Annotated in this window: 39 protein-coding genes and 2 pseudogenes; 21 read left to right on the plus strand and 20 right to left on the minus strand. The window is 68.1% G+C overall.

The features are described from left to right. Positions 1-493 precede the first annotated feature (493 nt). Together F0L68_RS05350 and F0L68_RS05355 are read right to left on the minus strand one after the other, a co-directional pair. Positions 494-919 (minus strand): DUF2871 domain-containing protein, encoded by a 426-nt coding sequence (locus tag F0L68_RS05350; RefSeq protein ID WP_149848330.1) that lies wholly within the window; start codon positions 917-919, stop codon positions 494-496. Between the two features lie 43 nt (positions 920-962). Beyond that, entirely contained in the window at positions 963-1,838 is an 876-nt protein-coding gene (locus F0L68_RS05355) for an NAD-dependent epimerase/dehydratase family protein (protein WP_149848332.1), read from the minus strand. Between F0L68_RS05355 and F0L68_RS44510 the strand changes: the two genes are divergently transcribed. After that, positions 1,837-2,496 (plus strand): serine hydrolase, encoded by a 660-nt coding sequence (locus tag F0L68_RS44510; protein ID WP_149848373.1) that lies wholly within the window; start codon positions 1,837-1,839, stop codon positions 2,494-2,496. The genes F0L68_RS05355 and F0L68_RS44510 overlap by 2 nt on opposite strands. Before the next feature lie 50 nt (positions 2,497-2,546). On the opposite strand, the gene F0L68_RS42165 is transcribed toward F0L68_RS44510, so the two are convergent. Then, on the minus strand, positions 2,547-2,738 hold the full coding sequence (locus tag F0L68_RS42165) for a LuxR C-terminal-related transcriptional regulator (RefSeq protein WP_188316404.1): 192 nt from the start codon (positions 2,736-2,738) through the stop codon (positions 2,547-2,549). Between the two features lie 278 nt (positions 2,739-3,016). On the opposite strand from F0L68_RS42165, the gene F0L68_RS05370 reads away from it, so the two are divergent. Then, a complete protein-coding gene (locus F0L68_RS05370) occupies positions 3,017-3,610 on the plus strand; it encodes an IS1634 family transposase (RefSeq protein ID WP_438672249.1) in 594 nt (197 codons plus the stop codon). A 162-nt stretch (positions 3,611-3,772) separates the two neighbouring features. Here F0L68_RS05370 and F0L68_RS05375 read toward each other — a convergent pair whose 3' ends face one another. Continuing rightward, entirely contained in the window at positions 3,773-5,995 is a 2,223-nt protein-coding gene (locus F0L68_RS05375) for a tetratricopeptide repeat protein (RefSeq protein ID WP_149848333.1), read from the minus strand. Between the two features lie 438 nt (positions 5,996-6,433). Here F0L68_RS05375 and F0L68_RS05380 point away from each other — a divergent pair, with 438 nt between their 5' ends. The 5 genes from F0L68_RS05380 (at position 6,434) to F0L68_RS05400 (ending at position 12,854) form a co-directional block, all read left to right on the plus strand. After that, positions 6,434-6,808, plus strand: coding sequence for a hypothetical protein (locus F0L68_RS05380; RefSeq protein WP_149848335.1), 375 nt, complete (start codon positions 6,434-6,436; stop codon positions 6,806-6,808). 98 nt (positions 6,809-6,906) lie between these two features. Beyond that, positions 6,907-7,512 (plus strand): YbaB/EbfC family nucleoid-associated protein, encoded by a 606-nt coding sequence (locus F0L68_RS05385; protein WP_223198516.1) that lies wholly within the window; start codon positions 6,907-6,909, stop codon positions 7,510-7,512. Positions 7,513-7,522: 10 nt separating this feature from the next. Beyond that, the gene (locus tag F0L68_RS05390) at positions 7,523-7,846 is read left to right on the plus strand and encodes a type VII secretion target (RefSeq protein ID WP_149848336.1); all 324 of its coding nucleotides are present in this window, start codon (positions 7,523-7,525) and stop codon (positions 7,844-7,846) included. Further along, complete coding sequence (locus F0L68_RS05395) at positions 7,843-12,381, plus strand: DUF6531 domain-containing protein (RefSeq protein WP_149848338.1); 4,539 nt, start codon at positions 7,843-7,845, stop codon at positions 12,379-12,381. The genes F0L68_RS05390 and F0L68_RS05395 overlap by 4 nt, the downstream gene beginning before the upstream one ends. Positions 12,382-12,395: 14 nt before the next feature. Continuing rightward, a complete protein-coding gene (locus tag F0L68_RS05400) occupies positions 12,396-12,854 on the plus strand; it encodes an SUKH-3 domain-containing protein (protein ID WP_149848339.1) in 459 nt (152 codons plus the stop codon). A gap of 66 nt (positions 12,855-12,920) precedes the next feature. On the opposite strand, the gene F0L68_RS05405 is transcribed toward F0L68_RS05400, so the two are convergent. Both F0L68_RS05405 and F0L68_RS05410 read right to left on the minus strand, forming a co-directional pair. Next, positions 12,921-13,760, minus strand: a complete 840-nt coding sequence (locus F0L68_RS05405) for an IS5 family transposase (RefSeq protein WP_149848340.1) — start codon at positions 13,758-13,760, stop codon at positions 12,921-12,923. A gap of 259 nt (positions 13,761-14,019) precedes the next feature. Next, entirely contained in the window at positions 14,020-14,433 is a 414-nt protein-coding gene (locus tag F0L68_RS05410) for an SRPBCC family protein (RefSeq protein WP_149848341.1), read from the minus strand. On the opposite strand from F0L68_RS05410, the gene F0L68_RS05415 reads away from it, so the two are divergent. From F0L68_RS05415 to F0L68_RS05450, 7 genes and pseudogenes are all read left to right on the plus strand, one after another. After that, positions 14,417-15,127: a type IV secretory system conjugative DNA transfer family protein gene (locus F0L68_RS05415; RefSeq protein ID WP_223198517.1), complete on the plus strand. Its 711-nt coding sequence runs from the start codon at positions 14,417-14,419 to the stop codon at positions 15,125-15,127. The two genes, F0L68_RS05410 and F0L68_RS05415, sit on opposite strands and share 17 nt — an antisense overlap. A 2-nt stretch (positions 15,128-15,129) precedes the next feature. Beyond that, positions 15,130-15,429 (plus strand): hypothetical protein, encoded by a 300-nt coding sequence (locus F0L68_RS05420; RefSeq protein ID WP_149848343.1) that lies wholly within the window; start codon positions 15,130-15,132, stop codon positions 15,427-15,429. Further along, positions 15,419-15,628: a hypothetical protein gene (locus F0L68_RS05425; RefSeq protein ID WP_149848345.1), complete on the plus strand. Its 210-nt coding sequence runs from the start codon at positions 15,419-15,421 to the stop codon at positions 15,626-15,628. The genes F0L68_RS05420 and F0L68_RS05425 overlap by 11 nt, the downstream gene beginning before the upstream one ends. Then, a complete protein-coding gene (locus F0L68_RS05430; protein WP_223198518.1) occupies positions 15,625-15,852 on the plus strand; it encodes a DNA-binding protein in 228 nt (75 codons plus the stop codon). Before F0L68_RS05425 ends, F0L68_RS05430 begins: the two co-directional genes overlap by 4 nt. Positions 15,853-17,443: 1,591 nt before the next feature. After that, positions 17,444-17,917: pseudogene (locus F0L68_RS43355) on the plus strand (alkaline phosphatase family protein); the annotation flags it as partial. Between the two features lie 70 nt (positions 17,918-17,987). Continuing rightward, positions 17,988-18,422, plus strand: coding sequence for an SRPBCC family protein (locus F0L68_RS43360; protein ID WP_149848349.1), 435 nt, complete (start codon positions 17,988-17,990; stop codon positions 18,420-18,422). Then, positions 18,419-18,871: a MarR family winged helix-turn-helix transcriptional regulator gene (locus tag F0L68_RS05450; RefSeq protein WP_188316405.1), complete on the plus strand. Its 453-nt coding sequence runs from the start codon at positions 18,419-18,421 to the stop codon at positions 18,869-18,871. Before F0L68_RS43360 ends, F0L68_RS05450 begins: the two co-directional genes overlap by 4 nt. Positions 18,872-19,342: 471 nt before the next feature. Here the strand turns inward: F0L68_RS05450 and F0L68_RS05455 are convergent, their stop codons facing one another. Together F0L68_RS05455 and F0L68_RS05460 are read right to left on the minus strand one after the other, a co-directional pair. Continuing rightward, the gene (locus F0L68_RS05455) at positions 19,343-21,040 is read right to left on the minus strand and encodes a P-loop ATPase, Sll1717 family (protein ID WP_149848352.1); all 1,698 of its coding nucleotides are present in this window, start codon (positions 21,038-21,040) and stop codon (positions 19,343-19,345) included. A 456-nt stretch (positions 21,041-21,496) separates the two neighbouring features. After that, positions 21,497-22,516: a hypothetical protein gene (locus F0L68_RS05460; RefSeq protein ID WP_149848354.1), complete on the minus strand. Its 1,020-nt coding sequence runs from the start codon at positions 22,514-22,516 to the stop codon at positions 21,497-21,499. A gap of 229 nt (positions 22,517-22,745) precedes the next feature. Here F0L68_RS05460 and F0L68_RS05465 point away from each other — a divergent pair, with 229 nt between their 5' ends. Beyond that, a complete protein-coding gene (locus tag F0L68_RS05465; protein WP_149848355.1) occupies positions 22,746-23,318 on the plus strand; it encodes a peptidase inhibitor family I36 protein in 573 nt (190 codons plus the stop codon). 210 nt (positions 23,319-23,528) lie between these two features. Here the strand turns inward: F0L68_RS05465 and F0L68_RS05470 are convergent, their stop codons facing one another. Beyond that, positions 23,529-24,128: a thiopeptide-type bacteriocin biosynthesis protein gene (locus F0L68_RS05470; RefSeq protein WP_149848356.1), complete on the minus strand. Its 600-nt coding sequence runs from the start codon at positions 24,126-24,128 to the stop codon at positions 23,529-23,531. Positions 24,129-24,315: 187 nt separating this feature from the next. Next, a complete protein-coding gene (locus F0L68_RS05475; RefSeq protein WP_149848357.1) occupies positions 24,316-25,368 on the minus strand; it encodes an aldo/keto reductase family protein in 1,053 nt (350 codons plus the stop codon). A 78-nt stretch (positions 25,369-25,446) separates the two neighbouring features. Between F0L68_RS05475 and F0L68_RS05480 the strand changes: the two genes are divergently transcribed. Further along, complete coding sequence (locus tag F0L68_RS05480) at positions 25,447-26,094, plus strand: FadR/GntR family transcriptional regulator (protein ID WP_223198519.1); 648 nt, start codon at positions 25,447-25,449, stop codon at positions 26,092-26,094. 44 nt (positions 26,095-26,138) lie between these two features. Here F0L68_RS05480 and F0L68_RS05485 read toward each other — a convergent pair whose 3' ends face one another. The 7 genes from F0L68_RS05485 to F0L68_RS05505 all read right to left on the minus strand — a co-directional run bounded on the left by F0L68_RS05485 (position 26,139) and on the right by F0L68_RS05505 (position 31,280). Further along, the gene (locus F0L68_RS05485) at positions 26,139-26,627 is read right to left on the minus strand and encodes a nuclear transport factor 2 family protein (protein WP_149848360.1); all 489 of its coding nucleotides are present in this window, start codon (positions 26,625-26,627) and stop codon (positions 26,139-26,141) included. A 101-nt stretch (positions 26,628-26,728) separates the two neighbouring features. After that, a complete protein-coding gene (locus F0L68_RS05490) occupies positions 26,729-27,697 on the minus strand; it encodes a DUF5937 family protein (protein WP_149848361.1) in 969 nt (322 codons plus the stop codon). Between the two features lie 27 nt (positions 27,698-27,724). Beyond that, positions 27,725-27,874, minus strand: coding sequence for a hypothetical protein (locus F0L68_RS42175; protein WP_188316406.1), 150 nt, complete (start codon positions 27,872-27,874; stop codon positions 27,725-27,727). A 230-nt stretch (positions 27,875-28,104) separates the two neighbouring features. Beyond that, positions 28,105-28,371 (minus strand): RNA polymerase-binding protein RbpA, encoded by a 267-nt coding sequence (locus F0L68_RS05495; RefSeq protein ID WP_188316407.1) that lies wholly within the window; start codon positions 28,369-28,371, stop codon positions 28,105-28,107. 892 nt (positions 28,372-29,263) lie between these two features. Continuing rightward, positions 29,264-30,049 carry a tetratricopeptide repeat protein gene (locus F0L68_RS05500; RefSeq protein WP_223198520.1) on the minus strand — a complete coding sequence of 262 codons (786 nt, stop codon included), beginning with the start codon at positions 30,047-30,049 and terminating at the stop codon, positions 29,264-29,266. Between the two features lie 17 nt (positions 30,050-30,066). Next, entirely contained in the window at positions 30,067-30,297 is a 231-nt protein-coding gene (locus tag F0L68_RS43365; protein WP_223198521.1) for a helix-turn-helix domain-containing protein, read from the minus strand. A gap of 599 nt (positions 30,298-30,896) precedes the next feature. Then, on the minus strand, positions 30,897-31,280 hold the full coding sequence (locus F0L68_RS05505; RefSeq protein ID WP_188316408.1) for a peptidase inhibitor family I36 protein: 384 nt from the start codon (positions 31,278-31,280) through the stop codon (positions 30,897-30,899). A 369-nt stretch (positions 31,281-31,649) separates the two neighbouring features. Between F0L68_RS05505 and F0L68_RS05510 the strand changes: the two genes are divergently transcribed. The 4 genes from F0L68_RS05510 (at position 31,650) to fxsT (ending at position 43,480) form a co-directional block, all read left to right on the plus strand. Further along, a complete protein-coding gene (locus F0L68_RS05510; protein WP_223198522.1) occupies positions 31,650-35,483 on the plus strand; it encodes an nSTAND1 domain-containing NTPase in 3,834 nt (1,277 codons plus the stop codon). A 1,031-nt stretch (positions 35,484-36,514) separates the two neighbouring features. After that, entirely contained in the window at positions 36,515-38,026 is a 1,512-nt protein-coding gene (locus F0L68_RS05515) for a VMAP-C domain-containing protein (RefSeq protein ID WP_149848367.1), read from the plus strand. A 191-nt stretch (positions 38,027-38,217) separates the two neighbouring features. Continuing rightward, a complete protein-coding gene (locus F0L68_RS05520) occupies positions 38,218-39,084 on the plus strand; it encodes an AAA family ATPase (protein WP_223198523.1) in 867 nt (288 codons plus the stop codon). Positions 39,085-39,217: 133 nt separating this feature from the next. Continuing rightward, positions 39,218-43,480 (plus strand): FxSxx-COOH system tetratricopeptide repeat protein, encoded by a 4,263-nt coding sequence (gene fxsT / locus F0L68_RS05525; RefSeq protein ID WP_149848368.1) that lies wholly within the window; start codon positions 39,218-39,220, stop codon positions 43,478-43,480. Between the two features lie 3 nt (positions 43,481-43,483). Here fxsT and F0L68_RS05530 read toward each other — a convergent pair whose 3' ends face one another. The 3 genes from F0L68_RS05530 to F0L68_RS05535 form a co-directional block, all read right to left on the minus strand. Then, positions 43,484-45,340 carry an HEXXH motif domain-containing protein gene (locus F0L68_RS05530; protein ID WP_188316409.1) on the minus strand — a complete coding sequence of 619 codons (1,857 nt, stop codon included), beginning with the start codon at positions 45,338-45,340 and terminating at the stop codon, positions 43,484-43,486. Positions 45,341-45,375: 35 nt separating this feature from the next. Further along, positions 45,376-45,540: an FxSxx-COOH-like cyclophane-containing RiPP peptide gene (locus F0L68_RS45600; protein WP_497856218.1), complete on the minus strand. Its 165-nt coding sequence runs from the start codon at positions 45,538-45,540 to the stop codon at positions 45,376-45,378. Between the two features lie 151 nt (positions 45,541-45,691). Continuing rightward, positions 45,692-46,657, minus strand: coding sequence for an effector-associated domain 2-containing protein (locus F0L68_RS05535; protein WP_149848372.1), 966 nt, complete (start codon positions 46,655-46,657; stop codon positions 45,692-45,694). Positions 46,658-47,020: 363 nt separating this feature from the next. On the opposite strand from F0L68_RS05535, the pseudogene F0L68_RS05540 reads away from it, so the two are divergent. Then, positions 47,021-47,237 (plus strand): annotated as a pseudogene (locus F0L68_RS05540) (hypothetical protein); the annotation flags it as partial.

Raw genomic sequence — 47,237 nt, forward strand, 5'->3', positions numbered from 1 at the left:
CGAACACTTGACAGACCCGCGCTGGTCAGCTTGTGGTGGTGGATCGTGCTGGTCGTCGGCGAATCTGTGTCAGGTGCCATGAGTCGGTACGTGGTGCTTGGCGAGAAAGTCTTGTATCGCGGCAATACTGCCTTTGGTGTGGCGAGGATGAGGAGTCTGCGAACGGCATACTGACAAGACGTGCCGCAGAGCTTCGGGATAGACGGCCTTCGAAGGTGGAGTTCATGCGCGCCCGATCTCCTTGGCAATCGCGGAGCAGGCCGGCGGCGTGCTGACGGCGGGCCAGGATGGCGCCTGCGGTGCGGTCGGTGGTCTCGGTGAGTGGCTAGGTCGGTGGCGCGAAAGGCAATGCTCCGGACCCGGTTGAAGTAGGTGGTGGTCGACGTGCCGACGCGGGAGTTGGTGGTGTGGGCCGGGCGCGTGGTCGCCGGCGACGTCTGAGCGTGCCGGTCTCCCACGCCGGCTGCCGCGGGGCGTGGGAGACCGCGTCGGATCAGGCGTCCTGCTTGGCCTTGGCCTTGGCCGGGATCCGCTTGCCGAGGGTGATGAACAGCAGCACCAGCCCGACCGTCAGCAGGATGTGGCCGAGTCCGGCGATGCCCGAGATGGCTGCGCCGCTGGCCTTGCCGAGCACCGTGAGCGAGCCGTGCAGGGCCATCATCCCGACGGTCACGACCATGCCGGCGTTGTAGACCCAGTAGAACCAGGTGAACAGCTTCTCACCGCTGATGTCGAACACCTTGTCCAGGGCCAACACGATCAGGAAGAACAGCATCCCGAGCGCGAGCAGGTGGGTGTGCACGACGCTGAGTTGCGTGTCGCCGGTGAAGTCGTTGGCCTTGGTGAGTTCGCGGTAGAACAGGCCGCTGAGCACGCCGATGATCATGTAGACGTGCGCGGTGTTGAGGATTTTCCGCATGGAGATGTGACCTTTGCAGAGGTGGTGATGGGGGAGCGGTCGTTCAGCGGTAAGAGCCGGCGGCCAGGTCGGCCACGGCGTCGGTGTTGCTGGGCTGCCAGCCGAGGCGGTCGCGGACGGCGTCGCCGCTGACGGACTGGTCCAGGGCGAGCGCGTCGGCGAACAGCGCGCCGAGCTCGGCCCGCGCGTCCTCCAGTGGCCACACCTGCGGCTCGCCGGAGACCCCGGCGGCCTGCCCCGCGGCGACGGAGAGGTCGCGCACCGAGACGGCGGGCTGGGTCACGCCGTGCCACAGGGTGCCGGCGGGCGCGTTCTCGACGACCATGGCGAACAGGGTGGCCAGGTCGTCGACGTGGATCATCGGCCAACGCACCGACAGGTCGGCGACGGCCACCGGAGCGCCCTGCCTGCGGGCCAGGTCGACCAGCATCGCGGGGATGCCGCCGCCCCGACCGTGCACGACGCCGGGACGCACCACGGTGGCGCGGACGCCGTCCTGCGCGGTGGCCAGCACGTGGCTCTCGATGGCCGGCCGGTAGCCGACGATCGGGATGGGGTTGGTCGGGGTGGCCTCGTCGGCGGTGGTGTCCCCGGTCGCGCCGAGGACCCAGACGCCGCTGGTGTAGAGGAAGGCGCGGTCGGTGCCGCGTAACGGGGCGGTGAGCGCGTCGATGGCGGCGCGGTCGACGGCCTCGTCGCCGCTGGGCTGGCCGAGGTTGATCACGGCGTCGATGTCGGGCGTGACGGCCGCGGTGAGCGAGGCGGGGTCGGTTAGGTCGCCGACGCGGCGCTCGTAGGGGGTCTCGGTGTTCGCCTTGGCCGGGCGGGTGAGCACCACGACCTCGTGGCCGAGCGTCGACAGGTGCTCGGCGAGGACGGTCCCGAGGTAACCGCTGCCGCCGATGAGCAGAACGCGCATGTCATTCCTTTCTGAACTCCTTCGCGATCATGAGTCTAAGCAGCGTCTGCCAGCGCGCTGTGCGCGCGCTACCAGTGGTCGGCCGGAGTCTGGCGTCGTCCACGAAGTCCGACATGGAGGAGACCGACTCCATGTCACACAACGCTTTTCCGGCGCACAGCGCCTCCCGTCGCAGCCCTCGAACAGTGCCGGCCGTGATCGCGGCCTCGGTCCTGACGCTCGGGCTGACAGCGACCGCGACCGCCTCGCCGGCGCGGCAGCCACCGCCGGCACCCAGGCGCAGCTGAGGGCGCTGGCGCGCAAGCTGGTCGACGCCGGCGCGCCGGGCGTGGTCGTGCGGGTGGACGACGGCAGGGGCCGGCCCGTCGAGATCGCCGAGCAGGCGTCCGGGACCAGGCGGGACGCGAGGCTCGCGGCGGGGGACGAGTTCCGGATGGGCTCCAACACCAAGACCGTCATGGCCACCCTGGTCCTGCGGCTGGTCGCGGACGGCCGGCTCGCCCTGAACGACCCGGTCGGCAAGTGGCTGCCCGGCCAGGTGCCGCAGGGCGACGCGATCACGCTGCTCAACCACACCAACGGCCTGAAACGGACGATTCAGATCAAGGATCGCGCGACTGGCCATGGCCGGTCGCTGGACGCCAGGCCGTGGACGTGAGCTTCTGCCACCGCCCGGATCCGGTCGCGCCGGCGGAGTCTGGCCAGCACTCACGACACGTGCGTCGTCACGGTCTCCTCGCCGACCCGCATCGCGGCGGCGATCTCGATGTTGCCGCAGGCCTTCGCCAGCAGCCGCAACACCTCTGTGGACACGACCTCGGTCCTGGGGTCGGTCCTCGGCCTGCTGGCGCACGAGATCACCGCCATGCCGCACTGGGGCACTGGTCGAAGGCGAGTCACCGGTCCCACTCGTTGGAGTGAACTGCTGGCACATCACCGGCACTCGGGCGTGGTGACGGGTGGGTCCCCCGAACCTCCCACCCGGCATCCTCATGAACCCCGAGAAGAGGACATCACGTGGTCGAACTGATGACCGCGCTCGCAGCTGTGCTCGCCTGCTCCCGCACCATCAGGCTGCAGGCCGACCGCGCCGGTTCCCGCGCTGGAGAGCTGTTGACCCACTGGTTTAGCCACCGATCAGTGTTAGGAGTCGCCCGCCGTCTCGCCGCACAAGAAGGCTGCGTGCTGGTCGAGATCAGCGACGATGGACGGTGCTGGACCGCGCGAACACTCACGATGACCGACCTGAGAGCAGACACCAGGTCGCGAAAGCCGAGAAGGCCGTCGCCGGCAAGGCCCCGGTCAAGCGCAACCGGTTCATCCACCTCTCCGGCGCTACCAAGACCGTCAACCGGGACCTGGAGGCTAAAGCCAGGACTCTGGCCGGGCTCAAGGGCTACGTCACGAACCTCACCGCCTGCCCTGACGGCACCCCAGTGACAGCACGGTTCGTGATCGACGCCCACCACCAGCTGTTCCAGATCGAGAAGTCCTTTCGCATGTCCAAGCACGATCTACAGGCCCGGCCGATCTACCATCGCAAACGCGACTCGATCGAGGCTCACCTGACCATCGTGTTCGCCGCCCTCGCGATCAGCCACTGGATCGAGGACCGCACCGGCTGGTCGATCAAGAAGTTCGTCCGCACCGCCCGCCGCTACCGCACCATCCAGATCCAGGCCGGACAGCCGACCATCACGGCTGCCGACCCGACCCCAGACGACCTCCGCGCCGCTCTCGATGAGATCCATCGCCGATCAGATGCGCACTAACTTGAGCCAACTCGGGTTCCCCGATCCCGGCGATGCGTGACCGAGCCGCTCGGGCCGCACCACCCACCAGCCGACCCCAGGCACGGCCGCGGGAATCAGGGATGGAGGCAACTACGCTGCTGCTCCCAGAGAGCTGACACGGACCTGGTAGACGACACCCGACTAATCAGGGAGCAGCTCGCCGAGACTGTGACGCAGCGCGGACACGAAGGGGTGCTGTGTCCCCAGAACGCTGGCGCATGCCCGCAAGAAGTCGGAGAGGCGTTGCCGCATTCCGGTGCCGCTGGGGCGGCCGCCAGACGCGATGAGGGTTATTAGATCGGCAGCAAGAACAGCGTATGACGAACTCTCGCCCAACGAACTCCTCCGATCTGCGATCAGCTTGGCGAGGAGGTCCGTGGCCTGGTCTTTGTTGCCGGCCATTGATTCGAATACTACGAGCCAGCATTTGTCCAGAAGGACATGTGAATGTTCAGTGCCGAGGACACGCTCACGATCCCGAGCCAGTTCGTGGAGTAACTCCGCCGCCCGCGCTGGATTACCTGCCCGAAACGTAGCGAGGGCCAGGCCGCCACGGCCTCGGAGGGTCCATGGGCTATCGGGCCCGGATACGCGCTCCCAAGCAGCGCACAGCTCTGTAGAAATTTTCAATGCGCGCTCAAAGTCTCCGCACTCAGAGAGAAGCTGAGTCAGATACCCCTGGGAGATCAGTGTGCTGGGATGACTCGGGCCCAATACAGTCTGTTGGCGCTCAATGATTTCTTCCAGGATCTGGGTTGCTTGCGGGAAATCACCCATGTTTGCCAGGGCAACCGCGTGCTCACGTCGGGTCTCCAGGGCTTCGGGATCGTCGCGTCCAAGCAAGCGAGATTGGTCGTCAGCAAGTTGTGCGAACGCCGCCGTCGCGAGGGTGAAATATCCCGCGAGCATCTGACAGTATGCCTGCGCCCATCTGATACGAAGGATCCTGCGGTCGCTGGGATCGTAGGTGGCTCGCCTCAGGGCGAGCAGTTCGTCGACCTCTCGCAGAGCAGACAGTGGCTCCCCTGAATTACTGATTGCCCATGCCAATGCTACTTCGGCATCGGCAATGCCAGCCGCATTCCGATATGCGGACGCCGCAGTCGGGTACAGCATGCGTTGTTCAGCTGCCTGCCCGAGGTCGAAGGCTTGGGCAGGTGTTGCGCGCGCGACGAGGGCGTCCCAAGTGGCCTGGGGAATACGGTCCAGGCCCGCGACATCGATGAGGTAGTCGAACGCGAGGAAGCGGCCGTCGTCGTTCGGGAGAAGTAGGCTGCTCGCCCCCTGGCTGGGCGCAGTAGCCCAGGTGAGGGCGTCATCGAGGGGCTCGGGGCGCAGGAGCGCGCCGCCTGCTGCGGCGAGGTAGTGCTCGGAGAGTTCGGCCAGCGTTTCGAGGGCTTGGGGCTCATGGAGGCCGGCGCGACGGCAGTCCACAGCGGCAGCTACCAAGGCGGCCCCGCGTGGATGCGCCCCGGGTCGCCAGGCGTTGCGCCAATCGCGGGTCAATTGTGGTCCTGTGGCGAGCAACTCGGCGAGCCCTAGCGGGCCCGCCTTGGGCAAGGCCGACCGGATACGAGGGTCGTCGGCGTAGGCACGAGCGCGTCGCAACTCTTCGTCACTCCATCCGCGACGCAGTTCTACTACTGTGGCCAGCTCAAGCACGCTGCGGGCGTCTCGCCAAGAGTCCCGCTCCGGGCCGTGGAATTCGGGCTCCTCTCGGGCGCTGTACCGGTCGTGTTCGCGGCTGCGCATTGTGGCCAGCACCAGAGTGTCCCGCCCGCCCTCGGAGTCGAGCAGCCGGTTGATGGTGTTGGAAGTCAGCCCTCCTGCGCCGAGGAAGCGCTCCAGGTCGTCCAGCCAGACCACGCATCGCCGCTCCGCCTGGACTGCGGGCACAATCGCGGTGAAGGAGGTCCGCCCGGCCGGGACGATCAGCGCGTGGTCAGGTAGCAGGGCGCGCATGGCCTCGTAGGCGGCGCGGGTCTTGCCGGCGGTCGAATCGCCGACCAGCAACACGAACCCGCCGGCGTCTGCTAGCTCCCGCAGCCGATGCTGGTCGTCGCGGGGTACATAGGGGGGCACCCGGTCCACCACGGTGCGACCGTCCACCGCCCTGGTGATCGCCTCGGCGGGGTGCACACCCAGCGCGATCGGGTCGTCCAGCTCGCGTACCCGACGCGGCCGGCCGGACGCGCCTGCGGCCAGGACGTGCCGGGGCAGCGTCTCTCGCTGCTCGGCTCGCTTGTTCAGCAGCGCCTTGGCCCGCTCGCTGGTCACCCCGAACACCGCGACCGCCAAACCAGCGCCCACCGCGGACGCGGCTGGCCCGGACACCCACACCGTGGCCAGAGCGCCGGCTGCCACGCCCAACGTCCCCGCCGCTACCAAGAGCCCCCACGCCGGCCATGCCTGCCAATGCCACCGCGTCCGTCGCATGACCGCCCCCGGCTGTGCTCGGCTGGTGTGGCCACCGTGGCACCCCATCGCTGCGGTGGCCAGCCGCCGATCCGGCCACGTCAGGCTCGAGCAGTTGGGCACCACCGAGCGTCGGGTGCGCTACCGCATCGACCGGGCGCGTGCCCTGATCAGGTACGGCCGCCCGGACCGCGGTCTGGAGGAGCTGGTCATCGCCGAGATCCTCGCGCCGCAGGACGTCGGCGTCCCTCGGTTCAGGCACTGCTGCCGGCACGTCCACGCAGCCCCGCGCTCCCCACGGACTGGGCGAGTTCGCGGACCGCATCGGAGCGACACGCCCGATGGCGACTACGACCGAGCGAGCCTAGCCACCACGAGGAAATGGCGGTGGGGATGGAGAACCGGCCGGTCGTGGTGTCGGGCCGCCCGCCGACCGGCGCGCGGGCACGGGTGATCGTCGACGAGTTGGTCGCCGTCTTCGCCGAGGCGCACCGTCGCGCCGATGACCCGGAGTCCCGCGCCTGGCTGGCCGAACGAGTCCGCATCGGTGCCGACACGAGGGTTTCCCGGTACTGGCGGCTGCTGGCCGTGATCAACGACCAGCCCGCCAAGGCCGATCCGGTGCCCGCGGCGCTGTGGTTTCTCGGCGCGCTCGACGCGGCCAGCCCGACCCTGCCCGACCCCGCCCGACCGCGAATTCGGCTGACGCCGTCGTGCCGGCCGGTCCTGGTGTGTCATCAGGATTTCATCGGCCGCGGTTAGCGTCATCGCTGCGGACGACCAGGCCGCAGGTGCGGGCAGGGGGCCTGCGGCGGCGTGCCGTCACGGCCTGCGCGCGGTGACGACAGGGGACGGTGACGGTGGTTGATCCAGCGCCCAACATCGGTGGCGGCGATGGCGATGCCGCCGCCGGGGTGGACCAGTGGGTGGCCAGCGCGAAGGCGAAGGCCGAGCGCTACCAGGCGATGCGGGTGCAGGCGGAGCAGGTGTCGGTGACGGAGTCGTCGAAGGACGGCATAGTCACGGTCACCGTCGACTCCGGCGGCAACGTCACCGACCTGCGGATCACCGATCGGTCGCGGGAGCTGCCGGGCGCCCAGGTGGCGACGGCGGTGCTGGCCACCATGAAGCGGGCGCAGGCGAAGCTGCCGGAGCGGCTTGGCGAGGTCATGGCGGCCACGATCGGCGACGACCAGCGGACCAGAGACACGATCGTCGGCGCCTACCAGGCGAAGTTCCCCGAACCGCCGCCCGAGCAGGCCTCAGCCGAGAGCGAGGCGGTGACCAGTTTGTCGGTGGGCCGCCTGGAAGACGACCCGACACCGCCGCCGGCTCCGGCAACTCCAACTCCACCTCCACCTCCACCGCCACCCGCGGTGCCGCCGCCGGCCCCACGCCGCCGGCCGGCCATCCCGAGTGACGAGGACGACGGCTGGGCAGACCAGTCGTTCACGCAGAAGCTGTGACGGGGGAACCATGACCGACGGCGGTTACCAGGTGTCGACCGGGCAGTTGCAGAGTCACGCCACCTCGGTGCAACAGGTGGCGGCCACGCTGGGCCAGGCACTGTCCGCAGCCCAACAGGTCGCGCTCAGCACGCAGGCCTACGGAATGATCTGCGGCCCGTTGTTCGTGCCGATCGTGATGGCCGTGTCCGCGCCGGGCGTGGCCGCCCTCCAACTGGCTCAGCAGTCGATCAACTCGGTGGCCGACGAGGTGAAGAACACCGCGGCGCACTACGAGACGGTCGACCAGTCCAACAGCGCCAGCTTCACCACCATCCAGGGCGGTCTGTCGTGAGCAATCCGCTGGTCGCGCAGAAACAGGACTCCACCAACTGGCACACCGGGATCAACCTGATCGACGACGCGGCCGGCGTCTACGATGGGGTGGAGTCGGGCAGCTGGGTCGAGGGCGGCCTCGCGGCGCTGGGCACCGGCCTCGACCTGCTCACGATGGCCATGAACCCGGTCGGCACGCTGATCTCCTACGGCCTGAACTGGCTGATCGAACACGTCAAACCCCTGCAGGACGCGCTGAACCAGCTCGCAGGGGACGCCGACCAGATCGCCGCCTACTCCCAGACCTGGGGCAACGTCGGCAAGGCGGTGGACCAGGCCGGCAAGGACCTCACCGCCGCCGTCGCCAACGACACCGCCGGCTGGACCGGCCCGGCCGCCGACGCGTATCGCAGCCACATCAAGGACAAGGTCGACGCGCTCTCCACCGCCGCAACCTGTGCCAACACCATCGGCACCGTCGTCAACATCGTCGGGGTGATCACCGGCGCGGTGCGTGGCATCGTGCGGGACATGGTCACCCAGGCCGTCGGCGACTTCATCCAGGACGCGCTGGAGGAGGTCTTCTCCCTCGGCCTCGGCACCCCCGTGGTCGTCGCCCAGGTCATCGAGCAGGTCGCCGCCTGGACGGAGAAGATCGGCGCGGTCATCAAGAAGCTCATCAACTCCGTCAAAGCGTTGCGGCCCATGATGAGCAAGCTTGAGGAGATCTGGGGCGGAATCCAGAAGGCCATGAAAGCCCTACACGGCAAGGGTGGCGAGGAACCGCACACCTCCCCGTCCTCGGCAGGTGAACCACACACCTCCACCTCAGGTGCCGGAGACACGCCCTCCACCACGCCGCACGAACCCTCCACCACGCCATCCGGCGCACACGACCCGGCCATGTCACCCGGCGGCCACGACCCGTCGACCACGACCACGTCGGGCACGCACGGAGACGGCACCACCCCCGGCGGACACGACCCCGCCAGCAGCCCGCACAGCGACAACCCGAGCGTCAAGGACGCCAACAAGGAGCCCGCCGCCAACTCCAAGCCCACCGAGGGCACCCCGGCGGCCGGCGACCCGGTCGACGTGTCCACCGGGGTGATGTTCACGACGCAGACCGACGTGGACCTGCCTGGCGCGCTACCGCTTGTGATCTCCCGCACCCACCGGTCCTCCTACCGGGTCGGACGCTGGTTTGGCCCGTCCTGGGCGTCCACTGTGGACCAGAGGGTTGAGGTCGAGTCGGACTCGGTGCACTTCGCCGCCGCCGACGGGATGCTGCTCGACTACCCGGTGCCCGGCGACACCGGGTACGTGCTCCCCGTCCAGGGCGCTCCGGTGCGGCTGGCCCGCGACGCCGACGGCGGCTACACGGTGACCGACCAGAAACTGGGCAGGACGCTGCACTTCGCGGCCACCGGCACGAACCGGCTGCCGATCACCGCGATCACCGACCGCAACGGCAACCGCATCGACATCGACTACGACGCGACCGGTGCGATCACCGACATCCGCCACTCCGGCGGCTATCACCTCGCCGTGGACACCGAAGACGGGCTGATCACGGGCATTCGGCTGCGGGCCCTCGGTGGCCACGACACGCCGACGACGCGGTACCGCTACGACGATCGCCGCCGACTGGTCGAGGTCGCCAACTCCTCGACCCTGCCGATGCGCTACGACTATGACGCGGACGGCCGGATCACGCGGTGGGAGGACCGAAACGGCGTCTGGTACCGCTTCACCTACGACCAGGGCGGCCGCTGCGTCAGGGGCGACGGCAAGGACGGTTGCCTCAGCTACACGTTCGAGTACGACACGACAAACCTCGTGACGAGGTCGACCGATTCCCTCGGGCACACCACCACCTTCCAACTGAACGAACGACTTCAGGTGATCCGTGAGGTCGACCCGCTCGGCAACGCCGTCAGCTCGGACTGGGACGCGCACCACCGGCTGCGGTCCCGCACCGACGCGCTCGGCCGCACCGTGCGGTGCGACTACGACGACGCCGGCAACCTCGTCGCCGTCACCCGCGCGGACGGCAACCAGCTCCGAGTGGCGTACAACGATCTCGGCCTGCCCACCACGGTCGTCGAACCCGACGGGGCGACCTGGTCGCACGAGTACGACGACCGGGGCAACCGCACCTCGGTCACCGATCCGACCGGCGTGCGCACCAGCTACGCGTTCGACGAGCGGGGCAATCCGGTGGCCGTCACCGACGCGCTCGGCCAGACCGGCACGCTCCGCCACGACGCGGCGGGTCTGCTGCTCGCCGCGACCGACCCGACCGGTGCGGTGACCAGCTACCAGCGGGACATCTTCGGCCGCGTATTCGCCATCACCGACCCCGTTGGCGGCGTCACCAGGTTCGCGTGGACAGTGGAGGGGAAACCGCTTTCCCGGACGCTGCCGGACGGGACGACCGAGCGGTGGTACTTCGACGGTGAAGGCAACACAGTGCGCCGCACCGATGCGCTGGGGGGCGACACCGTCACCGAGGTCAGCAACTTCGATCTCCCGGTGGCCGAGATCACGGCCGACGGCGCGCGGACCGAGTTCAGCTATGACACCGAGTTGCGCCCAACCTCGGTCACCAACCCCCAGGGCCTGGTGTGGCGGTACGAGTACGACGCCTGCGGCCGGCTGGTCCGGGAGACCGACTTCAACGGTCGGGTGTTGACCTACGTCCGGGACGCCGCAGGGCAACTCGTGGCCAGGACCAACGGCGCGGGCCAGATAACCAGGTACCGCCACGATCCGATGGGCAACGTGATCGAGGAGGACGCCGACGGCGTCCGCACCAGCTACGCCTACGACCCGCTTGGCCGGCTGGTGCGCGCGACGAACCCGCACGCGGACACCGTCTTCGAGCGGGACATCCTTGGCCGCGTCGTCGCCGAGACCTGCAACGGCGCGACCGTCTCCTCCAGTTACGACCTGCTCGGTCGCCGGGTCAGCCGCACCACCCCGTCCGAGGCGGCGAGCGTGTGGGAGTACGACGCCGCCAACCGGCCGGTCGCGCTGCACACCGCGGGGCGCACCGTGCGCTTCGGCTACGACGCCGCCGGCCGCGAGGTGGCACGCGACCTCGGCGCGGCCACCCTGATGCAGACGTGGGACGCCAACCACCGGCTGCGCAGCCAGGCGCTGTCCGGCCCCGACACCAGGACAGCCGGCCTGCTCCAGCGCCGGTCCTACCGCTATCGGTCGGACGGCTACCTTCAGGGCGTTGTCGACCAGCTCGCCGGCCCGCGCGACTTCGACCTCGACCCGGCCGGGCGGGTGACCGAGGTTCGTGCCGGGGAGCACGTCGAGCGGTACGGCTACGGCCGCGCCGGCGCCATCGCCTACGCCGACTGGCCGACCGTCCGGGTCGGCGCGGACGAGCCGGAGGCGACCGGACCGCGCGACTACGCCGGCACGCTCCTGCGTCGCGCCGGCAATCTGCGCTTCCAGTACGACCCCCAGGGGCGGGTGGTCATCCGTCAACAGATCCGACTGTCCCGCAAGCCGGACACCTGGCACTACACCTGGGATGCCGACGACCGGCTGGTCGCGGTCACCACCCCGGACGGCCAGCGGTGGAGCTACCGGTATGACGCGCTCGGTCGTCGGATCGCCAAGCGGCGCCTCACTTCCGATGGCACGGCCGTCGCCGAGGAGATCACCTTTCACTGGGACGACGTCACCATCGCCGAGCAGACCAGGACCGTCGCGCAGCCCGACGGTGTCGATCGGGGCGGGACCACAACCTGGGACTACCAACCGGGTTCGTTCCGTGCGGTCAGCCAGCTCGAGCGGACCAGCGTGCGGGACGCGGCACAGCAGTGGGTGGACGCGCAGTTCTACGCGATCGTCACCGACCTGGTCGGCACGCCGACCGAGTTGGTCGACGCGACCGGCGCGCTGGTCTGGCAGGGCAGCAGGAACCTGTGGGGCGCCGGCGGCTCGCGTGCCGCGGCCGGTGTGACCTGCCCGCTGCGCTTTCCCGGCCACTACCACGATCAGGAAAGCCAGCTCAACTACAACTACCACCGGTACTACGATCCGGCGACGGGCCGGTACCAGAGCAACGACCCGCTGGGGCTGGCGGGCGGCCCCGATCCTGGCGCGTACGTCCCGAACCCGACGGCGTGGATCGACCCGCTCGGGTTGGAACGGTGTCCGCTCGGCGAGTATGCCGACAGCCTGCGCGGGGAGAACCAGGCCTCGACCCCTCGGGTCGCGGCCGAGTACACCTCGCCCTCGGGGCAGAAGTACTACGGGCACAACAGCGAAGGCGTGCCCATTCCGCCGGAGTTGAAATCGGAAATGGAGCGGGTCGCCGGCCCGGTTGGTGGTCGGCACGGCGCCTGCGCGGAAGTCAACGCGATGTCCAGGGCGGTCGCCGAAGAAGGCCCCGACGCGCTCCGCGGTGGTTCCATGCAGGCCGTTCGAGTACGCTCGGTCAACAGTGGTGGAACCGCGCACGGCACACCAATCCTGCCGTGCGAGAACTACTGTCAGCCCCTGTTGGGTGCGCTCGGAATATCGTGGTGAAGGGTGCCAGTGGCATGGCGGTCGTCGACAGCTTCTCGCCCGAGGTGGTCCGCGCGCTGACGGCGAGCGGCTGGGAACCGGGCCGGCACGTCGATGTCGAGCCGTGGGACCGAGTGCTGCGGAGCGAGGGCTACCACCTGTCCGAACTGGTCAGGGATCTGCTGGAAAGCCTTGGCGGCCTGCGGGTGCACCCGGTCGGGCAGGGCGAGTACCGGGCCGCTCTGCTGTTCGAGCCGGAACTGGCGGGCAGCGGCGCATACGACATCGCCGAAGAACTGGAGGACATGTTCCACCAGCGGTTCTATCCAGTGGCGGAGTGGATTTCCAACAGTTGCGTCTTCGTCGGCGAACGTGGCCAGGTGGCCTCGTACGACGACATCGAGATGCTCGACCTCGGAAACACCGTCAACGACGCGGTGGAACTGATCGTGGTGTGTTCGCGGCCGCCGCGCGTGATCCGGTCCGTCCACTGAGTTCTGCCATACACCCTGTGGACGCACTAAGAGGGCGTTTAATTTGGGCGTGTTGCGGCTTGTGTCCTAGTAGGTGCCTCGCCAGGTTGGTGTGGTCTCGTCCGTTATGCGCTTGGCGAGGTTGTCGATCGAGGCGATGTGGATCATCGCTTCGGAGCTGGCGGGAAGGGTCTCGTAATCCCGGGAAAGGCGTCGGTGGAGCATGATCCAGCCCAGACTGCGTTCGACGACCCAGCGTCTTTTGACGACGTGGAATCCTCGTTTCTGGGTGTTTCTGGAGACGACTTCGACGTCGACTCCGAGAGTGGCCCCGTGCTCGACGGTGGCGTTCTTGAATCCGGTGTCAACCCAGGATTTGGATATGGTCGGGTAAGTCGTTTTGGCTTGGTCGAGCAGTCGTATTCCGACGGCGTTCTCCGACAGGCTCGCGGCGGTGACGATCACGGCGAGGAGCAGTCCGAGCGCGTCGGTGGCGACGCCCCGCTTCCTCCCGACGATCTTCTTCGCGGCGTCGATTCCTTGGCTGGCAAGGAGAACGTTGGTGGAGGTCTTCACGCTCTGGGTGTCGATCACGCAGGCGGTCGGGTTGGGCTCGCGGCCGTCCTTGACGCGGGCGAGGCTGACCAGGTCGTAATTGAGCTGGGCGAAGATCCCCTCATCGCGCCAGGCCGCGTAGTAATAGTAGACGGCGCTGTGCGAGGGGAAGTCATGCGGGAGGTATTTCCAGGGGATTCCCGTGCGGTTGAGGTAGAGGATGGCGTTGAATATCTCCCGTAATTCCACCGAGGCCGGCTGACCCGTGGGCCTGCGGTCGAGCCTCGCTTTCCGCCAGGCGGTCAAGGTCGGCTCGATCAACGCCCATCGGGCGTCGGACAGATCGCTGGGGTACGGCTTCCGCGGACTCATGGACGGATTTCTTACCGGAGCCCCCTGATCGACGGCGTCCTGTGGCCAGTGCGGCGTTTCCTGGCATTTCTAGACCAGACGGAATTCTAGGGTTATGCGCCAACTAAACGGACGGACCACCGTGACCCCAGGCTGCCCCGATGCGCTCACTTGCCAGAAACACACCAAAAGAGTCTTACCTAAAGGGTGCAAATCCTGCCAAGGGCAGTTTAAATCCCCACTAAGAGCTCCTAACGAAATGGCTGCCGGACGATGAGGCTCACCGACTGGTCAGGGTTTGTGTCATGATCTCCGCGCCCTTGCTCATGAGCATCTCCATGGGCTCGGCGAGGGAGTCGGGCAACAGGTCCAGGGTCCACACCACCCTGGTCCGGCCGTCGTCGCCCTCGCTGACCTCAACGGCAGCGCTGTAGTGGACGATGGGCAACTGCGACTCGACCACGGAGTAGACCAGCCGCCTGGCCTCCTCGTCTCTGGTGACAAGCAGTTCTCGGGCGACCCGTCCGGTGGCGAACGTCACCGATCGAGCCTCGCCGCGCTCATCGTCCACGGGCTCGCAGTCCACGACGAACCCCGGCACCAGCACCTTGTGCACGTTCGCGAAGTCCCGTACCGCCTCCCAGACGCTGGCCGCATCGGTTTGCACCACGATGTCCTTGCGGATCGACGCCATACCCGTTCTCCTTGTGCTGGAAGTCCTCGTATCCGAGCCTCCCGCAAGAACGTCACTGTGTCGTGTGCTTTTGAAGCCCCAAGCAAAACAGCAGGCCGCTCACGCCGTACCGCTGCTGACCGCTCTGGCCGACCACATGCTGTCCACCGAACAGGAACTCGCCCTGCAACAACCCCACAAGCGGCTGGACCCACCGGCGAGCAACGTCCTGGACGAACTCCCCAATGCCACCCCCATCTTCCGCCTCCCCAACGTCATCTCCGACTCGGCGGGCCGCGGTGTGCTGATCCACTGGAACACCCAGTCCCTGGCCCAACTCGAAGACCTCTACGGCCTGGAAGGCGCCCGGCAGTTGGTGGACAACACCACCACGCTCACCGTCTTCGGCGGCCTGAAGGACCAACGCACCCTGGAATGGATCTCCCTGCTCACCGGGCAGCACGACCGCCGCCGCTACCAACAGTTCTCCGACGGCCTGTTCGCGCCCAGCCGCACCTCCGTGGGCACCGAAACCGTCCCCACCTACCGGCCCGGCGAAGTCCGCACCCTGCGCCGCAACCAGGTCCTGGTCATCCACCGACACCTGCGCCCGATCCTGGCCAAGGTGCTCGACGTGTCCCGCCGACCGGACTGGCCCGCGCTGCGCCGCGACGTTCGCAGTGTTCGCGGTGTTCGCGGCGAGCAGGGGAGCTGACCATGGACCACGTCGACGAGATCGCTCCCGCTGCCCGGGACGCTTCGGTGGAGGGCCAGATCCGTGACCTCACCACGATCCTCAGCCGCCTCTCGGCCAGGCTCACGCTGCTGGGCGGCCGGCTACGCCATGTCGAGGAACGGATCGACGCCCTGTTCCCCACCGGGCCACGCCCCGCTGACCGACTCGCGCCGTGGGTGGTAGGCACAGCACCGGAGACCGCCGAGGACCCCACGACCTTCGTGGCGGCACACCACTGCGATCCCCGCCTGCTGGCAGCGGCATCCCGCGTTGGCCGCTGAGATCGCGACGCTCGCCTATACATGGCGGCAGGCCAACCTCGGGCCCGAGGCCAACGAACGCGACGCCCAGCACTGGCACGACCGATGGCGTCCTGCCTTCGCCGCCCGCATCACCGATTGGGCGAGCACCGACGGCCTGGACGGCGACCACCGCGTCGTGGACACCGTGACACGAGACGAGAAGGGAGCCAGGCCATGATGCCGTTGACACTGTCGGAGTTGGGTGACCTGCCCGCCGCCGTCGATCTGATGACCGCAGCCCGCGCACTCGGATTCGGCCGCACCAAGGCCTACGAGCTCGCGCGGTTGGGGATCTTCCCCTGCTCGGTCATCAAGGTCGGCGATACGTACCGCGTACCCACTGCCGGGCTACTGCACGTCCTTGATGTTGAGCTGCCCTTTGCGCGGCGTAGTGAGCTGTAGCGCCGCGTAGATCGCCGCCCTCCTGGACACCGACTACTGGCCGGATCACCTCCACAGGAGTTGGACAAGTTCACGCCGACCTACCTGAAGACGCTGCCGACCGGAGACCTCACGGCCTCTGACCTGGACGACCTCGCCAAGACCTCGTTGATCGAGGCGTTCTGCCAGACTCGAGCTTCATTCCTCTCTATGTAAGGCGGGACGCGAAGGCCGGCCGGGCTCCACGTTGATCTCCGCTTTGCATGGCGAGCCGATGTGCCCGTGGTGTGCCCGGGCAGTTCCGGACACACCCGTCATCCGTTGATAGCCGCCAGCACGGCGTACCGGCGATAAGCTGCGAGAACAGCCTTTCAGGTCATCTGCCGTCACTGTCCGAAACGGAATCACGGCGACTCGAACACGGTGTCGCGTCGCGCGTTTGACCACGAAACTGGCCTCGAAGTGCAGGTCAGTGGACTTCGAGGGTGACCGGCTCACACCTGCTGATCGTCTCTGTGGGTGTCGGGCGTGGCCAGGCCTGCCGTGTCGGGGGTGGTCAGCTCGGCCCCGACAGGCCCGTGGCTAGGGCAGTGTCCGACCTACACCGAGCGCGCGGAAGGTCGACGAGTTCTCGCTGCTCGAGCGAAGTGGCACTGGACCCTTCGGAGTCGAGTCGGTGTGCCCGAGGTGTGCCCGGCGTTTCTGGACACACCCGTCATCCGTCGATAGGCGTCGGTACGTCATACTGGCGCTGAGCTGCGAGAATAACATTTCAAGTCATTCGCTGTCACCACTAGATACGGAACCACGGCGACTCCGAATCTGACCGTTGTTCCACCCACAGCAAGCCCTGGTATGGCTGATGAGGACGGGCGACTCCGCTCTGCTGGCGCACATCCTGCGGACGTTGCTAGCCCAGCGGACCACCTGTAGGGGCATGACCTCATGCCTGTGGCGCCATACCGCCACGACTTTGACCGTCCTGATGGGCTCTGGTAGCCCCGACTGCGGCGACGGCCGCAACGCCCTCAGTACCCGTTCCGGCTCGGCTCGGGCGTTGCCCGAGCCTCCGCCCGTCGATGTCGTGCGTGGCGAGTGGCCGAACTTAGGGTGGAGCGCCGCACTCGATGGCCAGCTACAGTCGCGCGCGGTTCCCCACGGGATCCAGCAGGGCAACAACTGCAGATAACCCCGCGCCAACATTTAGACGAGGCTACGGTTTCCACCCGTTGTGCTCGTTCGTCGACCACGGCATCGAGGGCACCGGCGAACCCCTGGCGATGATTCGGAGACGTCGACGGCCACCGTGCGGATCAGCTTCCGCGACGGCGCCGGCAATTCCCTCGGCACGGCCCAGATCGGCCCGGTCACCTCAGCCGACCGCGGCAACACGACCGCCCTGCTGCAGCGGGCGAGCGTGGGCGGCGTGCCGGCCGGCACCAGGTCGATCGGGACGGTGTTCCAGTTGACCGGCGACCCGAACCGGGCGAACCGCTACAACGACGCCTACGCGGACGACCTCTCGCTCACCCTGTCGGCCACGCTGGCCGCCCCGGCCGTGCCCGCGCCGCCCGCGTCCACGGTGCCCGCGTTCGACCACGTGTTCTTCGTGATGGTGGAGAACAAGTCCTACGACCAGGTGATCGGCAACTCCGCCGCGCGCTACCTGAGCAGGCTCGCGAGCAACAACGTCGTGCTCGGCCAGTCCTACGGCCTGATCCACCCGAGCGACCCCAACTACATGGCGGTGGCGGGCGGGTCGACGTTCGGGCACGTGGACAACCCGATGCCCGGCGCGATCGGCTCGCTCACCACGCCGAACATCGGGAACCTGGCCGAGCGGGCCGGCAAGTCGTGGCGCGGGTACGTCGAGGACATGCACAGCCCGTGCAACCTCGCCAAGAACGGCCACTACGACCCCGACAACGTGCCGTTCCCGTTCTTCCGCGACGTGGCCGCGGACCCGGCGCGCTGCCAGGACAAGCTCCAGCCCATCACGCGATGGTGGACCGATCTCGGCTCCACCGCGACCACGCCGAACTTCGTGTGGTTCGAGCCGAACTCCTGCAACACCATGCACGACTGCGACGTCGCGGCTCTTGCTTGTTGTCGCGACGACAGTTATAGTCGTCGTGACAACAAACGAGAGGGCAGTCATGTATCGCATCACGGACGAGACGGTCATCGACGGCGACCTGGCCACGGTGTGGTCGGTCGTGACCGACGTGGACAACTGGCGTGCCTGGGACCCGCACGAGGAGGACGCCAGGATCGACGGCGAGTTCGCGGCCGGCGCGACCGGGTGGTCCAAGCCGCACGGCGCCCCCGGCGCGACCTGGACCATCACGGACGTGGTCGAAGGGCGTAGCTGGGCGTCGCAGTGCGCGCTGCCCGGCGGCAGGCTCGTCGGCGAGAACACGTTCGAGGCGCTGGGGGACGGCCGCATTCGGTGCGTCAAGTCGGTTCACGTGTACGGCCCGCTGGTGCCGCTGTTCCGGCTCTACTTCGGCCGGCGCATCCGCAGGGACATGAGCCGGACGTTCGCCGCGCTGGAGCGCGAGGCGGCCCGCCGCGCGGCGACGGCGGCGTGACCCGGGGGGAGTCGGGGCCGCTGCTGTCGCCAGGATTCTGGCTGCACCAGGCGGCGCTGGCCTGGCGGGCCGAACTGGACGCGCGGCTGCGCCCGCTCGGCCTCACGCCCACTCAGTTCCTGCTGCTCGCCTCGACCGGCTGGCTGGAGCACGTCGACGGCCCGCCGACCCAGCAGGAGGCCGCGGAGCAGGCGGGCGCGGACCGGATGATGGCCTCCAAGGTGTTGCGCGGCCTGGAGGAGCGGGGCCTGCTGGTCCGCGAGGCGCACGAGACCGACGCCCGCGCGCTGCGGCTGACCCTGACCGAGGACGGCCGCGCGCTGGCCCGCCGCGCCACCCAGGTGGCGCGCGACGTGGACGCGATGTTCTTCGGCGCGGAGTCCGCCGACCTGCGCGGCACGCTGCGCCGCATCGCGGAACAGCGCGGCGGCGGTGAGCGGGACCGTTAGCTAATGGATCAAGGGCGACAACGCCTGGGCCGAAGCGGAGTCAGGAATCGAGAGCACCGACACCACTCACACATGGACCGAAGAACTCGTTGGTGATATCGGCTGGCGACACCGCTGTCCGCATCGGACCGTTCGTCGAGAACGCGGCCCCAGGCCAGCGAGTGCGCGAGCTGATTGCCCCTTTGTCGGGTATTTCGACAGTGGGTGCACCGATTCCGCCATGCCTTGCTGCTACATCCCGCCCCATGGTCAGCAGGGGGCGGGATGCTCACATCATGACCCGTGCCCGTCGTGGAAAACAATGCTGCCTTCGATTCTGTCGGCTTGGACGACTGCGCCCACCACGGTTCCCGTGATCGCGTTCCGCACGGGCTCTGTGTGCGGCCGCACGATGCCGAGCGCAGGCCGGAAACACGGGTGTACGCAGAACTCGGACTCCTGGGGCTTGATGGACATTTCCGTGGTCCCGGCTTAGGCGTAGCCGTCGTGGCGGCGGACCCCCAGAAACCCCACCGAGAACAGCAGGTCGATGACCGCATCCGGGTCGAACAGGTCCGCGTACTGACGATGCCGCTGCACCAACAGGTCCCGAAAGGGCAGGAACATCTCGGCGAAGGATGTCCGGGTCAACTCGTAGCCCGCGTCCCGGAACACAGTCAGCAGACCGTCCAGGAACGGGAACCGGACCCCGTACTCCTTGGCCAGGTCGAGGACCTTCCACCGAGAGAACACCAGCGTCGCCTCCAGCACATCGGTCTCCAGAATCCGATGGTGACCGTTGCCGAAGGCGGTGTCCCTGCACTGGTTGAGGAACTGGATCGCGTCGCGCGGCCTGGGTAGGCTCCTGGCGAACAGGTAGTCAGCGGTAGGCTCACCGTGCACCGTGGTGGGGAAGACCTCTCCCCACAGCTCACTCGGCTCAAGCTGTCGCCCCAGGGCGACGCTGGCGCGGGTTATCGCCAACTGGTGCAGTTCGCGGGCCGTCCAGCTGATGCGAATCTCGTCGCTGTGGAACTTGTCGGCGTCGCTGAACTCCAGCCCATCGTAGATGTCTGACCGCATAAAGAGCGCGCAGCGCAGCGACTTCTTGTAGGCCAGTGCTACATGCTTACCCGCTAGCAGCAGCCCTGTAACCAGGGCCTCGCTCTCCGGCTCGCCTGACCAGACCTGCTCTAACTGGTCTACCACCACCAGAAGGGCCCCGTGTTCCTCGGCGCAGCCCAAGTCCGTGAAGGCATTCTGTACTCCGGTCTCGACGACCTCCAGTTGCCGGGAAGCCCGCACAGCTTCGGGAGCGGTGTTGGTGCCGAGTGCGATCTTCACCCCGAACGCGTCCAGGGACAACGAGGACATCAACCCTCGACCGGCCCGGACGATCCGGTGGTAAAGGTTCTCGTCGGCCAGTTCGCCGTTGTCACGTAGGAACCGCTGCAGCGCCACCACCGAGGAGGTCCTGCGGCGCCGGTGACCAGCTCCGCCGGCGTGTTGCACGAGGTAGCGGGCCGCGTGGACGGCGATCAAGTATCGCCACAGCAGCGCCTTGGCTGCAGACCCGGTCAGTCCGCCCAGCGCGAAGCGGCGCAACTCCTCGCCCGAGGTCTCGTCGGGGGTGATCAGGCAGGTCTCGCCGGGGTTCAGGCCCCCCATCGACAGCCGCATACAGATCGCGCTCTTGCCCGACCCCTTTCGTCCGATGATCAAGTTCTTGCGACCGGACAGCACTTCGGAGAACGCCTTGGTCTGGATGAAACCCTCACGCAGTAGGCCATCGGCCATGTCATGTTCAGCGTCGTCGCGGCCGAAGAACAGGCGCTCGACCACGTCCACATCCTCGGCGATGACCGCGTCCGTCGCGGAGGACAGCGCTGACCGCGTGCTCAGTTGGATCGGCGCGAAGGCATTCACTGCCCGATTTTCGGTGCCCGCCGTGTGCAGGGCCGCGTCCAACTCTCTGGCAAAGCTCGGGACGCGTTCGGCGTAGTCCTCTAGCGCCAATGCTGCCCGCTGGCGTGTCCGGTCGGTCACGGACCCTTCGGCGGCCTCCGCCAGCAGGCGTTGCACGGCGGTATCCCCGCCAAGCACGGTGGTGATCAGTCCTGCGACCTGGTCCGCCGCATCAGAGGTCCAACCGGCGGCCCACTCCGCCAGCAGATCGACCGCCCTGTGCATCAGATCACTTCACAGTTGGCCGCAGGCCGGACCACGCTCCGGCGCCGCCCCGATCGGCTACTCAATCAGGTTGTGGCCGGATAGGACCCATACTCAGTCAGGTTCACTCGACTGTCTCCAACGTCGCGCCTCCCCTGGAGCGAGCTCGCCTGCCCGTGATGCCCAGCCAGTCTGCTACACCACGTGCGCGAGCAGCCGGTCGCTGCAAGCGACCCTGGGCAGGTAGTGGCCGGCACCGAACACGATGTCATTCCTCAGCGTATGTGTGCTCGCCCCACCGCACGGGCGGACGTCGGTCACCGATGCACTGTGTTTCTCGTAGAGGCGCCTGTCAGACCGTGGGCGTGGTCGACGCAGCAGCGCAGAACAGTGCTGATGGGATGTGGCGGACAGGACGATGACTTACTCGGCGTCGTCGAATGCTGTGCGCTACGTGCGATGGGCGTCCATCTCCGGCTACTGATCATCGTCCACTGAGGACTCCACGTCCGTTGCGGCAGAGTCCTCATCGACGTGAGCGTTGGCGACTCCTGGGATGAAGGGCTGTTCGTGGGTCATGGGCATCTCGATGATGCTGTTGGAGATCTCCTCGGGAAGATCATTGTTCACGAGGATGACCTGGTAGCCGCGAGAATGCGTAGAGCCGAACTTGGCCTTGCCTGCAAAGGTGCCCATCTGGCTGCGGGAGTCGTCGTACTCGAGGAAGTTGGCGTAGATGCGGTGGGCCAAAGCACTGTCGTACTCGCCATTGCCGACGTTCTTCTTCGGCGAGTCAATGACCAGCAGGCTGGGCAGGCTGGTCGTGCCCAGGTCCAGGGCGTAACGCAGCAGGGCGACGCTGTAACCGACCGACAACGCGCTGCGGATGCCGTGGCTGACCTGCTGGAATTGTTGCTGGTCGACCAACGGCAGATAGGTCTCCCTGTCGACGCGGGCACGGCCGGAGAACCACGGTAGCTTCAGGCCTTTGGTGACGTGTGCGAAGCGTTCGTCCAGGTCGTTGAACAGGTCGCTGGCGACTGCGGTTTCGCGGATGAGGGCGTCGCGCTGGCGGGTCAACTCGGCGATCTGCTCGGCTAGGCCTCCGGTATGGTCACGCATCCCAGCGACGCGCTGGTGTGGTTCCCGCAGGCGCTCCAACATCTCCAGGCGGCCTTGGATTCCGGCCTGCTCGGCAGTGGCGCGAGCGATGGCGTCGCCAAACGGGCTGAGCACGTCGGCGCTGCGCCGGTCCAACTCGCGTTTCAGCACGGCGAGGTCGGCGTGGGCGGCGTCGCGGTCCTTGGCGGCGTGTGCGGCGACAATCTCCGCGCCGGCAAGCCGATCCAGCGCGCCGTTACGGGCGGTGGTCACCTGACGTTCCCCAGTTGTGGTGACCCCTGCGGCCACTATCTGGTCGACCTCACCCAACGCGGCCAGCGCACGATCGACGCGAGCGAACGCCTGACCGGCCTGGCGGACCTGTTCGCGCTGCACCTCGCGCCGGACCTGCGGCCGAGGTCGGTGGAGTTCGCGACGGTGTTGCCCCGGACGAGATCGGGGAAGGTCCGGCGAGCCGAGCTCCGCGCACCGTGATCGCTACCGCGCAGGTTTACCAGCTACTCAACCGACGGTTGGACGACGCGAAAAAGGGTGATCTGACAGGTTTGCAGTCCTCAGCGACCCCGTCCGAACACCGGGCGCAGGCTGAGCAGAAGGAGGAACGATGCAGCTTCTTCGTCGATGCGCCACCGCGCTGGTCGTGCTGCTGGCTGTGGTTGTCGGCTCAGCAACAGCCAACGCGGAGATGACGAACTCGGCGGCCAGTCGCCCAGTGATGATCGCGCAGGCACATCGAGCCGGTCTCACCGACGCGCAGATCGCCGACTTGCAGGGCAAGGTCGACGCCTACGTCGCGTCGTCCGGCGGCAGGCAGGTGGCGAGCAACAAGGTCGCGTTCGACGGCGGCGAGATCCTCTTTGTCGCCACGGGCGAAAAGTACGTACGGGAACTGGGCTCCACGTTCGCGCCCACTGCGGCATCCGCCTGCCCGTACCACTACTTCTGCGCTTGGCACTGGAACACCTTCTCTGGCGACGAGATCAAGATGTACACGTGCAACAAGATGTACCCGAATCCCTGGTGGGAACCGTCAGGGTCCTGGATCAACAATGAGACACCCGGGGTTCGGGCGTACATGTTCGACTACCACCGCACGCGCATCTACACCACGCCGCCCGCTTACTGGGGTCAGGCCGACGCGGACTGGTCTCCGGTTTCCTACACCATGCCCTGTTGACCCGTGGCGTGTGCTCCTCGGCGGCTGTGCCGGGGAGCACACGCCACGTCGGCTGCGGCTACCTCGCCACCTGGGGCCAGGACACGATGGCCGTCAGGTCTCCCTTGCCCTCCACGGAGATCTTCACCGTCTCCCCCTTGTTCACCGGCATCGCCAGCATCTCCGCACCTGAGATGGTTGAGCCGCCAGTGGGTGTCGTAGGGTCCGCGGTTAGTTCCGATGCAGCCAGGCCGCAGTCGCTGCACGGGCGAGGATGCCCTGGCTGGTGGCCGACAGCCCGAATCGGTTCCAGTGGAAGATCACTACGTGGGTGAGGATCGCGCGGACGCCGCGGTCGAGGCGTCCACGCGCAGCGGCGTCGCCGAGCCGGCGGCCTGCGGCCTGGAACGCGGCGAGCCAGGGCGCGGCGTGCGAGACCGGACCACCGATGGTGAACAGCTCGCTGGTGAGCAGGTCCGGAATCGACAGGAGAACGCGCACATCCTTCGCCAGATGCTCGATTCGTGGGGCATCGGCATCGGCGTCGGTGGGTGCGGGTCGCAGTCGGGAGACTTTGTCGAAGACGTCGCCGCGCTCGAATCCGTCGAGCCCGGCAGCGTGCAGCAGCCCGCTCAACAGCAGGACAGATAGTTCCCGGCGGCCGAGGCTGGGAGTGTCGTGGCGTAAGTACGCCAGGGCGCCGTTGCTGTCGGCGCAGAACAGATCGTGGATGGTGTCCAGTCCGGCCGCGACCTTGATCAGGGTGTACAGGTTGTAGATCGGGATGATCGCCGCCCACCCGGGTGGCCGGCCTTCGTGAGCACCGTCCATAGGACGACGATCAGCAGGATGCCCAGGACGAGGCCGAAACCGCCGTAGGGGTTGAATCCTGGGCTCATCGAGTCGGCGAGAACCATCGAGCACTCCCTCGCGCGGCGGCAAAGAGTCCGTAGTGGACCATCGTCGGCCGGTGCCGACGTGCTCGACACGCTCGGCGGGGCGCGTTCGCGGCGCGAGGTCAGGCGACCGCCGTGTCCTCGCGGGCCTTCCAGCTCGCCATGGTGTCGAACGGGCTGGCGATCTTGGCGGGGTCGCGTTCGACCAGGTCCCCGTGCACCTCGTCGACCATGGCCGCGTCGATCGCGGCCATCAGGTCCGGGTCCAGCCGACGTCCCGCGGCCGCCGCGTTCTGGGCGATCTGCTCGGGCCGCGACGCCCCGATGATCGCGGTGGCCACCGCGGCGTCCTTGAGCACCCAGGCGATCGCCAACTGCGCCAGCGACAATCCCGCCTGCTCTGACATTGGCCGCAGTCGCTGCACCGCGGCCAGCACCGGGTCGGACAGGTAGCGGCCGACGAACCGGCCACCGCGCTCGTCGGCGGCGCGGCTGCCGTCGGGCCGCGTCTGGCCGGGCAGGTACTTGCCCGACAGCGCGCCCTGGGCCACCGGCGAGAACGCGATCTGTCCGATGCCCAGCCCCACGCAGGTCGGCATGACCTCGGCCTCAATGACCCGCCACAGGATGGAGTACTGCGGCTGGTTGGCCACCAGCGGCACGCGCAGTTCACGCGCCAGCGCTGCGGCCCGCCGGATCTGGTCGGAGCTCCACTCCGACACGCCCAGGTAGAGCACCTTGCCCTGGCGGACCAGGTCGGCGAACGCCGTCATGGTCTCCTCCAGCGGCGTGCCCTCGTCGTAGCGGTGGGCCTGGTAGAGGTCGACGTGGTCCACGCCCAGCCGGCGCAGCGAGGCGTGGCAGGACTCCTGGATGTGCTTGCGGGACAGGCCGCGGTCGTTGGGCCCCGCGCCGGTGGGCAGGCACACTTTGGTGAACAGCTCCACCGACTCGCGGCGCACCCCGGCCAGCGCGCCGCCCAGAACCTCCTCGGCCGCCCCGTAGTCGGGCGCGCCGTAGACGTCGGCGGTGTCGAACGAGGTGATGCCGGCGTCCAGGGCCGCGGCCACGCACGCGCGGGCCGTCTCGGCCGAGGCGCGTCCGTGCGTCAGCCAGTTTCCGTAGGTGATCGCGCTGACGTGTAATCCGCTGTCGCCCAGTCTGCGGTGTTCCATGCGCGTGCGCTAGCAGGAGACATCCAATGATTGGACAACCTGGAGAGAGTCATGCGCAGTGTCCCCAGGCGCTCTCTGGTGGATGAGGTCATCGACCGGATCCGGGAGGAGGTGACCTCGGGCCGGTGGCCGGTCGGCACCCGGATTCCCGCCGAGCCCCAGCTCGTCGAGCAGCTGGGGGTGGCCCGCAACACCCTGCGGGAGGCGCTGCGGGCGCTGTCGCACGTCGGCGTGCTCGACGTCCGCCACGGCGACGGCACCTACGTGCTGGCGCGCGACGAGAGCCAGGGCGCGCTGCGGCGTCGGCTGGAGCTGGCCGACCTGCTGGACCTGCTCGCCGTCCGGCGCGGGCTGGAAGTCGAGGCCGCGAGGCAGGCCGCGCTGCGCCGCACCCGGCAGGACCTGGCGCGGCTGCGCCGCCTGGTCACGCGGCGGTCCGGCGACGGCACCGTGGACGCTCGGGTGGAGGGCGCGTTGGACTTCCACACCGCGGTCGTGGCGGCCTCGCACAACCCGCTGCTGGTCGACCTCTACGACGCCATCGCCTCGGCCTCCTCGGCCGGGATGCGCCAGGCGGCCACCGACCCCGCGCTGCCCGACCTCGACGACGACCCGCACACCGAGCTCCTCGACGCCGTCGCCGACGGCGATCCCGAGCGGGCCGGGACGGCGGCGGCCCGCCACCTGGACATCCTCATCCACAGCGTGCGGCATCGACTGCCCTGATCAGGTCTGGGCTCCCGGTCCCGCCAGACCGGGAGCCCACGGGCCTAGCTGGTCGGTGGGACCTTGGTGTTCTGGTCCTGCACGACCTGCCACGCGCCGTGCTCGCGCGTCCAGCTCAGCCCGATCACCAGGTGGCTGCGGTAGTCGTCGCTGGGCCGGTGCCAGACCGAGTCGAACAGCACGAACGCCGTCTGGCAGCCCGACACGACCCGCTGTTTGAGCGTGAAGGACTGCTCCCAGTTCGTGTCGGCGAAGAACTCCCGGATGAACGCCATCGCGTCGGTCTTTCCGGCGTAGACGGTCGCGTCGGGCATGACGATCGTGTAGCCGTCGTGGGCCAGGGTCCCGAAGCCGTCGGCGTCGTGGCGCGCGGTGGTGTCCAGGTAGCGCTGCACGGCCTGGTCGAACTGGCGCGCGCAGCCGGTCTCCCGGTGCCCCCGGTCGGGCAGGTCGGCGGCGGACGCGCCGGCCGGCAGGGCGAGCGCCGCGGTCAGGGCCGTGCCGAGCGCGACGAGTGCGGGTCTGCGAGACATGGGGTGTCCTTTCTGGTCGGTGGTGTGTCTCGCAGAGGCAAGCATCGCGGGCACGCGCCGGGACAGTGATTCGAACGGCCTCGAATCCCGCCCCGGTGCGGTCAGGCGTCGGCCAGCAGGGTGTCGGCGCGGTCGGTGCGGCGGTAGAGCACGTGGTGGCGGTCGCGGTTGCGCAGCACCAGGCCCGACTTGTGCAGCACCGTGAGGTGGTAGGACACGGTCGCGGGCGCGAGGTTGTGGCGGCGGCCAAGTTCGGTGGTGGAGCGGGGCACGTCCAGGTCGTGCAGCAGGGTGGCGCGGGTGCCGCCCAGCAGCCGGGTCAGGCCGTGGGCGGGTCCGCGCGCCGGGGTCGAGAGGCTGGCGACGGGGAACCGCAGGAACGCGCCGCCGGGGTCGGCGAGCTGGACCGACAGGTACGGCCAGACCAGGGCCGAGGGGGTCAGCACGAGTTCCGTGTCGGCGAGGCTGGACTGGGTCTGGCGTGGCTTGTCGACCAGCAGCGCGGTGCCGGTCCAGGTGATCTCGCGGTGCAGCGAGCCCAGCAGGCGGCCCATGCCGTCGGTGGCCAGCGCGCGGGACCGCTCGGCCAGGTCGGCGTCCAGGACCGGTTTCAGCGCGGCCCACAGGTCGGCGACCGCGGCCCGCCAGAACCGGGCAAGGCCGGCCGCGGCGCGGGCGGCGAAGGTGCCGGCGTGGGCGGCGTCGCGGACGGCGGCGGGCAGCGGCGCGGTGCTGAACTGGGGGTCGTGGAGCTGGCGCCAGGCCAGGTCGGCGGGGGTCGCCGCGACGGTGTCCAGTTGGGCGGCCAGCACGGCGCTGGTCGCGCCGGCCGGTGGTGTGGGGGTCAGCAGGTCGGGGGTGCTGCCGTGGCTGCGGCAGCCGATCACCTGGGCGAGCAGCGCGACGTCGGGGTCGCGCAGGGCGTGGCGGGCCTGGGTTCCCGGCGCGCCGTAGACGGGGTGGCTGGTCCGCAGGACGGTCAGTTCCAGCCAGTTGAGTGCCTCGGCCAGAGGCGAGACTGCCAGCCGGGTCCTGGCCAGGGTGGCCGAGTCCAGGTGCGCCACGATCATCTGACGAGAGTAGGGCCTGGCGGTGGTTCAGTTGCGGCGAACGGCGTTGAGGCGTTGGACCGCCACGCCGCCGTCGGTCGGTCCCGTGCGGCTGGCCAGGGTGGCCGTGGCGAACCTGGTGCACGAGTTGGTCTGCGGCACCACGTCCAGCTCGGCGGCCCACCCGTAGTTGCTCAACTACACGGCGCGGTTGGATGTGGTGGAGATTGCGAACTCCGCAGGCTCGTCCACCCGAACAGCTCAGTACCGGTAGCTACGGCCTCCAATCACCACGTCGCCGCCCGTGCCCTCACGTGTCTGCTCAACAGCAGCCAATGCCGTGGACAACAAGCCCTCCAACTGCTCGGGCGTGCGGCGGCGAAGCAGTTGGTCGAGATGAGTGATCGCGTCCCGCGCTGAACGCCCCTTCACGGGAGCGCCGCCGCCCGCCGTCGTTCCGTCGTCGCGCACCGCGTCGATTCCGTGCTGCCGGCACCCCACGTGGCCGGCAGTACGGCATCGGCGGCGAACAGGACCTCGAAGTCGTGGCCGTGAGTGCAGACGAACCGGACGCGGCACCGTTCGGCCAGGTCGGTGTCCCGTTCGACCTCAGTTTTCAACGCGGTGGCGAAATCCATCCGCAGCGAACCGGTGATGTGGGCACCCGGATCCAGTCGAGCCAGATCCTCGGACACGACGTACATCGCACAACTTCGCTTCGCTCCAAGGATTCAAGTGAAGGCCGTGCTGGGCCAGCGGCTGACTGGTCAAGCGGTCGGAACTGGCCACCAAGGCCGCCGGACCGGAGGAGAACAGCGTCCCGGCGTCCTCGATAGGCACACAGACGATGTCGTTGGGCCGCCCCCGCCAAGTGGACTCGCCATCGCGGTGCGGGGACACGATCGCGTTGAGTCAGACGACGATTGAGTCATGCGCACAGGCCGTCACCCGTCCCGGAAGGCGCCTCAGGTTGCATACGAGGAGATGTCCGAGGATGAGCGTGAACGAGGTGCCGCACGATCTCTGCGAGGGAGCCGACAACGATCACCTCGCCCGCCACCGACGCGAACGGCCGGTGCCGGTCTGGCACGTCGGGCAAGTTGGCCAGCACCGCCCAACGCTCATCCCACACCCGGACGATCTCGATGCGGCCCGGACGGAACCGGTGCAGGTGCCGACCGGCGCGCGACCGTTGCTGTTGAGCAACGGCAGCATGACGAAGCCGGCCTCCTTGCGAAGCTGGTCGATCAGCTCCGCAACCCCGGAGCGTGGCGCCTCTGCATGGGCGATGTCCTGCACCCCGGTGACTCCTTCCTGGGTACGGACAGGACTGTGGCGTCCCTGCTGGAAAGCAGCCACACCGAGTCCGATGCCGGGGCGCTCACCACGCCACAGCCCTGCCCGCGTCAATGTCCCGGCAGGGCAACGGCTGCGCGTGACCAAGCGACAGCGATCTCGATGGGTCAGCCGAAGCCCTACCGGGTGCCCAAGCGGAGCCTCTACCTACAAAGCCCCGCCCTGGCATAATGAACGCTAGGGCGGGTCAGTTGATCTTCGTTGCCAAATTGGCAACGTCCCACGAATGGCTTAGACCGGCACTCCCATTCGGTACGCCATGCCGCGCAGATCTCGGCCCACTGAATCCCTCTTGGCGCGCGCGGCAAGGCCCGCGACTGTTGCGCGCACCAGTGAGTTCGTACGAATGCGTTGGGGCGCAATGCTCTCGGCGCGTCGGAGGGCTTGAGTGGCGGCCTCTTGCGTCTTGCGGCTCTCAGCCAACGCGCGCCCGAGATCTGCGTAGAACATCGCCTGTCGCGCCGCAGAGGGAACAGCGGCGGCCTGCACGTGTCGGGCGACCTCGGCTACCTTGCCTCCGTGACCCAGCTCGGTGCTGAGGGATACCCGCCAGATTCCGACGTTGGCGCGCCCGAAGTAGAGCGTGCCGAACGTCCCCACCTCGTCAGCCAACCCCGCGGCCACATCTTCCGCTTCGCGCAGATGCGCTTCAGCGGTGCCTTCGTCCCGTGTCGCAGCAGCGGCCAGCGCACAGTTCAGATGCAACATCCCGTAGACCTGGGCGACGGCCGGATCGTCCAACTCACCTTGCAGCGCGTCTGCGGCCCGGAGCGAGACCCTGAGCTGGTGAGGGCGATCCGGACCTCCCAGGGCGTGCGCGCGAAGCCACGCGGCAAGGTCAGCCCACTCGGGTCCGCGGAGCGCGTCGGCAACGGTTTGAGCGTGGAACGCGGCCAGTTGCGGCAACCCCTGCAGGTCTTCCAGGTCGGAGGCAAGCTCAGGCCAACTCCGCGGGGTGACGTCCGATGGCTCACCGAGTCGGTACTCCGACAGGGCGGCCTCCACATCGGCGATCATCGCCTGTGCCTCGGCGGTTACCGGGTCGGGAGACGGGACAGGAAGGCCCACGAGCTCAGACGGTGCCACTCGGTGAGCATCCGCGAGCGCTCCAGGAGGTGACGACTGTCGACTGGACGTTCGCCACGTTCGAGCCGCGACAGATAACTCTTGCTGATACCCGCCAGCTCGGCGACAGCCGCCAGCGACCGCTTCCCCCGAAGTGCGCGGAGTCGACGACCGATCAGGTTCGAGTCATCCTCGTACACGGGTGGCCTCCCGCCATTGCACTGCCGAGATCCACGGTACGCGAGCCTGCCGCCGGTGAAACACCCCGCGCCTCAGCGCGGACGAGTTGCCATCAACCCACACGGGTCATGAGGCCGGCTCGGAGTAGCTGCCGATGGCCACGAGAGAATCCGTCGGCAGGGATCAAGGCGCTGACCCCAGCAATGGGGACGCCTGAAGGGAAGCGTGGCATCCTGAGCGGGAGGGATCTGCTCGGATCCCGTTGCGGCACAACAAAGAACCCGGCACCACCGCACGTGGTGGTGCCAGGCTCTCGATCCGACTATCGACTCGGGCACGGGCGGCGTTGCCATCCTGGACGTGGTCGGGCGGTGCGAGGCGGTCATCGCAGAACACGTAGAGTGCGGTGAGGAGGGTGTCTAGTTCGGTCGTCACAAACTTGATCTTGACACCCTCCTCTCGCGTCTCAGGACACTTCGCCCATCAAGATCCAATCGGAATCAATCATCTAGGTCCCCGACCTATCCTGGGGCCTTGCTAGCGACGCAGGCGATGGCCTACGGGTGCCGTCACGTCACCCGAGGGCCTGACTCCGGTCACTAGCGGTCTGGGGCGAGGTCTAGCACGGTGTACCCAATGCGACGACCTGTGATGCGGTGAAAGGAACAGAGCCGTCCGAGTTGACGTCGCTGACCTGCTTCCACGCCGGGAGGGTCGTGCTTTGGGTGGTACCCACGCTGTCGGTCCAGTAGACGTACACCGGTCCGCTGCCGTTGTTCCACAGGCTGTTGACGTTCCGAAGAGTAGCGTTGAGCCCCTTGATCTGGCACATCCCCGAGATGTATTCGCCGGTGCCGTTTCCGTTGGTTCCGTTCCACACGCAGAAGCTTCCTTGACCGCAGCCCCACTGATCGGCGTGCGCCGGCCCCGACAACGCGAGGTTCGCGGTCACCGTCATCGCGAACGCGGCCACCGCGAACGCGACCTTCTTGACACCCAACAAGATTGACCTCCTGTGGAAGGGCATGGCTCAACACCTAAGGTTGGCCATTTGCCACAACAATTACGGTGTTCGGGCGGGTTGTCTGTCAGTGTTTGCTCGTCGTCACGACCTCTTGGCCGCTGTCGTCTCCCGCCCAACTAAGGCGAGCTCTGGGTCCTGACCCCTCTGGTAACAGCCCTCGACGAGGACCACCGAGGTCAACGGCGTCCCGGACAGGGCCGCCGCGGGCGATCGTCTCCCCCTGCTCCCCCTGCGCAATCCCGATCGCCCGCAGCGGCCAACCCCTGTCTACGCCGGACGGGTTGTTCGGTGTCGTCCACCGGACGGTGAACAACGATGTCTGAACAATGCCGGTCGGAGGTGATAGTGGTGCCGCGACGGGAACGCCCGCTCGACGCCGGGGACGACGCGGTGGTGCGGTTCGCCGGGGAGCTCCGCAGCCTGCGGGAGAAGGCGGGCGGCCCGACCTACCGCGAACTCAGCAAGCGGGCCCACTACTCGGTGACGGCGCTGTCGGAGGCCGCGAACGGCCGCAGGCTGCCCAGCCTCGCGGTGACGCTGGCCTACGTGACGGCCTGCGGCGGCGACGCGGAGGCGTGGGAGACGACCTGGCGGTCGGTCGCCGCCGAGTCGACCGAGCCGCCCGACCAGCAGGACACCACAGCGGCGCCCTACGTCGGGCTGGCCGCGTTCCAGTCGACCGACGCGGACCGGTTCTTCGGCAGGGAGCGGCTGGTCGAGGAACTGTCGGAACGCGTGTGCCGACACCGGTTTCTCGGCGTGTTCGGAGCGTCCGGCTCCGGCAAGTCCTCGGTGTTGAGGGCCGGCCTGCTCGCGCGGGCCGGGTCGACCGGCCTGTCCGGGCGAGGAGCGCAACCGGCGCTCGTGTTCACCCCTGGACCCCATCCCGTCGAGGAGTGCGCGGTGCACTTCGCGGCGCTGACCGGCGAGTCGGCGACGGCGCTGCGGGCGGAGTTCGCCACGGATCGGAACAGCCTGCACCTGCGGATTCGGCAGGCCCTCGCCGCGCGGCACACCGACGAGGACCTGCTGCTGGTGGTAGACCAGTTCGAGGAGGTCTTCACGCTGTGCCAGGACCGCGACGAGCGCGCCGCGTTCGTCGCGGTCCTGGTCACTGCGGCCACCGCCGCGACCAGCCGGGTGCGGGTCGTGCTCGGTGTGCGGGCGGACTTCTACGGGCACTGCGGCGAGCACCCGGCGCTGGTCGAGGCGCTGCGCGACGCGCAGGTCCTCGTCGGCCCGCTGACGACCGACGAGCTGCGCAACGCCATCTCGCGGCCGGCCGCGCGCGCCGGTTGCACCGTGGAGACCTCGCTGGTCGCCAGGCTGGTGGCCGACGCGGCCGGTCAGCCCGCGGTGCTCCCGCTGGTTTCGCACGCCCTGCTGGAGACCTGGCGACGGCGGCGTGGCGTCACGCTGTCCGTGGCCGGCTATGAGGAGGCCGGTGGCATCCAACACGCGATCGCGCGCAGCGCCGAGGACGTCTACACCGGCCTCGAGGCCGCCGAGCAGCGTGTGGCCAGGCTGGTGCTCCTGCGGCTGGTGGCGATCGGCGACGGCACCGAGGACACCAGGCGTCGCGTCGAACGGCGCGAACTGGACACCGTCGCGACGAACGCCGGCGCGGTGGTCGAGAAGCTGACTCGCGCGCGGCTGCTGACCGTGGACCAGGACAGCGTCGAGATCGTGCACGAGGCCCTTATCCGACGCTGGCCTCGGCTGCACCGCTGGCTCGCCGAGGATCGAAACGGTCTGCGCGTGCATCGGCAGCTCACCGAGGCCAGCGTCGGCTGGCGCTCGCTCGGCTGGGACCCCGGCGCGCTGTATCGCGGCGTCCGGCTGGCCGTCGCCCAGGACTGGGCCGCAGCCAACGACGACGCGTTGACCGGGCTGGAGCGCCGGTTCCTCGCGGCCAGCCTCGCCGCGCGGGCCACCGAACGGGCGACCGAGCGTCGGCGCACCCGCCGCCTGCGCCAGCTGGTCGGGCTGCTCGGTGTGCTTCTGGTCATGACGGGTGCGACCACCTGGTACGCGGTGCGCGCGAGACAGGCGGCCAACGCGGGGCGGGACACCGCCCTCTCGCGCACGGTGGCCGGCGACGCCGCGGCGCTGCGCGTCACCAATCCCGCCCTGGCGGCCCAGCTCAGCCTCGCCGCCTACCGGCTCGCGCCGACCGCCGTGGCCCGCGACAGCCTGCTCAGCACGTTCAGCGCCCCCTATGCCACGAGGTTGACCGGGCACACCGCGCCGGTGACGTCCGTGTCGATCAGCGCGGGCGGCCAGCTCCTCGCGTCGGCCGACAGCGACGGCACCGCGAGACTGTGGGACTGCGCCGACCCCAACCGCACCGTCGAGGTGGCGCGATTGGACGGCGCCGGCAGCATGGTTGTCATCAGCCCCAAGGGAAATCTCCTGGCGACTGTCGGCGGCGACACCTCGTCGCTGTGGAACGTCACCGATCCGCGTCACCCACGGAAGGTCGCCAACCTGCCCGGCCACCGCGACGACAGGTTCGGACCGAGGACCATCTCGGCGGCCTTCGACCGGGACGGCCGCGTGCTGGCCACAACCGGCACCGACAACCTCGCCCGGCTGTGGGACGTCGTCGATCTCGAACACCCCGAGGAGCTCGGATCCCTTGTCGGGCACACCAACGACGTCGAGTCCGTGGCATTCAACCCGGACCGCCGGACCGTCGCCACGGGCAGCAGGGACCGGACCGTGCGACTGTGGGACATCGAGGACCTCACGCACCCGCGCCTGATATCCGTCATCGCCGACCACACGAACACGGTGACATCGGTGGCGTTCAGCTCCGACGGGAGCAGGCTGGCCACCGCCGCGCGCGACCACACCGCGCGACTGTGGGACGTCGCGACGCGGGACCGGCCGCAGCAGCTGGCCGTGCTCGCCGGCCACTCGGACATCGTGACGTCCGTGACGTTCGTCGACCAGCAGACCGTCGCCACCGGCAGCAGCGACGACACCGCGCGACTGTGGGACGTCACCGATCCCCGGCACGCGCACCAGATCGACACGCTCACCGGGCACATCGACGCGGTCACGGCCGTGACCTTCAACCTCAGCAAGCAGATCCTCGCGACCGCGAGCAGTGACCGCACCATTCGGCTGACCTATCTGCCGGGGCCGCTGAGCAGCCACGCGAGCGCGGTGACCTCGGTCGCGTTCAGCCAGGACGGTCGGGCCCTGGCCACGGCGAGCGAGGACATGACCGCACGACTGTGGGACATCACCGTCGCACACCACTTCCGCGAGATCACCACCGCCGTCGGCCACACCGACGCGGTCAGCTCGGTCGCGTTCGGGCCCGGCGGGCGGCTCATGGCCACCGGCGGCGCCGACCGCACCGCGCGGCTGTGGAACACCAGCGATCCGGCACACCTGCGGCAGACCGTCATTCCCACCGGTCACACCGACCGGATCACGGCTGTCGCGGTCAGTCTCGACGGCCGTCTCCTCGCCACGGCGAGCGCCGACGCGACCGTGCGGCTGTGGGACATCACGAACCCGGACACGCCAAGGCTTACCGTGATCCTCGACGAGCACACCGAGACGGTCACCTCGGTGGCGTTCAGCGCGGACGGACACCTGCTGGCCACCGGCAGCGGCGACCACACCGCCCGACTGTGGGATATCTCCAGTCCCGGTGTCGGCACGACCATCGCCACGCTGACGCCGCACACCAACACCGTCACCGCCGTGGCGTTCAGCGCGGACGGACACCTGCTGGCCACCGGCAGCGACGATCACACGGCGCGGCTCTGGGACACCACGGATCCCCACGCCCCGCGCGAACTCGGCGCGGCCGTCGGGCATGGCGACTCGGTCCGCTCGGTGGCGTTCAGCCCGAACGGACGCACGCTGGCGACCGGCAGTGCCGACCACACCGCCCGACTGTGGGACGTCGGCGATCCGGTCCATCCCCTGGTGACCGCGATCCTCACCGGACACGCGGACACGGTGCGGTCCGTCGCATTCGGCCGGGACGGGCACACGCTGGCGACCGGCAGCGACGACCACACCGCGCGGCTGTGGGACACCGACATCGAGCGGGTGGCCGGCCATGTCTGCGAGATCGCCCACCCGAGGATCACCCGGGAGGAGTGGGACAGGTACTTCCCCGGACTGCCCTACCAACCGCCGTGCCGGCCGGACAGGTGACCGGCGAACGTCGGCCACGGCGAACGCGGAGGGCGCCCCGGCGGCGAAGCCGGGACGCCCTCCGCATCGGTCGGTAGTCGGTCCTCGGAACTCCTAGCCCAGCCTGCCTGCCCAGGTGCGATCTCGCGGCCACCAAGATGAGCTCGGTGACCAGCGCCCTGTGCACGGTGGCCGGGGTTGCGCATCGGGTCACCGCCTGGGGTGCCCGAACGCGCGCGACAGTACGTACGCGATCGTACGATCGATCGCCGTTGTCGTGGAACGAACACTCCCGACCGTGCGATACCCGTACTGCTATCGCATCGAGTGCGCTCCGGGGCTATCCGATCGGCCTGGCCAGTGGAAAGGAAGGACAGCGCGCAACCGCCGGCCCTCGCATCCGGGCCGTGTTGGCCTAAGCAGGCCAGGTGGATGTGGCCGAGTTGCTGGCGGCGGCCCCGCAGTTGGTGCGGGGCCGCCGCAACGCCCGGCGGCTTGGCGCGCATCCGCGCAGAGCGGCACCGGTCGCGGCGGTGGAAGGAGCCGCGCTGGCACGCCCGGCCACGGGGTCGGCAGCATGCTGCTCATCGGCCCGACGCCAGAGCACTACCTGGCCTTCGGCTACCGGGACGGCCTGGACGGCGTCCCGCCGGCCACCTGAGACGTGCTGGACCGCCAGCTGAACCACCTCAGGAAAGCGTGGAGTGTAGGCCGGGATCAGTTGATCGGTGACGTGCACGGTGGCGTTGCGGCTCGTCCTGTCCGCGGCCCTGATCATGGTCGTGCCGGCTCTGCACGCGCGGGACTTCGGCCATCGCCCTGATTTCTCAACTGTGTGGATTCGTGGTCCAGACTCGACTGGCATTTGGCGCAGCACCCGGTCCGCAGTTCCGGCCGCGCCGCGACCAGGCGCGGCCGCATCGTCGGAAGTTGTTGCACGATAAGGGGCGAGGCGACACCATTCCTACTCTCGGCATGGTTCGACACTGGGGTGACGGTTGTGGCACACGTGGGGTGCCGATCCGTGCCGAGACGGGACGAGGGGGCACCAGATGGTGGGGGCCGACGCCGCACAACTCAGGATCCAGCGGGATTTCGTGGACGCCCTGGAGCGATGCGACGCGCTGCGGGCCGAAGGGGACCGTCAGCTGCTGGTGAACATACTCTCCGACGCGTTCCGCGAGGTCGTCTCGCTGCGCGGCCATGTGGCGGCACGCGTGCAGCTCCTCGAGCTTGTCAGATTCTGCTGCAAGCAGCCGGAGGGTCTGCACACTCTGGTGCAGGTCGTCCAGACTTTGGAGCCGCGAGCGCCGGAGTGTGTGGTGCTGTCGTGTCTGTGTGACGAGTGGTATGCCATGAAAGCACTGCCGACGGAGGATTGGGACAGGCTCCGCGAAGCCCTGCTGTCCGTGCGACTTGCGGACGAGGCCGCTGATGAGATGAGGGTCCTGCGGCATGCTGTGCGGACCGCGACCGGGTCCAGAGTGCATGAGCTTGCTGCCTACTGTTGTTCCGCCTGGACCGGATTCGTGTTCATGGCGGGGGCCAACGCCGCGCCTGGCGGCCTACCACCCGCGATGATCTTCCTCGACTGCGTGGCCGAGCAGGTGGCGGATCGCTCGCTCGCAAGTCAGCTCAGGCGGTGGAACCGCAGGTGGGCCGAGAAGTTCGAGGTGACCGACCGCCTTGACGCTGCACCCTGGCGCTCGACGCAGGAGGACGCGAAACAGATCAGCGTGGTGTATCTGGTGATCCAACTCGATCCCGACCCGACCGACCGCGACCAGTTCATGCTCACCCACTGGCGGCAGTGGGATGCGTCCGGTTGGCGGCCGCAACGTCAGCCCGGGGTGGCGGTGTCGCGGCGGGATCTGGAACGCGAGATCGACCGGTTGATCTCGGACCTGGAGTGCGAACTTGGCACGGGCCTGGCAAAGCCGCAGGTGGGCTCCATCTTTCTCGAGTTCGTCGTGTCATGGGAGATGCTGAACACCCCTATCGAGTTTTGGCGCAAGGCATCCATGTCCAGCGATACCGTGCCCCTGGCCGTTGACCATCCTGTCGTGCTGCGTAGCCTCGACCGAATGCGGGCGACCCGGCATCACCTGGCGTGGCGGCGTCGCTGGGGTGCGCTGTCCGGGCAGTCGGTGGCCAATCGTCCTTATTGGAGCCAACCGAGCGGACTCGAATACTTCACGCGGCTTGCCGCCGAGTTGAGCGCGAACGAGCACATCGTCTCAATGGTCCTGAGCGAGCCGCCCGGCGACCGCGACAGCGTGGCGTGGCGGGAGGTGACGATGGCCTTCCGGGCGGGGATACCTGCGATTTTGTGGGATCGGGAGGATTGTTCGGGGGAGGAGTTCCGTGAGGCGGTCGGAGCGATGCTCTCGGACGGTGAACTACACCAGTTGCCGCAGCGTGTTGCTGCACTGAGACGCGACGCGCTGCGAACATCGGAGCCTGCCAGCAGATCGAGGCACGCCGGCCGAAGCATTGCTCTACTCTGGGATGATCCCGATAGACTGCCTGAGCCACGGAGTGGCCCGGAATTGGGAAGTGGCTGATGACGAGCGACGGTGGCAACGTGCAACCAGGCGAGTTATCAGACGAGCCTGGATCATTGATGCCCGATTGGTGGATCTATCACGGCAACGGCCGAGTCCTGGATCCCGACGAGCGCGACCACAGATGGCCTGCGCCGCCGCCATGGCGGGAGTTCCACGGGGGTCCTGATCTACCGACACCGGAGTCGGACGTGGTGGAAGCGGAGCGACGTCTTGGTCGTTCTTTTCCAACCAGCTACCAGGATCGGGAGGTCCTCAACCGGATCAATGCGGCGATCACGCTCGCGCGCCCCCTCCTCGTGACGGGAAAGCCGGGTTCCGGAAAATCGAGTCTCGCGTACTCGATCGCGCGGGAGCTGGGCTTGGGGCGGGTTTTGCGCTGGCCCATCACCAGCCGCACGACGCTGAAGGCCGGGCTGTACGACTACGATGTGTTCGGCCGTGCGCAGGCCATTGGTATGCGGGAGAACAGCGAAATCGGCAACTTCGTCCATCTTGGTCCTCTTGGCACGGCCCTGCTGCCGCATCGTCGGCCGCGCGTCCTGTTGATCGACGAAATGGACAAGAGCGACATCGACCTGCCCAACGACCTGTTGAACATTTTCGAGGACGGTGAGTTCCCTGTTCCCGAACTGATACGCGTGCGCGACCGTGAATCTCGGGTCACCGTGCACACTGCGGATCCCGGTGCTGTCGCTCCGGTCGAAGCTGGTGTTGTCAGGTGTCACGCCTTCCCGATAGTCGTTGTCACCAGCAATGGTGAGCGCGATTTTCCTCCGGCATTCCTGCGACGCTGCCTCTCGCTCGCCATTCCCGATCCCGGTGTCGAACGGCTCGCCGAGATGGTGGCCGCGCACTTTTCTGACGACGGTGGTGAGGTCACGGCCGAGCTGGTAAGGCTGTTCGCCGATCGTCGCGCGAAGCTGGGTGGAATGGCGGCAGATCAGTTGCTGAATGCCGTTCACCTGGTCAGATCGGGTGCCGGAGACGGGGTGGAGGCGGCGAACTGGAGTGAGCTGCTGGACGCGGTCTGGCATCGACTGTCGGTGGGGTCGTGATGGTGAAGCTGTTCTTTCCCGCAACTCGTCGAGGTGGCTCGCCCGCGCATTGGAGTAGCGTGTGGCGAAGATAGGGTTCACCGCGCCGTCAACTGCCCGTTCCGTCGCCGTGGGAGATGTCACGGCTCGGGATGTGGCCGATGCGCTGTGGCTCGCACGCAGGCTGCTGCTGGAACACCGCCCCGCTGACCCCGTTTCGGACGAACCTCGGCCGAAGGAGCCACCAGCCGCGACCGAGCGTCCGTCGGGACCCCCGCCTGACACGACGTCGAATTCGGTGGCGCCGCCGGATGTTGGCGCACGGGAACCCGACCTCCCGGTGGATTCCGACGATATCGCCGGGGAGTCCCGTGGTGTCGACCCACCTCGGCACAGCGCGACCGCGGCTGCCGTCCTGGATGGGGATCAACCTCGGGTGGACTCGGGTATTCCACGGGCGCTCCGGCCGCTGCGGCTGGTCATCCGGTCGGCGACCGAGCTGGAACTCGACGAGGAGGCGACGGCCGAACGAGCGGTCGTGGATCGGCGTTGGCTCCCGGTCCGTCGGCCGGCCGAGGAACTTCGCTGGGATGTCGTGCTCGTCGTCGATGACAGCCCGTCCATGGCGCTCTGGTGGTCGACCGCCCTCGAGTTCGCCGGGACGCTGAGCCGGCAGGGCGCCTTTCGCAACGTCCAGGTTCGTCTGCTGGGCAGCGACGAATCGGGACGCCTGACCGTGCGGAGCACGGTGGCGGGCGCGCTGCGGCATGGGATCTCCGAGGTGATCGATCCCAGCCGTCGCCGAATCGTCCTGGTGCTCAGTGACACCGCGGCGGAAACGTGGCGGTCGGGTTCCGCGTTCGCCGCGCTCAGGGTGTGGGGAACCGCGCATCCGGTCGCTCTGGTCCATGTCCTTCCCTGGCACACCTGGCACCAGGCGGGCATCGAGCTTCATCGAGTGCGGCTACGGGCCCGCGAGCCCGGAGCGCCCAACTCGAGCCTTGACTGGATGCCACAGGCGGCGGCTCCGGACCTGTTCGACGATCTGGACGACGTGGTGCCGATCGGCGTTGTCGAACTGAACTCCGCCGGGCTGTCCCGGTGGGTACGCATGACCACGGCCACTGGCGCCGGTTGGACGGACATGGCCGCGCTGCTGGTGCCGCCGCGTCCCATGGTCGAGGCGGGTTCGGTGTTCGATGTTCCGCCGACTCCGGAGCGTCTGGTGTCGGACTTTAGGGCTACGGCTTCGCCGGTGGCCTATGAACTGGCGACCTACCTGGCCGCGGCCCCACTGGAACTCGATGTGATGCGACGGGTGCGTGCTGAGCTGCTTCCCGCCTCGGACACCGTGCACCTCGCCGAAGTCCTTGGCAGCAGGCTCGTCGCACCCGTCGCACCATCGGGTCAGGTAAGTTCTGATCGGGTGACTTTTGAGTTCGCCCCCGGTGTGCGTGCGGAACTCCTTGCGGCAGGCCGCCGGGTGAGTACCGCCAGGGTGCGTCGGGTTGTCCGGGACTGCGTCGGTGCCCAGGCGCCCGAGGTTCATGAATTCTATTCAGGATTGGACGAAGTCGCTGGTCGCACGGTTCGGGAGACGGACGTGTCCGCGCTGACGGAGTTCTTTCTCGACGCCGACCTCGCCGTGCTGGGGGCATTGTCGGGGATTCACCTGGTCGAGGCCAGGCAGTTACGCAGGGTCCTGAAGCGAACTGACATTCACTCAAAGGTGGCGGGAGCAGATCCCGAATTGAGTGACGCCTCGCCGCTACTGCAAGAATCGGATGATGCACCGCACTCGGTCGGGGTTCGGGTAGCTGGTCAATCATCCTCTGGGGAAGTCAAGCGACATGCAGGAGGCACCGAGGTGACCACGACCGCTGATCGGGATACGGAGGCGACACAGAGCCCGCAGGGTGCGCCACCACTGATATGGGGCGGTGTGCCACCTCGAAATGCCAACTTCACCGGCCGCGACGATCTGCTACATGCGCTGGACGAACGTCTGGAACCGGGGGCCACGGCAGCGGTTCTCCCGGAAGCACTACACGGTTTGGGGGGTGTTGGCAAATCGCAACTGGCAATTGAGTACGCATATCGGTACCAGTCGAAGTTCGATGTGATCTGGTGGATACCTGCAGAACGGTCGGTGCAGATCGCCAATGCGCTCGTCGAACTCGGTCAGCGATTGAATCTTCGAGCCGGAGCCGCAGCCAATATCGCTGTTCAGCCTGTGCTGGATGCGTTGCGCGGCGGCGGGCATCGCAAGATTCCGCCGAACTGGCTGCTGGTGTTCGACAACGCCGACAACCCCGCCACCGTGCTGCCCTACCTACCGACCGGTGGTCCGGGTCGAATCCTGGTCACCTCACGCAATTCGCAGTGGCTCAGCATCGCGCGGCCGCTCGAGGTGGACGTGTTCCGGCGACAGGAGAGCGTGCAGCTGTTGCAGCGACGCGGACCCGAACTCACCGACGACGAGGCCGGACGCCTCGCCGAGGCGCTGGGAGACCTGCCCCTGGCGATCGCACAGGCGGCCGCCTGGCGAGCGGAGACCGGTATGCCCGCCGACGAGTACCTCGAACTGCTTGCGGAGAAGCAGGTTGAGCTGCTCAGTGTTCCCGGCGCGCTGGATTACCCCACATCGGTCGCGGCGGCGTGGAATCTCTCACTGGAACAGCTGGAGAAAAAGAATCCGTCTGCCTTGCGGATCCTCCAGACCTGTGCGTTCTTCGCGCCCGAACCCGTTGCCAAGTCGATGTTCACCAACGGCCGCGGTGCCGCGGTGGAGCCCGGCCTGCAACGAGCGCTGCGGGACAGGTTGCGGCTCAACGAGGCGATCCGCGACATCAACCGCTACGCCCTGGCGCGGATCGACCATCGCACCAATTCCATTGAGATGCACCGCCTGGTGCAGGCGGTGCTCGTTGGCCAGATGACCGAAGCGGAGCAGGACCGCAGCCGGCACGATGCCCATCTGCTGCTCGGCGCCAACGACCCGAATGCGCCGGACGACCGGGACTACTGGACCAAGTACACCGAACTGAACGCGCACATTCTGAAGTCGAACGCCATCGAGTGCGAGGAACAGTCCGTTCGTGACCTCGTCTTCAACCAGGCGAAGTTCCTCTACTACTGGGGCGACCACGAGGCGAGCTGCGACCTGTCCCAGCGCATCTACGACATCTGGTGTGAGCGGCTGGGGCCCGACCACCTGGAGACGCTGAAGGTGGGCCGGTGGCTCGGGTTCATGCGCTGGGTGCTCGGCCGATACGCCCAGGCCGCCGAGTTGAACGACGCGATCCTGGCCGCCTATCGGCGCACGGTCGGTGATGCGCACGAGGACACGATCGAGGCGATCGGCGCGGTGGCGGCCGACAACCGCGCGAAGGGAGACTTCGCCACCGCCCTTGAGCTGTCGGAGGGGAACTACCGGCGATGCGTTCGCTCCTTCGGTGACGAAGACCCCGTGGCCCTCAACGCCGCCCACAACCTGGGTGTGAGCCTCCGACTTGCCGGAGACTTCAGTCGGGCGTTGAAGCTGGATGAGGAGACGTGGGGACTGAAGGTGCAGACCTTCGGCTCGGAACACCCGCTGGCGTTGATCACGCAGGTCGGCCTCACGATCGATCGCCGCGAGACCGGTGACTACCGGGGCGCCAGGCTCGCCCACGAGGAAATCGTGGCCACCTATCGTCGGCAACACGAGGCACTCAACCCCGCAACACTGCGGGCGGTTCGACACCTCGCGGTCATGCGTCGCAAGGCTGGCGACCACGAACGCGCCCTGACGGCGTCAGAGGAAGCACTGCGTGGCCTCACCGCGCGCTATGGCCCTGACCACGCCGACACGCTGGCGGCCGCACTGAGCAAGTCCATCGACCTCCGGCACCTCAAGGACATCAGCGGTGCCGCAAAGCTGGCCCGGCAAACACTTGAGCGCTACCAGCGTGCTCTGGGGCCAGATCATCCGCACACGCTGTCCGCCGCGGTGAACGTCGCCATCGTGCGGCGCTTTCTTGGTGACAACGGCCCGGCCGAGGAGCTCGACAGGGCGACGGTCGAGGGCTTCCGGGCGCGCCTCGGCGAGGACCATCCGTCCACGCTGGTGGCGATGGTGAACCTGGCGAGTGACCGTGCCGCCCTGGGTTTGGCGCAGGCGGCGTACGAACTGGGGCTGAGCACCGCCGAACGCGCTGAGAGAGTGCTTGGCGCCGATCATCCGACGACGCTGGCCTGTCGTGCCAACCTCGCCCAGGACCTGGGCACGTTGGGCAGCGTGGCGGAAGCGGCGCGGATGCGGGCCGAGGTCATCGAGCGGCTGCGGCGGCAACTAGGCGGTCAACACCCGGTTGTGTCGCAACTGAGCGACCCGAACGCCCGCGCCGACTGCGACATCGACCCGATGCCCTTGTGATTGTCAGAGATCGCCGCCGAGCCAGCCGGCGAGCCGCTCGGGATGAGGGGCTTCGCCGGTGGCCGCGGCCACCGCGTCGTGGATGGTGCTGACGAGTTCCGGCCTCGTTCGCAACGTGGTCGCCGCACGACCGGGCGAGACCGACTCGAGGGCGAGTCCGAGGCCCGACCACGCGCCCGGTCGATCGCAGGGGTGTGCCAGCTCCGCCAGGTAGAGTTCGCGCGCGCCAGCGGAATCCCCGGTGACCAAGGAGAAATCGCCCGCACCCCGGTTGTCGCGCGCCTGAGTCGACCGGCCGAGCTGGGCGCGTGCCCTGGCGAACTCGGCGCGGTCGGCCATCAGCACCTGGGCAAGCACGGCCTTTGTATCGAGTCTCGGCGGATTCGGGTTCGGGACGACGGCCGATGGCGCGTCGAAGGCAGGCGACGGATCGCCGGCCAGCCAGGCCTGGACAGCCTGGCGAACCAGCCGGTCGGTTGGGCGTAAGTGACTGACCCGCCAGCCCGCCAGGTGATCCTCCGTCGCGGTGTTCGCCGCGCGCAGCGCGTCGGCGGTCACGATCGCCGTCTGCCAGGGGGCCAGTCGACGAGCGATTCGGTCAACGAAGCGACGGCCGGCCTCGGTGAGGGATGTCCTGTGCCGCAGGACCATCAGCGCCAGGTTGGCCTGCCTTCGCCGCAGTGCGAACTCGAACTCGGCGAGTTCGTGTTCCGTGTCCGTGACTCGCCCGCGTTGCACACCCCAGAACTCGGTGACAGCGGTGAACGCGTAAATGCCCTGCAGCAGGCCGCTGGTGAATCGCGGGTCGTCGCGCCAGGGGGCGTAGCAGTCTTCCGCGTCGTCCTCGTGCTGTAGTGCGACCAGATGGTCGACCCCGGTCAGCTTGCTGTGCTGGAACTCGTGGACGAGCGTGACAGCGAGTTGAGCCGCGTCGAGCGACTCGGACACGATCGTCCCGCCGAAGCCGTCCCCGACGGAGGCGCTGAACGGGCGGAAGCGGAAGGTGGCGGGGGCCGGAGTCACCGCCACCAGACCGGCCGAGAGTTCGGCCGCTCGCGGCAGATGGTCACGGGTCAACAGGTGCCAGGCATCGTCGAGGAGCGCGGACCATCGCGCGGCGCTGTCCGGCGGCAGGGGATCGGGCGGAGTGGGACTGTCCAGGCCCCGGTACGGCCCGAGGTCATCCAGGTGCACCACGAGACTCGGGGCGCCGCCTCGGCCGGCGGCGCGCAGCACACGAGCGGGCTGCCACGAGGGATCACCTGATTCGTCGCGCTCGCGAGGAATCGCGACCGTCGCGGCGCCGGCCGCGACGCGTGCGCCCGCATCGTCGGAGATCACCACTGCCGAGGTCCACGGCTCGACCGTGGACACCTGAGCCGCGCCAAGCGTTGGCAGCACGGCAATGCCGTCCCACAGCGGAACCGTCAGGCGAAAGCGCAGTCCCGCACGGATCGCGGCCGCACTCGCGAACGAGTGAAGCTGGCCCACATGGAACCACAGTGGGGCGGGATCGCTTGTGCTGTGACGCAGTCTGCGCAGCGTGTGCGCGGCCCACACACCGGTCTGCGGATGGGTGAGCATCTGCGAGACCGCGTCGGGAGCTCGATCTGCGGCGCTGGCCAGCAGACGCCACGCCACGTCGACCGGGGACAGTGGGCCGGTCGAGCCCAGACGCCGCCTGGCAAGCCGAAGGAGTAGGCGAAGCATGAGCAAACGCCTGCTGTACTCGGCGTTGCGCAGTACCTCAAGCGCTCTGTCGTCGTGCTCGCCGAGGGCAAGCGCATCGAGCTGGAACTCGTCGAGCCGATGGTGGGGAAGGGTGTCCTCCTGATCAGCGCTGGAGTCGCTTGGCGCCACCTCGCGGTTGCCTCCGTCAGTCGTAGGGGTGGGGCCTACGAGTTGTGACCGCCCACGCTGCTGCTTGGATGGTCGATCTGACGTAGCAGGCGCTCCACCGCCGGCGCCAGCTCGGACTCCGCCAGGGAGTCCAGCGCCTCGAGTCGGACTCGTGTCAGATCCACCAGACCTGAACTGACCTCGTGTGCGGATTCATCCACCTACCCGCCCCCCTCCCATATCGTGCGGCCTGGCAGCGATGCGGTCCGCAGCGGGTCGGGCGCGGGCATCACCAGATTGTCCTCATTGTAAAGTTGACGGACGCACGGGCAGAGGTGCGGACGGACGCATTTGCTGCCGCACGCACCAGGACTACTCGTCTGGCGGATTCTCGATGACCTCGGCGACCGCCGCGTCGAGCCTGCCCATCGCAATCGAACCCATGGCGAAGAAGCGAATGGCTTCGACCAGTTCTCGCAGCGCACCCGGATACCGCCAGCATGTGCGGACGATGCTCGCGACATCGGCCCGCGCCGTCCGCTGCCTGGCGATCGCCGACCACACCTCCGAATCGAGTTGGCTCAACACCAGGTCACGGCCCTCCCGCGTGTCGAAGCCCGGTGTTTCGAGCAGTATGGTGACGATCTTGCCGAGCTCCGCCAACGTGGGGCCTCGCGAGTCGACACCGGCGCTGCGCGGTTGCGCGGGAGCCGGTGACTTTTGTGGCGGGTGCTCGCCCACGGACAAACCTGGCGGATGCTCGCCGACGAGACGAATCCAGGCGCTGCCACGGGTTTCCTTCACATTAACCGCGATCTGGCGGAACGAATCCGGCTCGGCGGCGGGGTCGTGGCACACAACGGCGTCGTAGAACCACTCGGACGCGATGAGCATCAGGTTGGTTGTCGACTTCTCGAGGGCCTGTTTTGCCTCGGGGGCCTCCAGGATGCGACTGGCGTGGATCACCGCCTCGCTGGCAAGTCCATGCTGGTCGTGGTACACCTCGCCGGCGTGTAGGGCCAGGCGCAGCCGGATGCGTGCGCCATCGGAGTGATCTCCGTTGTGGCGGCGCAGGCCCGAGGCAAGTCGCTGCGGCAGCCGGTCCACCAGCAGGATCTTGGGAATGTCGGGTGGCAGCAACAACAACAGGCCGTCGCCCATATCGTCTGTGCGGCAGCGGCCCCACCCGATGCTGGACTCGTGGCAGGCCGTCTCCATCAGGTTGTACAGGCCCTCTCTGACGGCCAACCGATGGAGGTTCGTTCTGGTCGGATCCCCGTAGCTCGCCACGTCGACGACCGCGATCGTGCGCGGCACCGCCTCCGAACCCGGGTCCATTCAGACCTCCCTGGCGGCACGCGCTTGTCCGCTGCCCAGGCTGTTGTAGCGCCAGCACGACGAGGTCGAGACCACAGCGACCGCACACCACTCGAACGTACGAACGCCGGATCGGGTCGCGAGCCGGCCGATCCACCGGCGAACCCGTGCCACGCCGACATGAGACCACCGGGCGGCTGGCGGGATACCGGGATGATCACTAATCCCGCGTGGTCGGCGCCCGCAGACTTGCCAGCGGGCGTACCCGCGTCAGGCACGCGACCATGCTCCGCTACCAGGTGAGGCAACAGAAGATGAGGGTGATTCCTCAGGTCGGACGGGCTTTGGGATACCGGGCGGTGGCCGGCTGGGACGTTCCTGGACATGCTGTCGCCTCGCTGCCAGGCCGCGCTGCTCGAGTTGGGTGTCGCACGGACCTACCGACACGGGGAGGTCCCGCTCCGGGAGACCGAGCGGTCCTCGCACGTCGTGGGAACACTGGCAGCGGGCGACTTCGGCCTGGTCGGCAACGCGCCGATTGTCGCGTGCCGGCTGCTGGACGCGAACGTCGTCCGGCGGGCGCGGGTCTGTCAAGTGTTCG

The sequence above is a fragment of the Solihabitans fulvus genome, assembly GCF_008386585.1.
Classification (GTDB): Bacteria; Actinomycetota; Actinomycetes; order Mycobacteriales; family Pseudonocardiaceae; genus Solihabitans; species Solihabitans fulvus.

What these genes read in the sequence shown, in the direction of transcription:
- F0L68_RS05465 (WP_149848355.1), top strand. Translation starts at nt 22,746, where the DNA reads ATGCAGCTTCTTCGTCGATGCGCCACCGCGCTGGTCGTGCTGCTGGCT.
- F0L68_RS05490 (WP_149848361.1), bottom strand. Translation starts at nt 27,697, where the DNA reads ATGATCGTGGCGCACCTGGACTCGGCCACCCTGGCCAGGACCCGGCTG.
- F0L68_RS05355 (WP_149848332.1), bottom strand. Translation starts at nt 1,838, where the DNA reads ATGCGCGTTCTGCTCATCGGCGGCAGCGGTTACCTCGGGACCGTCCTC.
- F0L68_RS05410 (WP_149848341.1), bottom strand. Translation starts at nt 14,433, where the DNA reads ATGGCGTCGATCCGCAAGGACATCGTGGTGCAAACCGATGCGGCCAGC.
- F0L68_RS05390 (WP_149848336.1), top strand. Translation starts at nt 7,523, where the DNA reads ATGACCGACGGCGGTTACCAGGTGTCGACCGGGCAGTTGCAGAGTCAC.
- F0L68_RS05475 (WP_149848357.1), bottom strand. Translation starts at nt 25,368, where the DNA reads ATGGAACACCGCAGACTGGGCGACAGCGGATTACACGTCAGCGCGATC.
- F0L68_RS05400 (WP_149848339.1), top strand. Translation starts at nt 12,396, where the DNA reads ATGGCGGTCGTCGACAGCTTCTCGCCCGAGGTGGTCCGCGCGCTGACG.
- F0L68_RS05515 (WP_149848367.1), top strand. Translation starts at nt 36,515, where the DNA reads ATGGTGGGGGCCGACGCCGCACAACTCAGGATCCAGCGGGATTTCGTG.
- F0L68_RS05420 (WP_149848343.1), top strand. Translation starts at nt 15,130, where the DNA reads ATGGACCACGTCGACGAGATCGCTCCCGCTGCCCGGGACGCTTCGGTG.
- F0L68_RS43360 (WP_149848349.1), top strand. Translation starts at nt 17,988, where the DNA reads ATGTATCGCATCACGGACGAGACGGTCATCGACGGCGACCTGGCCACG.
- F0L68_RS05500 (WP_223198520.1), bottom strand. Translation starts at nt 30,049, where the DNA reads ATGATCGCCGATGTGGAGGCCGCCCTGTCGGAGTACCGACTCGGTGAG.
- F0L68_RS05485 (WP_149848360.1), bottom strand. Translation starts at nt 26,627, where the DNA reads ATGTCTCGCAGACCCGCACTCGTCGCGCTCGGCACGGCCCTGACCGCG.
- F0L68_RS44510 (WP_149848373.1), top strand. Translation starts at nt 1,837, where the DNA reads ATGTCATTCCTTTCTGAACTCCTTCGCGATCATGAGTCTAAGCAGCGT.
- F0L68_RS05405 (WP_149848340.1), bottom strand. Translation starts at nt 13,760, where the DNA reads ATGAGTCCGCGGAAGCCGTACCCCAGCGATCTGTCCGACGCCCGATGG.
- F0L68_RS05470 (WP_149848356.1), bottom strand. Translation starts at nt 24,128, where the DNA reads ATGGACGGTGCTCACGAAGGCCGGCCACCCGGGTGGGCGGCGATCATC.
- F0L68_RS05535 (WP_149848372.1), bottom strand. Translation starts at nt 46,657, where the DNA reads ATGGACCCGGGTTCGGAGGCGGTGCCGCGCACGATCGCGGTCGTCGAC.
- F0L68_RS05430 (WP_223198518.1), top strand. Translation starts at nt 15,625, where the DNA reads ATGATGCCGTTGACACTGTCGGAGTTGGGTGACCTGCCCGCCGCCGTC.
- F0L68_RS05455 (WP_149848352.1), bottom strand. Translation starts at nt 21,040, where the DNA reads ATGCACAGGGCGGTCGATCTGCTGGCGGAGTGGGCCGCCGGTTGGACC.
- F0L68_RS05350 (WP_149848330.1), bottom strand. Translation starts at nt 919, where the DNA reads ATGCGGAAAATCCTCAACACCGCGCACGTCTACATGATCATCGGCGTG.